The organism is Variovorax sp. PvP013, from assembly GCF_050435945.1.
Classification (GTDB): Bacteria; Pseudomonadota; Gammaproteobacteria; order Burkholderiales; family Burkholderiaceae_C; genus Variovorax.
Genome location: NZ_JBNDLF010000002.1, coordinates 1 through 56584 on the forward strand (window position 1 = coordinate 1; position 56584 = coordinate 56584).

Below are 56584 nucleotides of genomic sequence, written 5' to 3' on the forward strand. Positions count from 1 at the left end.
GTGGGCGCGCTCATGCCCACCAGCCACAACCTGATCATCTACTCGCTGGCCGCCGGCGGGAAGGTCTCCATCGCCGCGCTGATCCTCGCGGCGCTCCTGCCCGCGGCCATCCTCACCATCAGCAACCTCGCCGCGGCCTACCTGGTGGCGGTCAAGCGCGGCTACCCCGCGGGCACCTTCCCCGGCTGGGCGATCGTCGCGCGCTCCTTCGCCGCGGCGCTGCCGGGCCTGTTCATCGTCGTGCTGATCCTGGGGGGCATCCTCTCGGGCATCTTCACGGCCACCGAGTCGGCCGCCGTGGCCGTGCTCTACGCGCTGGCGCTCACGGTGTTCGTCTACCGCAGCATCAAGTGGGAGCACTTCATCAAGGCGGCCTCCAAGGCCGTGCGCACCACCGGCGTCATCCTGCTGCTCATCGGCATCTCCAGCACCTTCGGCTACTTGATCAGCCTCTACGGCGTGGCCGAGCTCACCGGGCAGATGCTCTCGCAGATCACCACCACCCCGTGGCTGATCTTCCTGATGATCAACGTCATCCTGTTCGTGCTGGGCACCTTCCTGGACATGGCCGCCACCATCCTGCTGTGCACGCCCATCTTCCTGCCCATCGCCCAGCAGTACGGCATGACCTCCGTGCAGTTCGGCATCGTGCTCCTGATCAACTGCGCCCTCGGGCTGAACACCCCCCCGGTGGGCACCACGCAGTTCGTGGGCTGCGCCATCGGCGGCGTCTCCGTGGGCACCGTCATGCGCACCATCTGGCCCTTCTACGGCGCCCTCATCTTCGCCCTCGGCCTCGTCACCTTCGTCCCCGCCTTCTCCACCTGGCTGCCAAGCATGTTCATGGTGGTGCGGTAGGCGCGACGGTGGCGGGCGCCGCGGGCGCCCGCCACCGGACTGTACGACCGCAAAAGACATCGCCCCGACGGCCTTCCGATGCCGTCGGGGCGATGTGCCTTGCGGGGGGCGGATCCTCAGTCCGCCCGGCGGTGCCTCGACGGTCGCCGCCAGCCGAACCAGGCCCCCGCGACGACCGGAATGCCCAGCGCCACCCAGGCCACCACGTCCCCCGCCCCGCCGTCGCTGAACAGCGCCGAGACCAGGCCCAGCGTGGTCAGCACGCCCAGGACGATGGGCCAGCCCCACAGCCGCCAGAACGACGACGCGGTGTGCCGGAACGGATGCGCTGCCGCCGGGGACGGCGCGGACGATGGCCGCCGCTTCACGTGCGCACCTTCAGGGCCGGCGCCGGCTGCGCCGAGGGGGACGTCGATGCGTCGCCGGGCGATGTCGATGTGGCTGCCGACGCGCGTCCGGCCCGCGCCGCCGGCACGCCGCTGCCGCGCTTGAGCCACAGGTACAGCCCGCTGCCCAGCACGACGATGGTGGCGATGTCGAGCAGCGCCCACAGGATCTGCATCGGCATCCCGCCGTAGTCGCCGAAGTGCAGCGGCTGCGACACCAGCAGCGCCGTCAGGTACCACGGCAGCGCCGGCGAGGCCGTCACCTCGGCCGTGCGGGCGTCGACCAGCACCGGCTGCAGCAGCTTCGACGTGAACGGCTCGTCGCCGCGCAGGAAGAAGGTGTTGTGGTGCGGGCTGGAGAAGGACGTGCCGGGGAAGGCGATGAACGACAGCTTGGTGCCCGGCGCGCGCGCCTGGGCCGCTTCGAGCGAGCGTTGCAGCGAGCCGCGCTCGGCCACCGGCACCGGCGTCTGGCCCTGGTAGGGCGCCAGCAATGCGGTGAGCTGGTCGTGCTGCCAGTACTTGATCACCAGGTCGGCCCAGGTGTTGATCATGCCGGTGCCGCCCACCACGAAGGCCCACACCAGCGTGACGATGCCCAGCAGGTTGTGCAGGTCGAGCCACTTCAGGCGCGGCCGCTTCTCGCGCCGCACCGTGCCGAAGTCGAGCTTGCGCATGAAGGGCGCGTAGAGCACCACGCCCGAGACGATCGCCACCAGCAGCAGCAGGCCCATGAAGCCGAGGAACAGCTTGCCCGGCAGGCCGGCGAACAGGTCGACGTGCAGCTTGAACATCACGTACATGAAGCCCTCGTCGAACTTCGGCTGCGCCAGCACCTCGGCCGTGCGCGCATCGACCACCACCGACTTGAAGTCGTCGGTGGGCGCCGGCGTGGGCGTGAGGGTGACGAACCACAGGTTGTCGTCGTCCTCCGAGTGGGAGGCGAACTGCACCACGCGGTCGGGGTGCCGGGCCTTGGCCACCTCCAGGACGCGGTCGAGGCTCGCGCGCGGCGTGTCCGCGGGCATCTCCGGCGATTCGACCTCGGTGCCCAGCAGATGGCCGATCTCGTGGTGGAAGATCAGTGGCAGGCCGGTCAGGCACAGCAGCAGCATGAACACGGTGCACACCAGGCTGCTCCACTTGTGGACCCAGGCCCAGGTCTTGATCGTCTTGCTGTTCATCGGGGTCATGGCTTTTTCTTGTCGAGGGGGCGTCGGGGGAAGGATCAGAAGCGGTAGGTCGCGCTGGCCACCACGTTGCGGCGGGCGCCGAACCAGCAGTCGCCGCGCGACAGGCAGGTGCTGAAGTAGTCCTTGTCGGTCGCGTTGTTGACGTTGAGCGCATAGCGCCACTTGGCGGTGTCGTAGGCCAGGACCAGGTCGAGCAGCGCCACGCCGGGGATGCGCGGTCCGATGCCGGCCGAGACGTCGGTGAACGACCCCATCCAGCGCACCCCGGCACCGGCGGAAAAGCCGGTGACGCCGGCGATGGCGAAGCGGTACCGGGCCCAGACGCTGGCCTGGTTCTTCGGCAGGCCCTCGAGCTGGTCGTCGAGGTCGATGTGGTTGTAGTGCGCGATGACGTCGAGGTCGCGGCCGATCGTGCCGCGCGCCTCCAGCTCCAGGCCCTTGTTGCGCGTCTCGCCGAGCTGGTCGAAGGTGATAGGCGTCAGGGTCTTGATGCGGTTCTTCTCGCGCAGGTCGTAGACGGCCGCGTTGAACGCCAGCGCGCGGCCCGTGGGTTCGTACTTGACGCCCGCCTCCCACTGTTCGCCGCGCAGCGGCCTGAACGACTGGCCCAGGCGCGCGGCCTGCGGCGTGAACGACTCGGCATAGCTCACGTAGGGCGACCAGCCCGAGGACAGCCGGTACATCGCGCCCAGGCGCTTGGTGGTGGCGCTGTCGTCCTGGTCGGCAGCGCCCTCGATGCCGGCGGTGGTGCGATCGTGGCGCAGGCCGGCGACGAAGTTCCAGGCGCCCCACTTGATCTGGTCCTGCAGGTAGAGACCGGCGTTGCGCTGCGTGGTGCGCGGCAGCGCCGTGCGTTCGACGTCCTCCAGGTTGCCGTAGACGGGGGCGTAGGCATCGATGGCGCCCACGCCGAAGCCGCTGGCCACGTCCTGACGCTGGCGCGAGAAATCGGCGCCGGCGAGCAGCGTGTGCTGCAGCGCACCGGTCGCGAAGTGGCCCTCGGCATGATTGTCGACGGCGGCGAGGGTGGTCCGGGTCAGCGAGCTGTCGAGGTAACGGCCCAGCAGCCGCTTGCCCACCGGGTCCGCGATCCAGCCGCCGGGGACGGAAAACGCGTCGCCGTAGTGGTAGCGGCCGTCGTTCTGGTTGCGCGCGACGCGGAAGTTCTGCCGCACCGTCCAGGTGTCGTCGAACCTGTGCTCGAACAGCCAGCCGACGCTCTTGCGCTCGCTGTCGTAGTAGTCGCCCGGCTCGCCGATGAAGCGGCTGACCGGCAGGCGGCCGTTGGGATTCGGCAAGATGGTGCCTTCCCAGGGCAGGAATTGCGAGCTGGTGCCGCTCTTGTCCTTCTGCCACAGCGCCTGCAGGGTCAGTGAGGTCGCGGCGCTCGGCCGCCACGTCAGCGAGGGCGCGATCAGGCTGCGGTCGTCGGGCACGAAATCGACCTGCGTGTCGGACTTGCGCTGCAGCGCGACGAGCCGGTAGGACCACTCGCCATCGGCCGTCAGCGCGCCGGTCAGGTCGGTCTGGATCTGCTTGCGGCCGAAGCTGCCGAGCTGCACGCCGACCTCGCGCTGCGTCTCGGTCTGCGGCCGCTTGCTCACCATGTTGACGATGCCGCCCACCGTGCCGGAACCGAACAGCATGCCCGCCGGGCCGCGCAGCACCTCCAGGCGCTCGAGGGTGTAGGGCTCGGTGCGGGTGGTGCTGGTGTAGTAGCCGTAGGCCTGGCGCAGACCGTCGAGGTAGACGTCGACGTCGCTGCCGCGCACCCGGACCGAGTCGGTGCGCGCATCGAAGCCGTAGGCGTCGGAGCGCACGCCGGCGGCGTAGCCCAGCGCGTCCTGGATGCTGATGGCGCCCTGGTCGACCATCTGGTCGCGCGTCACGATGGTCACGGACTGCGGCGTCTCCGCCAGCGGCGTGTCGGTCTTGGTGGCGGTGGCGGCGTTCTTCGCGCGATAGCCGATCACCGGGGAAATGGCGCTCTCACGCTCCGACGACGCATCGACCCGCACTTCCGGCAGGGTCGCGTTCGTGCCCTGCGCGAGGGCCTGGAACGACAGGAAGGCCAGGGCGGCCGGCAAGGCGGCGCGACGGTGCGAACGCGGGCTCGTGCGAATCATCATCGATCAAGGTAATGAGAAAGATTCGCATTCTATTGGCAAGTCGTTCAGAAAGCGTTCATGAACCGCCATCGCACCCGGTCGAGACGGCACCGATCCGCATCCGGGCCCTGCCCGGAACCGGAACGGCGCGTCCCGCGTGGCGACCGTCTCAGTTCGTCGCGCGCGGCACCGGCGCGGTCTCGGCGTCCGGATGGGCCAGCACGCGGTCGATGCGGCGGCCGTCGAGCGCCACGACCTCGAAGGTCCAGCCGGCGCATTCGACGCGCTCGCCCACCACCGGGAGCTCGCCCGAGACCGACATCAGCAGGCCGGCCAGGGTGTTGTAGCGCCCGCGTTCCTCCTCCGGCAGCTCGCGGATCGCCAGGCGTGCGCGCAGCTCGGACACCGGCATCAGGCCGTCGAGCTCCCAGGCGCCGTCCTCGCGCTGGCGCGCCCAGGCGTCGGCGACGGTGTGGGGCTGGAGTTCGCCGGTGATGGCCTCGAGCAGGTCGCGCGGCGCCATCAGGCCCTGCACGACGCCGTACTCGTCGACCACGAACACCAGCCGCCCGGCGCGCGTGCGGAACTGCTCGAGCAGTTCCATGCCGGTCAGCGTTTCCGGCACGAAGAACGCCGGTTCGGCGGCGGCCTCGATGCTGCCCGCGTGCTGCGGCCCCAGGCGCAGCAGGTGCGCGACGCTGATCACGCCGACGACGTCGTCGAGCGAGCCGCGGCACACCGGATACCACGAGTGCACCAGGTCGAGCGCGCCGGCATCGGCCACCCGCTGCAGGCTCTGGGCCACCGTGCCGGAGGCGTCGAGCCACTCGATGTCGGCGCGCGGCACCATCAGCGAGCTCAGCCGCCGGTCGTCGAGGTGGAACACGTTGCGCACCATCTGGTGCTCGTGCATCTCGATGACGCCGGCGTCCACGCCCTCCTCCAGGCTGGCCGAGATCTCCTCCTCGGTCACGGTGCGCGCCGCGTTGGCGTCGATGCGCAGCAGCTTGAGGATGGCGGCGGTGGCGCCCGAGAGCAGCAGCACGAAGGGCTTGGCGCCGGTGGCCAGCCCGCGCATCGGGCGCGAGACGAAGCGCGCCACCGGCTCGGGGTAGAGCTGGCCGATGCGCTTGGGCACCAGCTCGCCGAAGATGATCGTGAAGAAGGTGATGCAGGTCACTACCACGGCCGTGGACGCCACGCTGGCCGTGCCGGCGCCCAGGCCGGCGCTCTGCTCCATCCAGACCGCCAGCGGCGTCGCGAAGGCGGCCTCGCCGACGATGCCGCTGAGCATGCCGATGGAGGTGATGCCGATCTGCACGGTGGAGAGGAACTGCGTCGGGTCCTCCATCAGGCGCAGCGCCGCGGCGGCGCCCGTGTCCCCGGTCTCGGCCAGCGCCGCGAGCCGCGCGCGCCGGCTGGTCGACAGGGCCATTTCGGACATCGCGAACAACGCATTGAGCGTCGTCAGCAACGCCAGCAGAAAGACATCCATGTACGGGGGAGAGAATGGGGACATGGCACTTTACTTGATCGGCGACGTGCAGGGCTGCGACGCCGCCCTGGGCCGCCTCCTCGACCACATCGATTTCTCCCCCAGCCGCGACACCCTGGTGCTGCTCGGCGACCTCGTCAACCGGGGGCCGGCGTCGGCCGCCGTGCTGCGCCGCGTGCAGCGCCTGGGCGCCTCGGCGCGCAGCCTGCTGGGCAACCACGACCTGCACCTGCTGGGCGTGGCCCACGGCGCGCGCCGCTCCGGCCGCAAGGACACCATCGACGACATCCTCGACGCGCCCGACCGCGCGGCACTGCTCGACTGGCTGCGCCAGCAGCACATGGCACTGCACGAGGTCGTCGGCGGTCGCGACCTGCTGATGGTTCACGCGGGCGTGCTGCCGCAGTGGGACGTCGCGCGGACCCTGGCGCTGGCGGCGGAGGTCGAGGCCGTGCTGCGCGGCCCGGACCTGGCCGCCTTCGTGCGCGGCATGTACGGCAACGAGCCCGACCACTGGAACGACGACCTCGCCGGCGATGCGCGGCTGCGCGCCATCGTCAACGGCCTCACGCGGCTGCGCTTCTGCACCGCCGACGGGCGCATGGATTTCGACACCAAGGACGGCGCCGCCGCGCCGCCGGCGGGCTTCATGCCGTGGTTCGACGTGCCGGGTCGCCGCACGGCCGGCGCCACCGTCGCCTTCGGTCACTGGTCGACGCTGGGCTGGATCTCGCGGCCGGACCTGCTGTCCACCGACACCGGCTGCGTCTGGGGCGGCTGCCTCAGCGCCGCGCGCATCGGCGCGACGCTCGACGCGCGCGAGCACGTCGAGGTGGCGTGCGAGCAGGCGCAGGCACCGGGCACCTGAGGCGCCGGTCGACCCGGCTACCGGCCGGGCGTCCGGTTCGTCGCGCGGTCAGTTCGGCTGGCCGTCCGGTTCGACGGCGCGGGGTTCGGCGGGTCGTGGCTCGACCGCCTGGGGCTCGGCCGGCCGTGGCGCCGCGGCCTTGAACAGCGCGGCGACCTTGCGGCGCGGCTTGATGTTGGCGGAGATGCCGCGCGCGGCCGGCGCGGCCTTGGCCGAGGCCTCCCAGGCCGGTTCGGCCTCGCGCTGCGGCGGCTCGTAGGGCTTTTCGAAGAACGGGTCGCGCGATGCCTGCGAGCCGCGCGACGGACGCATGCCGCCGGAGCGCGCGCCGCCGCCGTTGCCGCCACCGCCCCCGAAGCCGCCGCGCTCACGCTCGCGCTGCGGCGGCGCTTCGGCCAGGGTGTCGAGCACGTCGCGCACGTCGCCGGTCTCGCCTTCCTCGCGCCAGTGGCGGCGACCGTCGTTGATGCGGCCGCGCGGGCGGTCCTCTTCGTACTCCATCGCCTCGAGCTCGATCGGCTTCTTGATCAGCTTCTCGATGTCGGCCACCAGGCGCGCGTCGTTGCCGCCGCTCGCGAAGCTCACCGCCAGGCCCGACGCGCCGGCGCGGCCGGTGCGGCCGATGCGGTGGACGTAGTCCTCGGCATTGAAGGGGATGTCGAAGTTGAAGACCGCCGGCACGTCCTTGATGTCCAGGCCGCGCGCGGCGACGTCGGTGCACACCAGCAGGTCGACCTCGCCCTTCTTGAAGGCGTCGAGCGCCTTCAGGCGCTCGTCCTGGCTCTTGTCGCCGTGCAGGGCGGTGGTCTTGAGGCCCTCGCGCTCCAGCGAACGCGCGAGGCGCGCGCAGCCGAGCTTGCTGTTGACGAAGACGAAGGCCTGGGTGATGCCGCGCTGGCGCACGATCTGCTTCAGCGCGCGGCGCTTGTCGTCGTCGCCGACGCTGAAGAAGCGCTGCTCGACGGTCGAGGCCGTCTCGTTGGGCCGCGCCACCTCGATGGTGACGGGGTTCTGCAGGTAGCTGCCGGCCAGGCGCTTGATCTCGGGCGAGAAGGTGGCCGAAAACAGCAGGGTCGTGCGCTGCTTGGGCAGGTAGCTCAGGATGCGCTGGAGGTCGGGCAGGAAGCCGATGTCGAGCATGCGGTCGGCCTCGTCGAGCACCACGTACTCGACCTGGTTGAGCACCGCGTTCTTGGCCTCGATGTGGTCGAGCAGCCGGCCCGGCGTGGCGACCAGCACCTCGACGCCCTTCTTCAGCTCCAGGGTCTGCGGCTTCATGTCCATGCCGCCGAACACCACCGCGCTGCGCAGGTTGGTGTACTTGGCGTAGAGCTTGACCTGCTGCGCGACCTGGTCGGCCAGCTCGCGCGTGGGCAGGAGCACCAGGGCCCGCACGGGATGGCGGGCCGGGGACATCGAGGCGTTCTCGTGCTTGAGCATCCGCTGGAGCAGCGGCAGCGAGAACGCCGCCGTCTTGCCGGTGCCGGTCTGCGCGGCGCCCATCACGTCCTGCCCGGAGAGCACCACCGGAATGGCCTGCTCCTGGATGGGCGTCATGGTTTCGTAACCCATTTCGGCCACGGCGCGCGCCAGCGGTTCGGCCAGCGAAAGATTGGAAAAAGAGCTTGTCATGAAGCTCTCTATTGTGGCATCCGTCGATGCCGACCCTGATCGCAACGCTGTTTCAGAGACTCTGGGTCGAGAACGTGTCGCAGGATTTGACGTCGCCGCTCTGGTAGCCGTTGCCGAACCAGCGCTGGCGCTGGGCGCTGGAGCCGTGCGTGAAGCTGTCGGGCACCACGGCCCGGCCGGCCGAGCGTTGCAGGGCGTCGTCGCCGATCTTGCGGGCCGCGTTCATGGCGGCCTCGATGTCGCCCGGGTCGAGCCACTGCTTGGACTGCTGGGAGTGGTGCGCCCACACGCCGGCGAAGCAGTCGGCCTGCAGTTCGACGCGCACGCTCATCGCGTTGTTCTGGGTCTGGCTCATGCGCCCGCGCGCGGCGTCGACCTTGGCGGTGATGCCCAGCTCGTCCTGCACGTGGTGACCGACCTCGTGCGCGATCACGTAGGCCTGCGCGAACTCGCCCGGCGCGCCGAGCTGGTTCTTCAGCGTGTCGTAGAAGCCGAGGTCGATGTAGACCTTCTTGTCGCCCGGGCAGTAGAACGGCCCCATCGCCGCCTCGCCGGTGCCGCAGGCGGTGGGCGTCACGCCGCGGAACAGCACCAAGCGCGGCGCCTGGTAGGTGCCGCCGCTGCGCTGGAAGATGTCGCTCCAGACCACCTCGGTGTTCTTCAGCACGGTCGAGACGAAGGCCGCCTCGCGGTCGTTGGCCGGGGGCTTGGGCGCCGGACCCTGTTGCTGAACCTGGGCCTGCTCGCCGCCGCCGCTCAGGAGCCCCAGCACGGTCAGCGGATTGATGCCGAACACCCAGCCGGCGACGAGCGCCACCGCCACGGTGCCGATGCCCACGCTGCGCCCGCCGATCGGAAACCCGCCGCCCCCGCCACCGCCGCTGCGGCGGTCCTCGACGTTGTCCGACTGCTCGTTGCCTTCCCACTTCATGCTCGAATCTCCTTGGCGCTCGTCAGGAGCGCGGCGACACATGATGCGCCAGAACGCGAGGCGAAATGGCTTCCCGCAGCGTCAGCGTCTGTAGGAAGTCGTCGATCGCCAGGGAGCTCGTTCCGGGTCTGGCAGGGACCGGATCGAGCCTGAATCGGCTCGCTTCATGGGACGACGCTCAGGCATGTCGGCGACCCGTTCACCCGAGCACCCTGCAGTCAAAATAGTGATTAAACCCAAAGTACTACATAAACCGGTAAAATGCGCATTTTTAACGCATGAACATGAGCGATTTGACCCATCGACTGACCGCCCTTCTCGCCAGCCTCAGTTGCATGGCGCTCGTCGCCGCATGCGGCGGGGGCGATGGCGGTTCCAGCGCAACCGCGACATCCGGCACGACGGCCGCGCCCGCCAGCCCTTCGACGCCGACACCGGTGACGCCGGTGACACCGAGCGTCGTCGCCACGGTGCAGCCCACCACGCCGACGACCGGAGCCACCGTGCCGGCCGTGACGCCCCTCTCGCTGGCCAAGGCAGCGGCGGCCGCCGCGCCGACCACCGTCGCGTCGATCCCCACGCGCACGGACCCGGCGGCGACGCTGCTTCCGTCGGGCTTCACGCCCGCCTGGCCGTACCAACGGTACTGGATCTCCGGTGGCGGCACGAACAACGGCAACAGCACCGCCGCCGACAACCCGCGCCTGAACACCGTCGCCTTCATCTACAACTTTGCCAACTGGACGAAGCTCTCGGCGGAAATCACCAACAGCTTCAACGACGGCAGCAAGGCCGACTACTGGAGCGCGGGCGGGGCCTATGCCACGGGCGGATCCTACGGAGGCTCGCAGGCCTACATCGGCATCCGCACCAATTCGCGCTATGTCGCCATGCCTTCCCAGATCTTCTGCAGCATGTCGCTGATCGTGGACGGAAAGCTCGTCGCCCCCGGCATCCACTACACGGCGAACAACCAGTACGCGGTATGGGATCTGGGCACGGCCGAGGAGCGCAATCTCGTCTTCGTCGGCAGCTCGAGCACATGGATTTCCGAGATCGTCATCGAGAACGGGGCCAAGATCGCGCCCTACGACTTCACCGCGAACCAGCCGGTCACGATCTCGTTCACGGGCGACAGCTACATGGGCTACCAGGCCATGGAACAGAAGGGCCTGACCTTCATCGACATGCAGGCCAGGCTGCTGGGCGCCGTCGCGACCACGTCGACGTACGTCGGCGGCACCGGCTACCGCGCGGAGATCAACGACGACTTCCAGACGCGGGCTTCGTCGCCTCAGCGCATGGCCCGTTTCACCGAAGCCAAGCCGACGATCATGATCGTGGAGCTGGGAATCAACGACCCGTGGCCCGGAACCGGGCCCACGACGGTGGAAGCCATGAAGACGGTGCTGCAAGGTGCCCGTGCCGCCAACCCGGACAGCGTCCTGGTGGCCGTCGGACCGTGGGAACCGAACGAGTCCGACACGACCAACCCGGACGGCCAGGACATCGCCGTCATGAACGCCATATCGTCGATCGTCGAAGCCCTTCCGGGACCCTGGATCGTGCTGGACAACATCCGTGGCAACTGGAAGACCAGCAAGGGCACCGCCCGTGGCTCCCTGCGCGGGCCATGGCAGACAGGCGACGGCCGGACAGGCGCGCCCACCGGCCAGGGCAACGGAGACACATGGGTGTCGACCGATGGCGTCCACCCCTCGGAACCGATCGGCATCATCGGCTTGGCGGAAGTGCTGACGGCCGAATTGCGCGCCGCCCTGGCATCGATGTGAGCCACGCCCCGGCCTCGGGCTGGGGCCGAGGCCGCCGGCAGCCGCGCGGTGGAGTGACGCCCCCGCTGCCGCGCGCCCGGACCGCCTGGGTCAGGCCCTGGGCAGCGTGACGCCGCGCTGGCCCTGGTACTTGCCGCCGCGGTCCTTGTAGCTGACCTCGCAGACATCGTCCTTGTCGCTCTCGAAGAACAGCACCTGGGCGCAGCCCTCGCCGGCGTAGATCTTGGCCGGCAACGGCGTCGTGTTGCTGAACTCCAGTGTCACGTAGCCTTCCCATTCGGGCTCGAACGGGGTCACGTTGACGATGATGCCGCACCGCGCGTACGTGCTCTTGCCCAGGCAGATGGTCAGCACGTTGCGCGGGATGCGGAAGTACTCGACCGTGCGCGCCAGCGCGAAGCTGTTGGGCGGAATGATGCAGCTGTCGCCGTGGAAGTCGACGAAGCTCTTCTCGTCGAAGTTCTTCGGGTCCACCACCGTGCTGTGGATGTTGGTGAAGACCTTGAATTCGGGGGCGCAGCGGATGTCGTAGCCATAGCTCGACGTGCCGTAGCTGATGATCTTGTGGCCGTCCTGCTCGCGGATCTGGCCGGGCTCGAAGGGCTCGATCATCCCGGTCTGCTCGGCCATGCGCCGGATCCATTTGTCGCTCTTGATACTCATCTCGCCCCCAGTCTTCGCGCACTGCGTGTCGCTTCGCCAACCCCCTTCCGGGGGCAACACCAGCGGCCCGGCGGAGCCGGTTCCGCGGTGTTTCCCGAAGGAAATCACCGCGTTCGCTGGGGCGGGGATTGTTGCATGAGCACTTGGCGATCCGGCCCCGGGCCGGGACTCAGCCGGCCTGCGAGATCACGGTGCGTTCGATCAGGCGGTCGTCGCCCAGGACGATCATGGAGAACAGCAGTTCCTCCAGGTTCTGGGCCAGTCCGGTCTTGCGCGCGAGCAGCGGCGTGGCCCGGGGGTCGATGACCACGAAGTCGGCCTCGCAGCCGGGCTGCAGGTTGCCGATGACGCCCTCAAGGCCCAGCGCCCGCGCCGCGCCGCCGGTGTGGCGCCACCAGAGCTGCGACGGCGCGATGCTCACGCCGGGCTTGGTTTGCCCCTCGCGGCCGACGTAGTAGGCGGCCATCATGGTCGCGAAGGGGCTGAAGCTGGTGCCGCCGCCGACGTCGCTGGCCAGACCGTAGCGCATGCCGATGCGCTCGGCGCCTTCGACGTCGAAGAAGCCGCTGCCCAGGAACAGGTTGCTCGTCGGACTGACGGCGGCCGCCGTCTTCGTCTCCTGCATCAGGCGGCGGTCGTCGTCGTCGAAGTGGATGCAGTGGGCATACACCGCGCGCTCGCGCATCAGGCCGAAACCGCGGTAGACGTCGAGGTAGGAGCGCGCATGCGGGAACAGCTCGCGCGCCCACTTCACCTCGTCCTTGTTCTCGGCGACGTGGGAGTGGATCCAGGTGTCCGGGTACTTCGCGGCCAGCGCGCCGGCGCCCTCGAGCTGCGCCTCGGTGCTGGTGGGCGCGAAGCGCGGCGTGATGGCGTAGCCCAGGCGGTCGACGTCGTGCCAGCGGCGGATCAGGGCCTCGGTGTCGGCGATGCTCCGCGCGGTCTCGTCGCGCACGCCGTCGGGCGAATGGCGGTCCTGCAGCACCTTGCCGCTGATCATGCGCAGGCCGCGGCGCTGCGCGGAGGCGAAGAAGGCATCGACCGAGGCCACGTGCGAGGTCGCGAAGGTCAGCGCGGTGGTGACGCCGTTCCGCATCAATTCGTCGAAGAACACCTCGGCCACCTCGGCGGCGTGCACCGGGTCGGCGAAGCGGCTCTCGGCCGGGAAGGTGTAGTTCTCCAGCCAGGGCAGCAGGCCCTCGGCGGGCGCGCCGATGATGTCGGTCTGCGGGAAGTGGATGTGCATGTCGACGAATCCGGGCGCCAGGATGCGGCCCGGCCAGTGCGTGACGTGGGCGCCGGCATGGCGCGGCGCGACGTCGGCGTGGGCGCCGGCGTCGACCACGCGCCAGCGGCCCCGGTCATCGGGCGCGACGACCAGCAGGCCGTCCTCGTCGTACAGGGCACGGCCGTCGCCGTCGAAGCGCAGGAGGGAGGCGCGGTAGGCTTTTTTCATCGTGCGGGGAGCCTAGCGCAAGGCGTGCCAGGGGCGATGCGCGAAACCTTATGAGGGTCATGGCGGTGGAAAGACGTGCCTGGCCCGGCGAACCCGGGCCGGCGGCACGCCGTCCGACGCTCCGGGTCGGCAGGGATCGGCAGGCCGTCGGCGGGACCCGTCGGATCAGGACGCCGCCGGGCCGCCCTCGTCCGCCAGCCGCCCCGTCACCAACCGCAGCACCCGATCGCACCGCCGCGCCAGCATCTCGTCGTGCGTCACCATGACGAACGCGGTGCCGTCCCGGCGGGCCAGGTCGATCATGAGGGCGAAGACGCCGTCGGCGGTCTTGCGGTCGAGGTTGCCGGTGGGTTCGTCGGCCAGCACGCAGTCGGGCCGGGTGACCAGCGCGCGCGCGATGGCCACGCGCTGGCGCTCGCCGCCCGACAGCTCCGCCGGCCGGTGGTGCAGGCGCTCGCCCAGGCCGACGGCCGCGAGCATGCGGGTGGCGGTGTCCTGGGCCTCGGCCGGCGGGGCGCGGCGGATCTTCAGCGGCATGGCGACGTTGTCCAGCGCGCTGAACTCGGGCAGCAGGTGGTGGAACTGGTAGACGAAGCCCAGGTGTTTGTTGCGCAGCCGGCCCTGCTCGGCCGCGTCGGCGCGCGCGATGTTGCGGCCGTGCAGCTCGACGCTGCCGGCGCTCGGCGCATCCAGGCCGCCCATCAGGTGCAGCAGCGTGCTCTTGCCCGAACCCGACGAGCCGACGATGGCCAGCGTCTCGCCCGCGCGCACGTCGAGGTCGACGCCGTGCAGCACCGTGAGGTCGATGCGGCCCTCGCTGAAGCGCTTGGTCAGGCCGCGCACCTGCAGGACGACCTTGGCGGGAACGCCCGAGGGCGACGCGGACACGCCGGCGCCGAGCGTGGAGGCCGTGTCCTGGTCATTCATAGCGCAGGGCCTCCGCCGGATTCACGCGGCTGGCGCGCCAGCTCGGGTACAGCGTGGCGGCGAAGGCCAGCGCGAGCGAGATCAGGGTGATGGGCATGATGTCCGAGCGCTGCGGATCGCTCGGCATGCGGCTGATGAGGTAGATGTCCTTGGGCAGGAAGTTGGCCTGGAACAGGCGCTCCAGCGCCGGCACGATGACGTCGATGTTGGTGGCGATGCCCAGTCCCAGCAGCAGGCCGCCGAGGGTGCCGATGACGCCCACCATGGCGCCCTGGACGACGAAGATGCCCATGATGCTCTTCGGGCTGGCGCCGAGCGTGCGCAGGATGGCGATGTCGGCGCGCTTGTCGGTCACGGTCATGACCAGCGTCGAGACCAGGTTGAAGGCCGCCACCGCCACGATCAGCGTCAGGATGATGAACATCATGCGTTTCTCGACCTGCACGGCCGCGAACCAGGTCTTGTTCTGGCGCGTCCAGTCGCGGATCAAGAAGGAGCCGGGCAGCGTGCGGGCCAGCTCGTCGGCCACCTCGCGGGCGCGGTTGAGATCCTTGAGCTTGATGCGGATGCCGCTCGGCCCGTCGAAACGGAAGACGCGCGCGGCGTCCTGCACGTGCACCATCGCCAGGGCCGAGTCGTACTCGTAGTGGCCCGAGTCGAAGGTGCCCACCACCGTGAACTGCTTCAGGCGCGGCACCACGCCCGCCGGCGTGACCTGTCCGCCCGGCGCCACCAGGGTGACCTGGTCGCCGGTGCGCACGAACAGCGAGCGCGCCAGCTCGCCGCCCAGCACGACGCCGAACTCGCCCGGCACCAGCTTCGCCAGCACGCCCTGCTGCGCGGTGGTGGCGAAGTCGGTCACCTGGGGCTCCAGCGCCGGGTCGATGCCGCGCACCAGCGTGCCCTTCATGTCCTCGCCGCGCGCGATCAGGGCCTGGGTGGCGATGAAGGGCGCGACGCCGACCACCTCCGGGTTGCGGCGCGCGGCCGCCATGATGGGATCGAGCTCGGCCAGCGACTGGCCGTCGCGCGAGAAGATCTCGATGTGCGAGACCACGCCCAGCATGCGGTCGCGCACCTCCTTCTGGAAGCCGTTCATGACGCTCAGGACGATGATCAGCGCGGCCACGCCCAGGCCGATGCCCAGCATGGAGACGCCCGAGATGAAGGAGATGAAGCCGTTGCGCCGCGTGGCCCGGCCCGCCCGCGTGTAGCGCCAGCCGAGCTGCAGTTCGTAGGGAAGGGGCATAGGGGGCGAATTGTGGCATCGCGCCCGTCGGCCCCGGCCGCGCAACGACAATGCCCCGATGGCCGAACCCTCCCCCTCCCGACACCTCCTGATCCCCTTCGCGGGCCGCTCCTCGCCGGCCTGCCTCGCCGCCGTCGCCGGACTGCGACTGCCCCACCTCGACGCCCTGCTCGCCCGCCTGTCGCTCGCCTACGACGACACGCAGGCCGCGACCACGCTGTCGCCGCCGCACGAGCGCGCCCTGGCCCGCTCGCTGGGCATCGAGGCCCACGACGGCCTCGTCCCCTGGGCCGCCGCCGAGGCGCAGAGGAACGGCCTGACCCGCGCCGGCGCCGCCGAGCCCTGGGGCCTGGTCACGCTGTGCCACTGGGAAGTGGCGATCGACGAGGTGCTGCTGGAGGACCCCGCCGACATCGGGATCGACGAGGCCGAGTCGCAGGCGCTGCTGGAGGCGGCGCGGCCGCTGTTCCAGAGCGAGGGCATCGCCCTGCGCGGCTCGGCCGTGCCGGGGCGCTGGCTGGCGCGCGGCGAGCTCTTCCGCACCCTGCCCACCGCCTCGCTCGACCGCGTCGCCGGCCGGCCGATCTCCGAGTGGGCGCCGCTGTCGGACGCGCTGCGCCCGGTGCGCAAGCTCCAGAACGAGATGCAGATGCTGCTCTACACCCAGCGCGTGAACGACGAGCGCGCCCTGCGCGGCGCGCGCGCGGTCAACGCCTTCTGGCTCAGCGGCACCGGCGCCCTGCCCAAGTCGGCGCTGGTGACCGAGGTGCCGGCGCCGAACGTGATCGACACGCTGCGCGCCCCCGCGCTGGCCGACGACGCCGCCGGCTGGGCCGCGGCCTGGCAGGCGCTGGACGCCGGGCCGATCGCCGCCCTGCGCGCCGAGGAGGCGCGCGGCGCGGCGGTCGCGCTGACCCTGTGCGGCGACCGCGCCGCGCGGCGCTTCGTGCCGCAGCGCCGCGGCGCCACCACCTTCCTGCGCGGCCTGCTGCGCCGGCCGCAGGCCGCCACCGTGCTGCGGGACCTGTGACGTGAAGATCGTCGAACGCGACGCGCCGCCGCGCAGCGTCTGGGCGCTGGAGCAGGCCGGCGTGCATCCGCTGCTCGCGCGCCTGTACGCGGCGCGCGGCGTCTGCGGCAAGGACGAGCTCGACGACGGCCTGGCGCGCCTGCTGCCGCCCGCCTCGCTCCTGGGCACCGGCGCGGCCGCCGTGCTGCTGGCCGACGCCATCGCCGCCGACCGGCGCCTGTGCGTGGTGGCCGACTACGACTGCGACGGCGCCACCGCCTGCGCCGTCGCCGTGCGCGGGCTGCGCCTGCTGGGCGCCAGGCACGTGACCTACCTGGTGCCCGACCGCGTGGTCGACGGCTACGGCCTGACGCCGCCGATCTCCGAGCGCGTGGCCGACGGCGGCGCCGACATGCTGGTCACGGTGGACAACGGCATCGCCAGCGTCGAGGGCGTGGCCGCCGCCCGCGCGCGCGGCCTGCAGGTGCTGGTGACCGACCATCACCTGCCCGGCGCGACGCTGCCCGAGGCCGACGTGCTGGTGAACCCCAACCAGCCCGGCTGCGACTTCCCGAGCAAGAGCATCGCCGGCGTGGGCGTCATGTTCTACGTGCTGCTGGCCCTGCGCTCCGAGCTGCGCGCGCGCGGCGTCTTCGACACCGCCAGCCAGCCCCGGCTCGACGCCCTGCTGCCCCTGGTGGCGCTGGGCACCGTCGCCGACGTGGTCCGGCTCGACGTCAACAACCGCCGGCTGGTCGCGCAGGGACTGCGCCGCATCCGCGCCGGGGCGCTGCCCGTCGGGCTCTCGGCGCTGTTCCGCGTGGCCGGGCGCCAGGCGGCGACGGCCACCACCTTCGATTTCGGCTTCGCGCTCGGTCCGCGCATCAACGCCGCCGGGCGGCTGGCCGACATGACGCTGGGCATCGAGTGCCTGCTGACCGACGACCCGGTGCGCGCCGACGAACTCGCGCGGCTGCTCGACGGCATCAACCGCGAGCGCCGCAGCATCGAGGGCGGCATGCGCGAGCAGGCCCTGCTGCTGGCCGAGTCGCTGTTCGCGCCGGCCGATGCCGACGCCGGTCCGGATGCCGAAGCCGGCGGCGCCGTCGTCGCGGCCGACGCCGATCCGCACGGCGGCACGCCGGCGGCCATCAGCGTCTTCGGCCCCGACTTCCACGAGGGCGTGGTCGGCATCGTGGCCTCGCGCATCAAGGAACGCTTCCACCGGCCGACCTTCGTCTTCGCGGCCAGCGCGGCGCCGGGCAAGTCGCACGAGATCAAGGGCTCGGGCCGCTCGATCCCGGGCTTCCACCTGCGCGACGCGCTCGACCTGGTGGCCAAGCGCCATCCGGGCGTGCTGCTGCGCTTCGGCGGCCACGCGATGGCGGCGGGCTGCACGGTCGCGCGCGAGCACTTCGGGACCTTCGAGCGCGCGCTGGCGCAGGTCGCGCGCGAATGGCTCGACGCCGCGACGCTCACGCGCCGGCTCGACACCGACGGCCCGATCGCGCCGGAGTACATGCGCGTCGATCTGGTCGACACCCTGCACCGCGAGGTCTGGGGCCAGGGCTTCGCGCCGCCGACCTTCAGCGACGAGGTCGAGGTGATCTCGCAGCGGCTGGTCGGCGAGAAGCACCTGGCGGTCAAGCTGCGCCATCGCGGCCGGCCGGTCGACGGCATCTGGTTCGGCCACACCGAGCCCCTGCCGCCGCGCGCGACGCTGGCCTTCCGGCTCGACGCCGACGAATGGCAGGGCGTGCGCAAGGTGCGTTTCCTCATCGAGGGCATGCAGTCCGCCGACTGACAGGCCGTCGGACGGACACCGACACGCCGGGGGGTCGCAACTGAGGGCGCCGGGTCAGCCGAATGGACTACGCGACCGGGATGGGAGGAAGCCTAGAAACCTTCCATCCATCCCAACTACGGAGTTTTTCCCATGGCTACCCAAGGTTCGAACAAAGACACCAAGAAGACGAACGACGGTCTCACCGCAGGCGACGCGAACGCCGTCAAGCCCGACATGGACCAGCCCAGTCACGAGACGCAGAAGTACGGCGAGATCGTCAAGCTGCCCAACGGCCTGTCCGAGGACGCCTGCAAGACCAGCGTGGCGCTGCTCAACCAGTGCCTGGCCGACACGATCACGCTGCGCGACATGTACAAGAAGCACCACTGGCAGGTCGTCGGCCCGACGTTCAACCAGCTGCACCTGATGTACGACCAGCATTTCGAAGGGCAGGTCCTGCTGGTCGACATCCTGGCCGAACGCATCCAGTTGCTGGGCGGCATCGCGCTGGCCATGGCCGCCGACATCGCCGAGACCACCCGCATCCCGCGCCCGCCGCGCGGCCGCGAACCCGCCGCCGTGCAGATCCGCCGCCTGGCCGAAGCCCACGAGCTGATCATCAAGCAGGCCCGCGAAGCCGCCGACAAGGTCGACGAGGTGGGCGATCCGGGCAGCAACGACGTGTTCGTGAGCAACGTGCTGCGCACCAACGAACTGCAGGTCTGGTTCCTGACCGAGCACCTGGTCGCCGCCTCGCCCGTCACCGCCTGAGCGTCTTCCCCGGCCCGGATCGGCCCCGATCCGGCCGGGTGGTTTCCATCACGACGCCCCGCTCGCGGGGCGTCGTCGTTCGTGGCCCGCGCGAAACATGTCGCCGGCCGGTCCGCCTCCCTTCAGAATCGAGAAAGATCCTGGCATCCTGACGAGCGACCCCGGCATGGGGTCGCCCCGCAACGCGTCATCCTTGGAGCCCCATGCGCATCGAATCCACCGCCGTCGACGAAGAGGAACGCCTGGACGCCCTGGGTGATTACCGGCTGACCGAGGAGGAGGAGAACCCGGGTCTCGACGAGATCGTGAACGTCACGTCGCAACTGCTGTGCGCGCCGATCGCCCTGGTTTCGCTGGTCGAGCGGACGCGGCTGTTCTTCAAGTCCAGGGTGGGCGTCGACGTGTGCGAGATCACGCGCGAGGGATCGTTCTGCTCGCACGCGCTGCACATGCCCGACGACGAGATGCTGGTCGTGCCGGACGCCCGGCTCGATCCGCGCTTCGCGGACATCCCGCTGGTGCGCGGCGCGCCCTTCGTCCGTTTCTACGCCGGCGTGCCGCTGCGCTCGCCGCTGGGCCACGTGCTGGGCACGCTGTGCGTCGCCGACACCGCGCCCCGCGCGCGGCTGACCGACCGCGAACGCACCAACCTCCGGGCGATGGCGCTGATGGTGCTCGACCGGCTGGAGCTGCGCCGGCTGGCGGTGGCCGGCTCGGTGGGCCAGTCCCGCTTCGAGAACATCGCCGCCACGTCGGCCGACGGCATCGTCTGCTCCGACGCCCGGGGGATCATCACGTTCTGGAACGGTGCCTGCGAACGTCTCTTCGGCATCCCGGCGGAACGGGCCCTCGGCGCCAACATCGACATCATCATCCCGCCGCGCATGCGTGGCGGCCACGAGGGCGGCATGCGGCGCGTCGCCGAGGGCGGCGAGCCCAGGCTGGTGGGCCGCACCATCGAGCTCGACGCCATCCATGCGAATGGCACGGAGTTCCCGGTGGAGCTGTCGCTGTCGATGTGGCAGGAGGCGGGTCGCACCACCTTCGGCGCCATCATCCGCGACATCAGCGCGCGCCGCGCCGACGAGGCCCGGCTGTTCGACCTGGCGCACCTCGACAGCCTGTCGGGCCTGCCCAACCGGGGCGTGCTGCTCGCGCGGATCGCCGATCACGTCGCCAAGGCGCGGCCCTTCGCGCTGCTGATGCTCGACCTCGACGGCTTCAAGGACGTCAACGACACCCTGGGCCACAGCGCCGGCGACGCGGTGCTGCGGCAGGCGGCGCGCCGCCTGCGGGACTGCGTCGGCCCGGCCGACACGGTCGCGCGCCTGGGCGGCGACGAGTTCTCGATCCTCATGACCGACGACGCGGCGCGCGTCGACGACTGCGCACGGCGCATCCTGGACGCCGTGGCCGCGCCGATGGCGGTCGACGGCCAGACCGTTCACGTCACAGCGAGCATCGGCATCGCGCGCTGCCCCGCCGACGGCCGGCAGGTCGGCGACCTGCTCTCGGCGGCCGACCTGGCCATGTACCACGCCAAGGCCGAGGGCCGGAACTGCCTGCGCTCCTTCACCCACGGCCTGCGCGACGCCGTGCTCACACGCCGCGCCTTCGAGGGCGAGATCCGGCGCGCCATCGAGCACGAGGAGTTCGAGCTGTTCTACCAGCCGCAGGTGCGCATCGCCGACGGCGCGCTGCTCGGTCTGGAGGCGCTGCTGCGCTGGCGCCACCCGGTCGAGGGACTGCTCGCGCCCTACCGCTTCCTCTCGACCATCGAGTCCGGCCCGTTCGCGGCCGACGTCGGGCACTGGGTGCTGGCCGCCGCCTGCGCCCATGCCGTGCGCCTGCGCGAGCGCGTGCCGCACCTGCGCATGGGCGTGAACCTCTTCGGCGCGCAGTTCCGCACCGGCCGGCTCGCGCGCGAGGTCATGGAGGTGCTGGAGCGGACCCGCCTGCCGCCCGACGCGCTGGAGCTGGAGATCACCGAGAACATCATCCTGCAGCACGACGAACTGATGCTCGAGCCGTTGCGCGTGCTGCGCACGCTGGGCGTGGGCATCGCCTTCGACGACTACGGCACGGGCTTCGCGTCGCTCAGCCTGCTCAAGCGCTACCCGATCACGCGCCTGAAGATCGACCGCAGCTTCGTCAAGGAGATCTGCACCGACCACACCGACGCGGCGATCGTCGAGATGGTCATCGACCTGACGGAGAAGATCGGCATCGAGGTCATCGCCGAGGGCGTCGAGGAGATCGAGCAGCGCGACGCCCTGCAGGCGCTGGGCTGCGAGGTCGTGCAGGGCTACCTCTACGGCAAGCCGATGTCGGTGCCCGACCTCGACGCCTTCATCGCGGCGCGCACGTCCGTCGCCTGATCGGCCGCTAGCGCGACTGCAGCGCCCGGATGCGCTGCATCGCCACGCTGGCGGCGGCGGTGCGCGTCTCCACGCCGAGCTTGACGTAGACGCGCTCCAGGTGCTTCTTCACCGTCGCCGGGCTGCTGCCGACGATCTCGCCGATGTCGCGGTTGGTCTTGCCCTTGACGACCCAGTAGAGCACCTCGGCCTCGCGCGCCGTCAGCTTCAGGGTCAGGCCGATGGCCTCGACGACGCCGGTGTCGGAGGTCTCGCGCATGATGACCAGCCAGTCGTCGCCGGCGTCGTCGTGGCCGGTCTGCTGGTGCAGGCGCAGCGTCAGAGTGCGCGCGCCCAGCGCGACGTCGAGCGCGGGCGGCTCGATCCGGCGCTCCTGCGCGTCGGCCACGTGGCGCCGCAGCCAGTCGAGCAGCGCCTGCGGCGCCTGCGGCGCCTGGGTGCCGAAGTAGCGCAGCAGCAGGTCGCGCGCCAGGGCGGTCTGCCAGATGATGCGGCCCTCGGGCAGGCGCACCGTGGCGCTGGCGTAGCCGAAGGCGTCGAGCGCGTTGCGCGCCTGCCCGGCCTGCTGCGCCTCCTGGCGCGCGCGGCGCGCGCCCTGCAGGTGGACGTTCATGCGCGCGAGCACCTCCTTGGGCTTGATCGGCTTGGTGACGTAGTCGACGCCACCGGCCTCCAGCGCGGCGACCAGGTGCTCGGTCTCGGTCAGGCCGGTCATGAAGACGATCGGGATGTGCGCGGTGGCGGCGTCGGCCTTCAGGCGGCGCGCGACCTCGAAGCCGTCCATGCCGGGCATCATGGCGTCGAGCAGCACGATGTCCGGCCGCGCCTGCGCCGCGCGCGCGAGCGCCGCCGCGCCATTGGTGGCCACCAGCACCGTGTAGCCCGACTCGTCGAGCGCGTCGTGCAGCACGGCGAGGTTGTCGGGCACGTCGTCGACGATCAGCACCAGGTCGCCCTGGGCGGCGAGCGGGCGGGCGGGCACGGGCGCGGCGGCGGGATCGCTCATGCGTCCATCGCCTCGAAGCGGAACTGGCGCGCCAGCGCGCGCTGGGCGGCGGTCCACGCGGCGCAGGCGGGTTCGGCGAGGTCGATGGCGTCGAGCTGGTTCATCACGCCCCGAAAGTAACCCAGTCCGACGGCCTCCCGCAACGCGGCGAGGTTCGCCTCCGACGGCCGCACGAGCGCCGTCGCCGCCGCGACCGGCGCGTCGGCGCCGTCCGACGCCACCGGCGTCTCGCTCCACCGCAGCGCGAGCCGGCGGCCCAGCCAGTCGATCAGCTCGCTGTGGCGCACCGGCTTGACGAAGAAGTCCTCCGGCGCGATGCCGGCGTCGTTGTCCAGCCGCTTGTCGAAGGCGTTGGCCGAGACGACGGCGACGTGTCCCGGCGCCAAGCCGGGCGCGAAGCGGCGCGCGCGACGCAAGGTCTCCCAGCCGTCGATGCCAGGCATGGCGAGATCGACGAACATGGCGTCCGGCCGGAAGCCGGCGGCGATCAGGTCGAGCGCGTCGTGCCCGCTGGCGGCGGTGCGCAGCTCGAAGCCCAGCGGCTCCAGCACGCGCACCAGCAGCTCGCGGTCGGCCTCCTCGTTGTCCACCACCAGCACGCGGCGGCGCGTGCCCGCGTAGCCGCGCCGGGGCCGGCGCGCCGCGATGGGTGCCGCCACGGGCGACGCGACGGCGCCGGCGTCGTGGATGCGCGGCAGGAACAGCCGCACGCGGAACACCGAGCCCGCGCCCGGCGTGCTGCGCACCGACATCTCGCCGCCCATCAGGTCGGTCAGCATCTTGGCGATGGTCAGGCCCAGGCCGGCGCCCGGCGCGCGCGGGCCGCCGCCACCGCCACTGCCGCCGCCGGGCGCGTCGCCGCGCGCGAAGGGTTCGAAGATGCGCTCGATCTCGCGCGCCGACATGCCCGGTCCGGTGTCCTCGATCTCCAGCACCGCGAACTCGCGCGCGTAGCGCAGCCGCAGCACGACGCGGCCGGCGGCCGTGAACTTGATGGCGTTGCCCAGCAGGTTGATCAGGATCTGGCGCACGCGCCGCTCGTCGGCGCGCACCGCCTCGGGCAGCGCGCCGGCGGGCTCGTAGCGGAAGGCCAGGCCCTTCTCCGAGGCCTCCAGCTCGAACATGTCGGCCAGCTCGCGCATCGTCTCGGCGAAGCGCATCGGCTTCGCCTGCAGGGTCAGTTTGCCGGCCTCGATGTGGGCGATGTCGAGCGTGCCCTCGATGAGCGAGAGCAGATGCTCGCCGCCGCGCTGGATGACGGCGACGGCCTGGCGGCGGTGCGGCGGCACGGCGGCGTCCTCGCCCATGAGCTGCGCGTAGCCCAGGATGCTGTTGAGCGGCGTGCGCAGCTCGTGGCTGATGGCGCTGATGTAGCGGCTCTTGGCCTGGTTGGCGTGGTCGGCGGCGCGGCGCGCCACGTCGGCGGCGTGCTTGGCCTGCTCGGCGATCTCGCGGGCCTCGTCGGCGCGCTGCTTGGCCGCCTGCAGGGCCAGGTCGGTGGCGTGGTGCAGCTCGATCTCGCGCTGCAGCAGGCGGGTCTGGCGGTTCGATTCCTCCTGCGCCACCCGGCGGCTCTGGTGCGCCAGCACCAGCCACCAGGCCACGATGCCGGCGATCAGCAGCAGCGCCATGTACGACTTCAGGAAGCCCGAGCGCAGCGACGCCACCTGCGCGCGCCGCACCGCCTCGGCGACCTCGCCCGAGGGCATCGGGCCGAGCGCGCCGTCGGCCAGCGCGCGCAGCTCCTGCTGGTAGAGCACGCCGAAGACCGCCGCCAGCAGCGGCACCACGACCCCCGTGATGAGCAGGAAGTGGCCCAGGCCGGTGTCGAGGTAGGGCCACACGCGCCGCGGCAGCAGCCAGCGCAGCGTGCCCGACCACTGGCGCGACAGGCTCGCCTGCGGCTTGCACAGGTCGCCGCAGCGGGCGTCGAGCGTGCAGCACAGCGAACAGATCGCGCCCTGGTAGGCCGGGCAGTGCGCCATGTCGGGCGCCTCGTAGTCGCGCTCGCAGATGACGCAGCGCTGTACCTGCAGACGCGCCGACGCCAGGGCCCGCGCGGTGGCCGGGTCGCGCGCCACGCGGGCCCAGCGCACGGGCCGGCCGACCGTGCCGGGTGCCGTCGCCGGGGGCGCGCCGGCATCGCGCGCCTCGGCGCCGTTGCCGGCCCGCGCCGCGTGTTCCGGACCGCGCGCGAGGTAGTAGCGCCCGCCCGTGGCCCAGGCGATCAGCGGCGCCGCCGCCAGCGCCGCGCCCAGCGCGATGAGCGCCGAGAAGGCCTGCGCCAGCGGCCCGAAGGCCCCCAGGTGCGCCGTGATCGACAGCACCGAGGCCAGCGCCATCGCGCCCACGCCCACCGGATTGACGTCCCACAGGTGCGCGCGCTTGAACTCGATGCCCGGGGGCGAGAGGCCCAACGGCTTGTTGATCACCAGGTCGGCCACGACCGCCGTCATCCAGGCGATGGCGATGTTGGCGTAGACGCCCAGCACGTCGCCCAGCGCCTCGAAGACGTTCATCTCCATCAGCATGAAGGCGATCAGCGCGTTGAAGACGACCCACACCACGCGCCCCGGATGGCTGTGGGTGATGCGCGAGAAGAAGTTGCTCCAGGCCAGCGAGCCGGCATAGGCGTTGGTGACGTTGATCTTGAGCTGCGAGACGACCACGAACAGCGCCGTCGCGGCCACCGCCCAGCCGTAGTCGTCGAAGACGTACTCGTAGGCCGCGAGGTACATCTGGTTGGGATCGACCGCGCGCTCGGGCGGCACCATGTGCGTGATGGCCAGGTAGGCCAGCGCCGCCCCGCCCAGCATCTTGAGCACGCCCAGCACCACCCAGCCCGGACCGCCCGCCAGCACCCCGGCCCACCAGCGCGCGCGGTTGGCCGGCGTGCGCGCCGGCATGAAGCGCAGGTAGTCGGCCTGCTCGCCCATCTGCGTGATGAGCGCGATGCCGACCGTGAGGGCGGCACCGAAGAGGTGCGTATCGAAGCCCGAGGACGCCCCCCTCACCCCACCGTAGTGCGTGATGCCCGAGAACGCACCGGGATTGCGCGCGAGCACGTAGCAGAACGGCACCACCAGCATCACCAGCCAGATCGGCTGCGTCCAGACCTGCAGCCGGCTGATGGCCGAGACCCCGTGCGTCACCAGCGGGATGACCACCAGCGCGCAGACCAGGTAGCCCCAGGCCGGCGGCACGCCCAGCGCCAGTTCCAGCGCATAGGCCATCACCGCCGCCTCCAGCGCGAAGAAGATGAAGGTGAAGGAGGCGTAGATGAGGGAGGTCAGCGTCGAGCCGATGTAGCCGAAGCCCGCGCCGCGCGTGAGCAGGTCCATGTCGATGCCGAAGCGCGCGGCGTAGATGCTGATGGGTAGGCCGGCCAGGAAGATGATCAGCCCGGTCGCCAGGATGGCCCAGAAGGCGTTGGAGAAGCCGTACTGCACCAGCAGCGTCGCGCCCACGGCCTCCAGGATCAGGAACGAGGCCGCGCCGCCGAAGGCCGTGCTGGCCACGCGCCACTCGGACATCCGGCGGAAGCGCTGCGGCGTGTAGCGCAGGGCGTAGTCCTCCAGTGTCTCGCTCGCCACCCAGCTGTTGTAGTCGCGCCGGACCTTGACGATGCGCTGCGGCGCTTCCTGCGAAGCCGCCACCGGCGCGGGATCGGCGACGGGATCGGGCACGGCGGCGGTCGCGCGGGTCGTGGGAGGGATGGGATGCGGCACGGCTGCGCCGGCTGCAGCATCCATGCCAAGCGTCCGCCGGCCTCGCATCGCGGCCCCGGCCGCAGCGCGAATCTCCCGCCGTCCTACAAGGACGTGTCCACGTCTTCCAAGGGTTAACCCTTTTGGCTCATGCACAATCTTTCGCCTATGCGTTCGGCGTTCGTGTGCTTCCTCTTCCTGCTGATGACCTCCCTGTCGATGGGACTGGTCGCCACGAAGCCGTGCACGTCGTCCGCCGATCCGCAGCGCCTGTCGGCGGTGGCCACGGTGCTGGTCCAGGACGTCGTCGATTCCGTCGAGGAACTCTGGGACGACATCGCCAGCGCGCCGGTGTGCAGCGCGCTGGTCGACGCCGGCCACGCGCTCGACGACCACGGCGAGACGATGCCGGCGGTCGCCGCGCTGGCCCTCGCGCCGCTGCCGCGCCCGGGCCGACCGACCTTTCCCGCCACCGGCGCCCTGCCCGAGCGGCACGAGCGCCTGCTGCGCCCCCCGGCCCGCGCCTGACAGCCGCGCGCGCGACGTCTCCGGCCTGCCCGGGGCGTCGCCTGTCCCGCGCCGTCCGCACCGGTCGGCGCCCCTCCTCGTCTCCTTCCCTCACCGATCACTGCCCCCAGAAGGCAGCGACAACCATGCACTTTCCCTCGAACAAGGCCGCGCGTCGGGCGCTGGCGGCCGTCTTCCTCACCACCGGCGCGGCGCTGTGCCCCGCCCTGGCGCAGACGCCGGCCGGCGAACGCGCGCCCCGCGCGGCGGGCGGCGACCCGCGCCCACCGTCGCTGGACTCGCGATCGCCCTCGCTGGCCACCGGCGAGGTCGCGCCGACGCGGGTCGGCGGCCAGCTGGCGCCCGTGCTCGGCCTGGACGAACTGGTCCAGACCATCCTGACCTACAACCCCGCCCTGCTCTCGGCCGAGCAGGCCCGCGTGACCGCCGCCGCCGCCGTGATCTCCGCCGGCGCGATCCCCAATCCCCGGCTCGAATACGGCACCGGGCGCCAGCGCGCCATCCTGCCGACCACCGCCAGCGGCAACACCCAGACCTGGGGCGTCTCGCAGCTGATCGAGAACCCGGCGCTGCGCCGCGCTCGCGTCGAGGCGGCCCGTTTCGCCGTGCAGGGCACGGGCGCGTCGGCGGCGTCGGTACGCAACACGCTGATCGGCGAGATCCGGCTGCGCGCCTACGAGTACCTGCTGCGCCAGGCCGAGGCCGCCGCCGCCGCCGACTCGCTGGCGCTGCTGGAGCAGGTGCAGACGCGCGTCAACGCCCGCGTCGGCAGCGGCGAGGCACCGCGCTACGAGCTCATCAAGGCCGAGGCCGAGATCATCAACGCGCGCCAGGTGCGCGACACCACGGCGCTGATGGTCGAGCAGTCGCTCTTCACGCTCAACCGCCTGGCCGCCGGCCACCTGCCCGCGCGCTGGACGCTCAACGAGACCCTGGCCGACGTGTCGCCGCTGCCGCCGCGCGACCTGCTGGTGGACGAGGGCCTGGCGCGCAATCCCGACCTGCTGGCCCTGCGCGCGGAGATCGACCGCTCGCAGGCGCTGGTCTCCGGTGCCCGCGCCAACCGCTGGCCCGGCCTGGAGGTGCGCTACGACCAGGGACGCGACCCCGAGGTACGCACCGGCCGCATCAGCGTGGGCGTGCAGATCCCGCTGTTCGACCAGCGCACCGGCCCGATCGCCGAGGCGTCCTCCGAGCTGGTGCGCGCGCGGGGCCGCTACGAGGGCCTGCAGCTGGAACTGCGCCAGCAGATCCTGCAGGCCGCGCAGATGCAGGAGATCGCCCAGCTGAAGGTGCAGGCGCTGAGCACCGGCGCCGTGCGCGACGCCGAGGCCGCCGTGCGCGTGGCCGAGGCAGCCTACCGCTACGGCGAGCGCGGCATCCTGGACGTGCTGGACGCCCAGCGCGTGCTGCGCACCGTGCGCGCCGACCTGCTGGCCGCGCGCTTCCAGGTGCAGGCCGCGCGCATCGACATCGAACTCCTCGCCGGCCGCTTCGCCGGCGCCCCCCTGCAGCCCTGAAGGCGGACCTTTCCATGCCCCACACACGCAAACTCCTCTCCGGCGCCGTCCTCCTGGCGTCCCTCCTGTTCCTGCAGGGCTGCGGCAAGCCGGCCGAGCCCGAGGCCGCGCCGGCGCCGCCGGCCGACCCGATGGTGGTCGTCGTCAAGCCCGAGATGGCGTCCAACTTTGAGGTCCGGCCGCTGGCCATGGCCGAGATCGCGACGACGCAGAGCGTGCCCGGCCGCGTCTCCGCCAACGAACGCCTGGTCACGCGCATCGGCGCCTCCGTCAGCGGCCGGATCATCGACGTGCTGGTCGAGGTCGGCGACACCGTGCGCCAGGGCCAGGTGCTGGCCCACGTGACCAGCCCCGAACTCACCACCGCCCAGCTCGCCGTGATGCGCGCCAACTCCAACCTGCGCCTGGCCGCCAGCGCCGTCGAGCGCGCGCGCCAGCTGATCCAGGCCGACGTCATCGGCTCGGCCGAGGTCCAGCGCCGCGAGGCCGAACTGGCCATCGCCCAGGCCGAACTGCGCGCGGCCACCGACCAGCTGCGCCTGATGGGCATCTCCGGCGACGCGCTTCAGAAGCTGCAGCGCCAGGGGACGATCGCCTCGTCCGCCGCCATCGTCGCCACGCAGAGCGGCGTGGTGCTCGAACGCACGCTCAGCCAGGGCCAGGTGGCCCAGCCGGGCGACGCGCTCTTCACCGTGGCCGACCTGCGCAACGTCTGGGTCGTGGGCGCCCTGCCCGAGCAGGCCGCGCGCACCGTCGAGGCCGGCCAGTCGGTCGAGATCGAGGTGCCGGCGCTGGGCAACGACCTCATCGCCGGCAAGATCATCCAGGTCGGCGACACCGTGGCCGCCGACACCCGCACGGTGGCCATCCGCACCCAGGTCGACAACCCGCACCGCGCGCTCAAGCCGCAGATGCTCGCGACCATGCGCATCACCGGCCGCACCCAGCGCGTGCTGGCCGTGCCCGACGCCGCCGTGGTGCGCGACAACGACCGCGACCACCTCTACACGCGCACCGCCGACAACACCTACCGCCTGGTGCCCGTCGAGCTCGGCGCGCCGAGCGACGGCATGCGCCCGGTGCTCAAGGGTCTCGAGGAAGGCAAGCCCGTCGTGACCGGCGGCGCCTTCCATCTCAACAACGAGCGCAAGCGCGCCGAACTGGAGTGAGCGCCGAATGATCGCTTCCCTGATCCGGGCCGTCCTCACCCAGCGGCTCGTGGTGATCGTGCTCGCGCTGGTGGTCTGCGGCTTCGGCGTGCGCGCCGCGCTGAACCTGTCGGTCGACGCCTTCCCCGACGTGACCAACGTGCAGGTGCAGGTCGCCACCGAGGCCCCCGGCCGCTCGCCCGAGGAGATCGAGCGCTTCGTCACCGTGCCGCTGGAGATCGCCGTCACCGGCCTGCCGGGGCTGGTGGAGATGCGCTCGCTCAACAAGAGCGGGCTGTCGATCATCACGCTGGTGTTCACCGACGAGACCGACGTCTACTTCGCGCGCCAGCTCGTGACCGAGCGGCTCATCGAGGTCACGCCGCGCATGCCCGCGGGCATCGTGCCGGTGATGGGGCCGGTCTCCACCGGCCTGGGCGAGGTCTACCAGTACACCCTCGACCATCCCGACGACGGCCAGCGCGCCCTCACGCCCGAGGAGCTGGCCGAGCGCCGCACCGTGCAGGACTGGGTGGTGCGGCCGATGCTGCGTTCGATCCCCGGCGTGGCCGAGATCAACTCGCAGGGCGGCTACGTGCGCCAGTACCAGGCGCTGGTCGACCCCGGTCGCCTGCGCCACTACGGGCTGTCGGTGCAGCAGGTGGTGCAGTCGATCGCGCAGAACAACGCCAACGCCAGCGGCGGCGTGCTGCCCCTGGCCAGCGAGCAGTACCTGATCCAGGGCGTGGGCATCATCCGCACGCTCGACGACATCGGCAACATCGTGCTGAAGGAACAGGCCGGCGTGCCGGTGTTCGTGCGCGACGTGGCCGAGGTGCAGATCGGCAGCGAGGTGCGCCAGGGCGCCATCATCAAGGGCGGCTACACCGAAGGGGTCTCGGGCATCGTGCTGATGATGCGCGGGGGCAACGCCAAGGAGGTGGTCGGCCGCGTGAAGGAGCGCGTCGCCGAGATCAACGCCCAGGGCCAGCTGCCCGGCGGCCTGCAGATCACGCCCTTCTACGACCGCACCGAGCTGGTCGACGCCGCGCTGTGGACCGTCGGCAAGGTGCTGCTCGAGGGCATCGCGCTGGTGGTGGTGGTGCTGTTCATCTTCCTGGGCGACGTGCGCTCCAGCCTGATCGTGGTGGCCACGCTGATCATCACGCCGCTGACCACCTTCATCGTCATGAACCGCTACGGCATCTCGGCCAACCTGATGTCGCTGGGAGGGCTGGCGATCGCCATCGGCCTGATGGTGGACGCCACGGTGGTGGTGGTGGAGAACGTCTATCACCGCCTGGGCCACGCCGAGCCCGGCAAGGGATCGCGCATCCGCACCATCCTGCAGGCCACCAGCGAGGTGGCCACGCCCACCATCTTCGGCATCCTGATCATCATCCTGGTGTTCCTGCCGCTGATGACGCTGGAGGGCCAGGAGGGCAAGATGTTCGGCCCGCTGGCCATGACCATCGCCATCTCGCTGTTCGTCTCGCTGGTGGTGTCGCTGCTGCTCTCGCCGGTGCTGTGCTCGTTCTTCCTCAAGGGCGGCACGGGCGAGGACACGCGCGTCATCGCCTTCATGAAGCGCCACTACCTGAACCTGCTGGACAACGCCACGCGGCGCAACCGCGTGACGCTGGCCGTCTCGGTGGGACTGCTGCTGGGATCGATGGCGCTGTTCCCGCTGCTGGGCAAGTCCTTCATGCCGACGATGCGCGAAGGCGCCCTCACCCCGCAGATCAACCGCGTGCCGAGCATCTCGCTGGACGAGTCGATCCGCATGGAGATGGCGGCCATGAAGAGCATCGCCGAGGTCAAGGGCGTGCGCTCGGTGGTCTCCAAGCTGGGCCGCGGCGAGTCGCCGGCCGACCCGGCCGGGCCGAACGAGTCCGACCCGATCGTGCTGCTCGACCCGGACAGCGGCCGCTCGCAGGACGAGATCGACGAGGAGATCCGCCAGCGCCTCTCCAGCATCCCGGGCGTGCAGATCGTGCTGTCGCAGCCGATCTCCGAGCGGGTCGACGAGATGGTCACGGGCGTGCGCTCGCAGGTGGCCATCAAGGTCTTCGGCGACGACCTGACCCAGCTCAAGGAGATCTCCGAGGGCGTGGCGCGCGTGCTCAAGGACGTTTCGGGCAGCCGCGACATCCGCATCGAGCGCCTGTCGGGCCAGCAGGCCTTGATGGTGGAGATCGACCGCGCGGTCATCGCGCGCTACGGCATCAACGTGTCGGACGTGCAGGACATCATCGAGACGGCCATCGGCGGCAAGGAAGTGACCACGCTCTACGAGGGCGAGCGGCGCTTCGCGGTGGCGGTGCGCTTCCCCGAGGACGAGCGCGCCACGCCGGAGGCCATCGGCAACACCTTGCTGACGGCCGCCGGCGGCGCGCAGGTGACGCTGTCGACGGTGGCCAAGATCCGGCTGCTCGACGGCCCGGCGCAGATCAGCCGCGAGGCCGGCAAGCGCCGCGTGGTGGTCGGCGCCAACGTCGAGGGCCGCGACCTGGGCGGCTTCGTGCAGGAGGTGCAGGACCGCATCGCCAAGGAAGTGAACGTGCCCCCGGGCTACTCGTTCGTCTACGGCGGCCAGTTCGAGAACATGGAGCGCGCCATGAGCACGCTGGCGGTGATCGTGCCGCTGACCATCGCGGCGATCTTCTTCCTGCTGTTCATGCTGTTCAACTCGGTGCGCCTGGCCGGGCTGATCATCCTGGTGCTGCCCTTCGCCTCGATCGGCGGGCTGGTGGCGCTGTTCGTGACGCGGGAGTACCTGAGCGTGCCGGCCTCGGTCGGCTTCATCGCGCTGTGGGGCATCGCGGTGCTCAACGGCGTGGTGCTGGTCAGCGCCATCCGGCGCCTGCGCGAGGACGGCCTGGACGTGGCCGAGGCCGTGCGCGAGGGCTGCGTGCAGCGTTTCCGCCCGGTGATGATGACCGCCACCGTGGCGCTGCTGGGCCTGGTGCCCTTCCTGTTCGCGACCGGACCGGGCTCGGAAGTGCAGCGGCCGCTGGCCATCGTGGTGATCGGCGGGCTGATCTCGTCGACGCTGCTGACGCTGGTGGTGCTGCCCACGCTCTACCGCTGGTTCGACGAGAAGCCCGTCGAAGCCTAGGACTTGGCCATCCCCCAGGCTGCGCGCACCGCGTGCCGCTTCGCCGACCCCCTTCGCAGGGGGGCGACACCCGCGGACCGGCGGAGCGGTTGCGCGGTGTCCCGGCAGGCGGATCGGCGTGGCGGCGCCGCCTCTTCGTTCCCATTGAACCCAAGGAGATCTCATGAAGGAAATCCGAGCCATCGTGCGGCCCAGCCGCGTGGAAAAGCTGCGCGCCGCGCTGCGCGCGATCCCCAACTTCCCCGGTGTCACGCTGCTCAAGGCCGAGGGCTTCACGGCGCCGGCGGCGTTGCGCACGCGCACCGTGCGCGAGGAACTGACCGACTTCTCCGGCAAGGTGATGGTCTGCCTGCTGGCCGACGACGCCATGGTGCCGACGATCCGCCAGGCCATCGTGGACGCCTGCAGCACCGGCCAGATCGGCGACGGGCTGGTGTGGGTGGTGGAGATCGAGGAGATCCACCGCATCCGCGACGGCAGCGCGTACGAGGCCTGAGGGAGCCGGGGGCCGGCGAACCCGGCACGACTGTTGCATCGGTGCGGGCCTGCCCATAATGGCCGCCTCCCTCCGCCATCCGCTGCCGATCCCATGGAACTCACCCCCCGCGAAAAAGACAAGCTGCTGATCTTCACGGCGGCGCTGCTGGCCGAGCGCCGCCGCGCCCGCGGCCTGAAGCTCAACTACCCCGAGGCCGTGGCGCTGATCTCGGCCGCCGTCATGGAGGGCGCGCGCGACGGCAAGAGCGTCGCCGTCCTCATGAGCGAGGGCCGCGCCGTGCTCACGCGCGACGACGTCATGGACGGCATCGCCGAGATGATTCCCGACATCCAGGTCGAAGCCACCTTCCCCGACGGCACCAAGCTGGTCACGGTGCACCAGCCGATCGTCTGAGCGGCCGCGCCGGTCATCGCGCACGCCATCTCCCTTTACTTCCCTCCCTGTCCTTCCTTCTCTTCGAGCGGAGCTTCCCCATGCGCTGGATTCGTTCTTCCCTTGCCACCGCCCTGCCCCTGCTGACCCTGCTGACCCTGCTGCCCCTGGCGGCGTCGGCGCACGTCGGCGCCGACGGCGCGTCGGCCCATCAGCACGTCGGCTTCCTGCAGGGCCTGGCGCATCCCTTCACCGGGCTGGACCACCTGGCCGCGATGGTCGGAGTGGGCCTGTGGAGCGCCTCGGCGGCACGCAGCGGGCGCGACGCGCTGTGGGCGCCGCTCGGCTTCGCGGCCATGCTGCTGGCGGGCGCGCTGGCCGGCCTCGCGGGACTGGGCGTCCCGGCGATCGAGCCGATGATCGCGGCCTCGCTGCTGGTGATCGGCCTGCTGGCGGCCGCGCGGCTGCGGCTGCCGGGGCCGGTGGCGGCGGCGCTGGTCGGCGCGTTCGCCGTCTTCCACGGCGCGGCGCACGGCATCGAACTCGCCGGTGACGGCAACGCCGCGCCGGCGCTCGCCGGCATGGTGCTGGCCACCGCGCTGCTGCATGCCGCCGGCCTGGGCCTCGGCTGGATCTTGCGCCGTCACGGCGCCTGGCTGCCGCGCGCCGTCGGCGCGGCCGTGGCGCTGTTCGGCGCCACGCTGCTGGCCCAGCTGGCCTGACGCGGGCCTCGAAGGAAGACCGACATGATCCCCGGCGAACTCCTCACCGACGACGGCGACCACGTGCTCAACCCCGGCCGCCGCACCCTGACGATGGTGGTGCGCAACACCGCCGACCGGCCGATCCAGGTCGGCTCGCACTACCACTTCGCCGAGACCAACGGCGCGCTCGGCTTCGACCGCGCCGCCGCGCACGGCATGCGGCTGAACATCGCCTCCGGCACCGCCGTGCGCTTCGAGCCCGGCCAGCAGCGCACGGTCGAGCTGTGCGACTTCGCCGGCGACCGGATCGTGTACGGCTTTCGCGGCCTCGTCCAAGGGAAATTGGCATGACCCCCAGTCTTCGCGCACTTCGTGTCGCTGCGCCAACCCCCTTCCAGGGGGCGATGCCGACGGCCCGGCAAAGCCGGTTCCACCGCATCCCACGAAAAGACAGGAGCTGAAATGGCGAGCATTGGACGGCGTGCGTACGCCGAGATCTTCGGCCCCACCGTGGGCGATCGCGTGCGGCTTGCCGACACCGACCTGGTGATCGAGGTCGAGGCCGACCACACCCTGCGCGCCGGCGGCTACGGCGAGGAGGTGAAGTTCGGCGGCGGAAAGACCATCCGCGACGGCATGGCGCAATCCCAGAGGACGCGCGCCGAGGGCGCCGTCGACACGGTGATGACCAACGCGCTGATCCTAGACCACTGGGGCATCGTCAAGGCCGACATCGGCCTCGCGGGCGGACGCATCGTGGCCATCGGCAAGGCCGGCAACCCGGACGTGCAGCCGGGCGTGGACATCGTCATCGGCCCGGGCACCGAGGTCATCAGCTGCGAGGGCAACATCGTCACGGCCGGCGGCATCGACAGCCACATCCACTTCATCTGCCCGCAGCAGATCGAGGAGGCGCTGGCCTCGGGCGTGACCACCATGCTCGGCGGCGGCACCGGGCCGGCCACCGGCACCTTCGCCACCACCTCCACGCCCGGCCCCTGGCACATCGAGCGCATGCTGCAGGCGGCCGACGCGTTCCCGATGAACCTGGGATTCCTCGGCAAGGGCAACGCCAGCCTGCCGGCCGCGCTGCACGAGCAGATCGACGCCGGCGTGATCGGCCTGAAGCTGCACGAGGACTGGGGCACCACGCCCGCGGCGATCAGCAACTGCCTGGACGTGGCCGACGCCACCGACACGCAGGTCGCGATCCACTCGGACACGCTCAACGAATCGGGCTTCGTCGAGAACACCGTCGCGGCGGTCAAGGGCCGCGGCATCTGCGCCTTCCACACCGAGGGCGCCGGCGGCGGCCACGCGCCGGACATCCTGCGCGTGGTGGGCGAGGACAACTTCCTGCCCTCGTCGACCAACCCGACGATGCCCTACACCGTGAACACGCTCGACGAGCACGTCGACATGCTCATGGTCTGCCACCACCTGGACGCCGGCATCGCCGAGGACCTGGCCTTCGCCGAGTCGCGCATCCGCAAGGAGACCATCGCGGCGGAAGACATCCTGCACGACCTGGGCGCGATCAGCATGTTCAGCTCCGACTCGCAGGCCATGGGCCGCGTCGGCGAGGTCGTCATGCGCTGCTGGCAGACGGCGCACAAGATGAAGGGCCAGCGCGGCAAGCTGCCCGGCGACACCGAGCGCCACGACAACTTCCGCGCCAAGCGCTATGTCGCCAAGTACACGATCAACCCGGCCATCGCGCACGGCATCGCGCACGAGGTGGGCAGCATCGAGGTCGGCAAGTGGGCCGACCTGGTGGTGTGGAAGCCGGCCTTCTTCGGCGTCAAGCCCTTCACCGTCATCAAGGGCGGCACCATCGCCATGGCCGCGATGGGCGACCCCAACGCCTCGATCCCGACGCCGCAGCCGGTGCACTACCGGCCGATGTTCGGCGCCTACGGCGGCTCGCTCGCGCGCGGCTCGCTCACCTTCGTCTCGCAGGCCGCGCTGGCCGCCGGCATCGGCGAGCGCTACGGCCTGCGCAAGACCCTGAGCGCGGTGAAGGACATCCGTGGCGTGCGCAAGCAGCACATGGTCCACAACGCCTACACGCCCAGGATGGAGATCGACGCCCAGACCTACGCCGTGCGCGCCGACGGCCACCTGCTCACCTGCGAGCCGGCGACCTCGCTGCCGATGACGCAGCGGTATTTCCTGTTCTGATCCGATGGCGGCAGACCTGCGCATTCGACTGGACGACCTGCAAGACCCGCGCATCGCCGCGTTCCTCGAGGAACACCTGGCGGACATGCGTCGCGTCTCGCCCCCCGAGAGCGTCCATGCGCTGGATCTGGACGGTTTGCGCCACCCGGACATCCGCTTCTGGACCGGCTGGATCGATGCGCCGACGGGCGAGTCGCTGGTGGCGACGGCCGCGTTGAAGCGCCTCGACGACGGACACGCCGAACTCAAGTCGATGCGCACGTCGGCTGCGATGCGCGGGCAAGGCATCGCAGGCAAGATGCTGGCGCACGTGCTCGCGCAGGCGCGCTTGCTGGGCCATGCACGCCTGAGCCTGGAGACGGGCAGCCAGTCCTTCTTCGAGCCGGCCCATGCGCTGTACGAGAAGCACGGCTTCCAGGCGTGCGCGCCGTTCGACACCTACACCGACGATCCGAACAGCTTCTTCATGACGCGCTGGCTCTGACGTCATTTTCTGAATTCCTCCATGCTCAACGTCAACAAACTCATGCCCCGGGGCGGCGGTCTCGCCGCCGTGCTGCTCAAGCGCGCCGCCACGGTCGAACTCGACTGGGACGTGCGCCAGAAGAGCCGCTTCGACGCCACCGACTCGCAGGGCCGGCACCTCGGCGTGTTCCTGCCGCGCGGCACCGCCGTGCGCGGCGGCGACGTGCTGGTGGTGGAGGACGGCTCGCTCGTCAAGGTGATCGCCGCGCCGCAGCCGGTGCTCGTCGTCACGCACTGCCAGGCGCACGGCACGCCCTTCGACCTGACGCGCGCGGCCTACCACCTGGGCAACCGTCACGTGCCGATCGAACTCACGCCGACGCACCTGAAGATCGAACCCGACCACGTGCTCGCGGCCATGCTGCGCGCGATGCACCTGATCGTGCGCGAGGCCGAGGAGCCCTTCGAGCCGGAGAACGGCGCCTACGGCGCGCACGGCGCGGGCGGGCACGGGCATTCGCACGGCGGCCACGACCAAGGTCACGGCCACTCGCACGCATCCGCGTCCGCGACCGGCAGGACACCGGTCGGTCCGGTGCTGCATGCCGACGCCTACGGCGGCGCGCCGCACGGCCACGACGAGCACGATCACGACCATTCGCACTGAGCCGATGACCGACCCGAGCGCCGAGCACCCTCGCGATGCCCTGTCCGCCGCCAGCCTCCTGCAGCTGATCTGGCTCGCCTCCCCGGCGCTGCCCATCGGCGGCTTCTCGTACTCCGAAGGCCTGGAGGCCGGCGTCGAATGGGCCGGCCTCGACTCGGAGGCGCGCGCCGCCGACTGGATCGCCGACCAGCTGCACCTGGGTCTCGCGCGCGGCGACCTGCCGGTGGTGGCCCGGGCCATCGCCGCCTGGCGCGCCGGCGACGCGGCACGCGTGAGCGCACTCAACGACTGGGTGCTGCGGACGCGCGAGTCGGCCGAGTTCCTGCTGCAGACCGAACAGATGGGCCGCTCCTTCGTCGAATGGCTGAAGCTGCGTCACGACGACGTGGCCGCGTCCTTCGGCGACCTCGCCGCCCGCATCACCTACCCGGTGGCCTTCGCCTTCGCCGCCAGCCGCACGCAGGCGAGCGTGCGCGACGGCTGCCTGGCCTTCGCCTTCGGCTGGGCGGAGAACATGACCGGCGCGGCCGTCAAGTCCGTGCCGCTCGGCCAGAGCGCGGGCCAGCGCATGCTCGGCCGGCTGGCGCTGGAGATTCCCGATGCGGTCGATCGCGCGATCGCGCTGCCCGACGACGAGCGCCAGGCCTTCGCACCGATGCTCGCGGTGCTCTCGGCACGGCACGAGACACAATATTCACGGCTGTTCCGCAGCTGAAGATCGCGCGGCGCTCTTCGCCTCGCCGGACGCTCCGGACGCAGCCCCTCCCCCTACCGACTCTCAGGAAGCGACGCACGAGACCATGGCCTCCGCCCTCCATCACATCCCCCATCGCACCAAGCACCTGCCGCCCCTGCGCGTGGGCATCGGCGGGCCGGTCGGCTCCGGCAAGACCACCCTGCTGGAGATGCTGTGCAAGGCGATGCGCGAGAAGTACGACCTCATCGCCATCACCAACGACATCTACACCAAGGAGGACCAGCGCCTCCTGACCGTCTCGGGCGCGCTGCCGGCCGAGCGCATCATGGGCGTGGAGACCGGCGGCTGCCCGCACACCGCCATCCGCGAGGATGCCTCCATCAACCTCGAGGCCATCGACCGCATGCTCGGCGAGTTCCCCGACGCCGACATCGTGTTCATCGAGAGCGGTGGCGACAACCTCGCGGCCACCTTCAGCCCCGAGCTGAGCGACCTCACCATCTACGTCATCGACGTCGCCGCCGGCGAGAAGATCCCGCGCAAGGGCGGCCCCGGCATCACCAAGAGCGACCTCTTCGTCATCAACAAGACCGACCTCGCGCCCCACGTGGGCGCCAACCTGGACGTCATGGAAGCCGACACCCGGCGCATGCGCAAGCAGCGTCCCTACGTCATGACCAACCTCAAGACCCTCGCCGGCCTGGCCGACGTCGTCGCCTTCATCGAGAAGCGCGGCCTGCTCGTCGACGCCTGAGCATCACTCCGCGCATCGACGCGTCAGCCCAGAAACACCGCGGAACCGGCTCCGCCGGGCCGCCGGTGTTGCCCCCTGCAAGGGGGTTGGCGCAGCGACACGCAGTGCGCGAAGACTGGAGGTGGGCCTATTTCTTGAATTGTTCCCGCGCCGCCTGCGTGATCGCCACCACGCACGGATGGCGAACGCGCCGTTCGACCGAGACGCCGAAGAACTCCTCCACCAGTTCCGCCGCGCGTCCCAGCACCTCGACGCCGTACTGCGCGCAGGTCTCGTCCTCCAGCACGGTGGGCGACATGAAGACGCCGCGGCCCTCGGCGCCGAAGGCCTTCAGGAGCGCCGCGTCGTCGAACTCGCCGATCAGGCGTGGCCGCAACCCGTGCTCGGCCAGCCAGAGGTCCAGCCGCTGGCGCATCACCGACGACGCGCCCTGGATCAGCATCGGCGCGCCGTCGAGGCAGTACGGGAACGGCTTGTCGTCCAGCGTCGCGCACAGCGCCGGGGCGGCGAAGAACGTCATGCCCGTGACGCCGAGCGTGTGGTTGAAGGCCTTGACGCTGGTCTGGCGACCCATCGGCTCGTTGGCGATGACCAGGTCCAGCCGATGCACCGACAGCTGCGCCAGCAGGTCGCGGAAGTTGCCCTCGTGGCAGATCAGCCGGACCTGCTCGCGCGTGGCGAGCGCCGGCTCCAGCAGGCGGTAGGCGATCGCCTTGGGCACGGCGTCGGCGATGCCGACACGGAAATTCAGCGTCTGCGCCCCGGTGGCGCGGTTGCCGACCGCCGCTTCCAGTTCGGTGCCCAGCGTGAAGATCTGGTCGGCGTAGCCCAGGGCGATGCGGCCGTCGGGCGTGAGCTCGACGCCGCGCCCGCTCTTCTGCAGCAGGTGGCAGCCCAGCGCCTCCTCCAGCAGCTTGATCTGCGCCGACAGCGTCTGGGGCGTGATGTGCAGCTGCTCGCCCGCGCGCACCACGCCGCCGGCCTTGGCGGCGGCCCAAAAGTAGTAGAGGTGCTTGTAATTCATCGGCCTTCTCCTACAGGACATGCATCGTTCAGCCAAAAGCGAATGAACGATGCTGAAAATACGATTTTTATCGAAGGCTCACTGCCCCTACATTGAATGGGTCAACAACCCTTTCGGATTCCGATTCCTTCGTCCCAGAGGTTCACCCAAGGAACACACCATGAACGACAACACCCAGGTCTACGGCCATGCCGGGACGCTCTCCACCCCGACGCAACGCAACCAGGTCCTGCGCAACACCTACTGGCTGCTCGCCCTGTCGATGCTGCCGACGGTGCTGGGCGCCTGGGTCGGCGTCGAGACCGGCATCGCCCGCGCGATGTCGCCCGGCATCGGGATGATCGTGTTCCTGGCCGGTGCCTTCGGCTTCATGTTCGCCATCGAGAAGACCAAGAACTCGGCCGCCGGCGTGCCGGTGCTGCTGGCCTTCACCTTCTTCATGGGCCTGATGCTCTCGCGCCTGGTGGGTACCGTGCTGGGCATGGCCAACGGCGCCGGGCTGGTGATGACGGCCTTCGCCGGCACCGGCGCGATCTTCTTCGGCATGGCCTCGCTGTCCTCGATCATCAAGCGCGACCTGTCCTCGATGGGCAAGTGGCTCTTCATCGGCGTGATCATGCTGCTGGTGGCGGGCATCGCGAACTTCTTCATCCAGTCGAGCGCGCTGATGATCACGCTGTCGGTCCTGGCCATCGGCATCTTCTCGGCCTTCATCCTGCACGACCTCAAGCGCGTGCAGGACGGCCACGAGACCAACTACATCACGGCGACGCTCGGCGTCTACCTGAGCCTCTACAACGTCTTCCAGTCGATCCTGATGCTGCTGGGCATCGGTGGCGGCCGGGACGAGTGAGGACGCAGAGACCGACCACCCGCCCATCCACCGTCCAGGTCAGGAGAACAACACCATGAGACTCACCACCAAGGGCCGTCTGGCCGTCGTCGCGATGATCGATGTCGCGCTCCACCACAAGGCCGGTCCGATCGCGCTGGGCGTGATCAGCCGCCGCCAGGGCATCTCCATCTCCTACCTGGAGCAGATGTTCTCCGACCTGCGCCGCCACGACCTCGTCGCGTCGACGCGCGGACCCGGCGGCGGCTACACGCTCGGCCGCGCGAGCGAGGAGATCACGGTCGCCGACATCCTGTTCGCGGTCAACGGCCCGCCGGCTGAGGTGCGCCGCTCGGGCACGATCAGGAAGGCCGCGGCGACGCAGGCCGAGCGCTGCACCACGCCCGAACTCTGGGACTCGCTCAACCGCAACGTGGTCGAGTTCCTGGACTCCATCACGCTGCGCAAGCTGGCCGACGACCAGATCGCCCAGGGCGTCTCGCTGCTCGACCGGGAGCCGGCACGCAAGCTGGAGCCGCTGCGCCGGCCGGTGAAGCCGACGCGACCCAACGCGCCGAATTCGGTCTTCGAGCTGGGCAAGTTCGGCCGCCTCGCCTGATCGGGGCCCCGCGGGAACGCCGGAGTTCCCGTTCCGCCGGTCCATCCGACCGCGCAGGAAAACACCCCGGCCGGGCAACTCCAAAGGCCGATAGAGTGCGCGCAAACTTCCTTGCCGAGGACCATGCGCACGTACTCTTTCCCGGGCCCGAACGACGCCCGCCAGACGACCAGGACGCAGAGCTACCTGCTGGCGGCGGCCACGAACGTGCTGGCCCTCCTGCTGATGCTGGCCTGGTACTGGCTGGGCATGCTGCGGGACCGGGTGTTCGGCCTGATCCTGGTGACGACGCTGCTCCTGCTGGCCTTCATCGCCTGGCTCTTCCACGCTGGGCGCGACCAGCGCCGCAACGATGCCGGCCTCACCCTGGCGCAGATGGTGGCGGCCTCGGCGGCCTTGCTGGGCGCGGCCTATGCCGCGGACGCTGGTCGCGCGGTCTTCCTGGTCCTGCTCGTGATGGTGTGCCTGTTCGGCGCCCTGTGCCTGCGCATCCGCACGCTCATGATCCATGCGCTGTGCATCGTGGCCGGCTATGCGGCCGTCATCGGGCTCCTGCACCGCTTCCGGCCCCAGGCCCTCGACCTCCGGCTGGAACTCGTCAACCTGTTCGTCTTCGGCGTCAGCATGCCGTGGTTCGCCTTGATGGCGGGCTACGTGAGCGAGCTTCGCGAACGCCTGAGGAAAGCCTTCCGCACCGTGGCCGAGAGCGAGCGCACGCTGGCCGAGGCCCAGCGCCTGGCGCAGCTCGGCAGCTGGACATTCGATCCCGAGCGCCGCGAGACCGTCTGGTCGGCGGAGACCTGCCGCATCCTCGGACTCGACCCGGAAGAGCGCGCGATCCAGGACGCCGACTTCCATGCGCTGTTGCACGAGGAGGACCGCGAGCGCTACCTGCGGCTGATCGACGAGACGCTGGTCGAAGGCCGGGAGTTCGACACCGAATACCGCGTCTCGCTGCCGTCGGGCGAAGTGCGCTGGATGCATGCGCTGGCCCGCCCGATCGTGCGCGTCCCCGGCGAGGGCAGGATGCTCCGAGGCATGGTGATGGACATCACCCGGCGCAAGAACCACGAGGACCAGATCCGCCGGCTGGCGCATTTCGACGCTCTCACGGGCCTGCCCAATCGCAACCTGCTGATGCAGCTGCTGCGCCACGCCGTCGACCGGGCACGGCACGGCGCGCCGCTGGCGCTGCTGTTCATCGACCTCGACGGCTTCAAGGCCGTCAACGACTCGCTCGGCCACGAGGTCGGGGACGCGCTGCTCGCCGCGTTCGCGCAGCGCCTGGGCGGCTCGCTGCGCCTGTCGGACACCGCGGCCCGGCTGGGGGGCGACGAGTTCGTGGTCGTCGTCGAGGATGTCGAGCTGCACGCGGACATCGACGCCCTGGCCGAGCGCATCCTGATCTCGGCCACGACGCCCTTCCGGGTGAACGGCCACGACTGCCGGGTGTCGGCCAGCATCGGCATCGCCCGCTACGGCCCGGCGTGCGCCGACGCCGACCTGCTCGTCAAGGCCGCCGACACCGCGATGTACGCGGCCAAGCGGGGCGGCAAGAACGGCTTCCGCTTCCACGAGCCGGTCGCTCCGGCCTGAGCGCGCCGGTCGTCGACCTCCTTCCATCGCACGTGGAAAAGCCCCTCGAAAGGGGCTTTCGCATGTGACCGTCGCGCCGGCTCAGGCGAGGTCGAAGCGGTCCAGGTTCATGACCTTGGTCCAGGCGGCGACGAAGTCGTCGACGAACTTCTGCTGGCCGTCGGCGCTGGCGTAGACCTCGGCGACGGCACGCAGGACCGCGTTCGAGCCGAAGACCAGGTCGGCACGGGTACCGGTCCAGCGGGCTTCGCCGGTCTTGCGGTCGCGGCCCTCGTACTGCTGGTGCTGGCCCGCGATCGCCTTCCACTCCGTGCCCATGTCGAGCAGGTTGACGAAGAAGTCGTTGGTCAGCGTGCCGGGCTTTTGCGTGAGGACGCCGTGCGGCGTCTGGCCGGCGTTGGCGCCGAGCACGCGCAGGCCGCCCACGAGCACCGTCATCTCGGGCGCGGTCAGCGTCAGCAGCTGCGCCTTGTCGACCAGCAGCACCTCGGCGGGCACGCTGAAGTTCGCCCGGGTGTAGTTGCGGAAGCCGTCGGCGGCCGGCTCTAGCGGTTCGAAGGACTCGACGTCGGTCTGTTCCTGCGAAGCATCCGCGCGGCCGGGCGCGAACGGCACCTCGACCTCGCGGCCGGCGTCGCGCGCCGCTTTCTCGACGCCGGCGTTGCCCGCCAGCACGATCAGATCGGCCAGCGACACCTGCTTGCCGCCCGACGACGCGCCGTTGAACTCGCCGCGGATGCCTTCGAGGACCTGCAGCACCTTGGACAGCTGCGCCGGCTGGTTGACGGCCCAGTCCTTCTGAGGCGCGAGGCGGATGCGCGCGCCGTTGGCGCCGCCTCGCTTGTCGGAACCGCGGAAGGTGGAGGCCGACGCCCAGGCGGTCGACACCAGCTCGGCGACGCTCAGGCCCGAGGCCAGGACCTTGTCCTTGAGCGCCTGGACGTCCTGCGCGTCGATCAGCGGGTGGTCGACGGCGGGGATCGGGTCCTGCCAGATGAGTTCCTCGGCCGGCACTTCCGGGCCCAGGTAGCGCACGCGCGGACCCATGTCGCGGTGGGTGAGCTTGAACCAGGCGCGGGCGAAGGCGTCGGCGAACTGGTCGGGGTTCTCCAGGAAGCGGCGCGAGATCTTCTCGTAGACCGGATCGGCACGCAGCGCGATGTCGGAGGTCAGCATGGTGGGCCTGAGCTTCTTCGACGGGTCGTGCGCGTGCGGGATGATCTCCTGCGAGTCCTTGGCCACCCACTGGTGGGCGCCGGCCGGGCTCTTGGTCAGCTCCCATTCGTTGCCGAACAGGATCTCGAGGTACTCGTTGGTCCACTGCGTCGGCTTGGTGGTCCAGGTGACTTCCAAGCCGCTGGTGATGGTGTCGGCGCCCTTGCCGGTGCCGAAGCTGTTGTGCCAGCCGAAGCCCTGCGCCTCAATGCCGGCGGCTTCGGGTTCGTGCGCCACGTTCTCGGACGGGCCCGCGCCGTGAGTCTTGCCGAAGGTGTGGCCGCCGGCGATCAGTGCCACGGTCTCCTCGTCGCCCATCGCCATGCGGCCGAAGGTGTCGCGGATGTCGCGGGCCGAGGCGACCGGGTCGGGTTTGCCGTCCGGGCCTTCGGGGTTGACGTAGATCAGGCCCATCTGCACGGCGGCCAGCGGGTTCTCCAGGTCGCGCGAGTGGGTGACCTCGCTGTCGTCGTCCTTGTCGATCACGCCGTGGCCCTCGACGCCCGGCGAGCCGCGCGAATAGCGCTTGTCGCCGCCGAGCCACTTGTCCTCGCGGCCCCAGTACACGTCCTGGTCGGGTTCCCACACGTCGGCGCGGCCGCCGGCGAAGCCGAAGGTCTTGAAGCCCATGGTCTCGAGCGCGACGTTGCCCGTCAGGACCAGCAGGTCGGCCCAGGAGATCTTGTTGCCGTACTTCTGCTTGATCGGCCAGAGCAGGCGGCGGGCCTTGTCCAGGCTCACGTTGTCGGGCCAGCTGTTGAGCGGCGCGAAACGCTGCTGACCACGGCCGGCGCCGCCCCGGCCGTCGCCGATGCGGTAGGTGCCGGCACTGTGCCAGGCCATGCGGATGAACAGCGGGCCGTAATGGCCGAAGTCGGCCGGCCACCAGTCCTGCGAGTCGGTCATGAGGGCCGCGAGGTCGGCCTTGACGGCGGCCAGGTCGAGGCTCTTGAAGGCTTCCGCGTAGTCGAAATCCCCGTCCATCGGGTTCGACTTCGACGAATGCTGATGCAGCAGGTCCAGACGCAGTTGCTGAGGCCACCAGTCGCGGTTGCTCGTGCCGGCGCCCGCCGCCTGATTGAATGGGCACTTCGCTTCGGTCTTGTCTTTGTCCATGTGGGGAGCTCCGTCATGCAGGGAATGGGATTCAAATTCTGTCCCATAAGCATGGCGGAAGCGAATAGGCACGCTGCATGCCGGCCATAGAAGCGGCGTCGGCTGACAAGGCCGGCGCCGTCCTCACCGGGTCGACGCGCCGGGCGAACGCTTTCGCATTCGCCCCCGGGCATCCGCACGGCGTCGAACGGGCCCGGAGTCTCTGGCCCGGTCGATGCGGACTCAGGCGCCGCGCAGCGGCTGTCCGAGCGCGCTGCGCCAGCGGCGGATGAAGTCCCGATAGGCATCCGGCCGCAGGTCGTGCGTGAGGTCCGCGCCGGGCACGATCGGCCTGAGCGTCGCGCCGAGCTGTCGCGACAGCTGCGCCGCCGTGGCCTCGCCCTTGACGTCCGCACGGACGGCGTAGATGCCCTGGCGCTCGATCAATGCCTGGCCGCGCTGCGACAGCGTGTAGTCCAGCCACAGCCGCGCCGCGTTGGGCCGGGCGGCGCGCCGCGCGATCAGCTGCAGCCGCGACAGCACCAGCGTGTGGTCGCTCGGGAACACCACGCCGATCTCCGGATTGCGCCGCGCCTGGGCCAGCGCATAGGCGCCCAGCACGTTGTAGGCGATGGCTTCGCGGCCGCTGGCCACCCGGCCGAGCATCGTCGAGGTGGTGGCGGCGAAACGCACGTCGGCGCGGCCCAGGGCGCGCGCCACGTCCCAGAACGCCGGCGTCGCGCGCGCGTCCTGCGCCGCCAGCAGGAAGCCCAGGCCGGACTTCTCGACGTCGTACGTGATCACCTTGCCCTTGAGCGCCGGCGTGCGCTCCAGCAGCTCGGCGAACTCGGCGTGCGTGCGCGGCGGCCGGGGCACCAGCTTCTTGTTGTAGGCCATGACGATCGGCTCGAAGGTCGTGGCCCAGGCCTGGTCGCGCAGGCGGGCCCAGTCCGGCAGGGCGGCGCCCTCGGGCGAGGCGTAGGTCAGTGCGTAGTCCTGCTCGACCAGGCTGACCTGCAGGTCCATGGCCGAGCTCCACAGCACGTCGGCGGTGTCGCGGCCGAGCTGGGTCTCCGCGACGAAGCGGTGGTGCAGCTCGGTGCTGGTGAGGTCCTCGTACTCCACGGCGATGCGCGGGTACAGCGTCTGGAAGTCGCGCAGCAGCGGCTGGGCGACGCTCGCGTCGGTGGTCGAGTAGATGACCAGCCGGCCTTCGTCCTCGGCGGCGCGCACGATGGCGGCGTAGGCCGGCGCGTAGCCCGCGGGCGGCCGGGCGCGCGGCGAGAAGTCGAGCAGTTCGTCGGTGTTCTGGGCAACGGCGAGCGGGCTCGCGCCGAGGGCGATCAGCCCCCGCAGCGCGGCGCGGCGCGTGGCGACCCCGCGCGGATCCTGAAAGGTGTGCTTGGTCATCTCGACTCCCGGCTCAGCCGAAACGCACCAGCGGGATCACCCCCAGCAGCAGCGTCGCGACCAGCATGACCACCGCCGCCGACATCGCCCACAGCAGCGTGAAGCGCTGGTGGTCGCCGAACTCCACCTTGGCCAGCCCGACCAGCAGGTAGGTCGAGGCGACCAGCGGACTCAGCAGGTGCACCTGCTGGCCGATGAGCGAGGCGCGGCCGATCTCGGCGGCCGTGAAGCCGTGCACCGCCCCGGCCTTGGCCAGGATCGGCAGGATGCCGAAGTAGAACGCGTCGTTGGAGATGAAGAAGGTGAAGGGCACGCTCAGGACCGCCGTGACCACCGCCAGGTAGGGCTCCAGCCAGTTGGGCAGGCCGGCGATCACGCTGGCCGCGATGGCGTCGACCATCTTGGTGCCCGAGAGGATGCCCACGAAGATGCCGGCCGCGAAGATCAGCGCCACCACCGGCACGATGTTGGCGGCGTGCGCCTCCAGCCGGTCCTTCTGCTGCTCCAGGCGCGGGTAGTTGATCATCAGCGCGATCGCCGCGGCCACCATGAACAGCACCTGCAGCGGGAAGACGCCCATGATCAGCAGCACCATCAGGCCGATCGTCAGGGCCAGGTTGACCCAGATCAGGCCGGGACGCGCCACCGAGGACACGGCGATGCCGTCGTCGCCCGTGGTGTCGTGCATCGCGGAAAAGTCGATGGCGCCCAGGCGGCGCTTCTCGCGCCGGCCGAGCCAGAAGGCCACCATCAACCCCCAGGCGCCGGTGATGACCATCGGCAGGATCATCGGCACGAACAGCTGGCCGACGTCCACGCCCAGGGCGCTGGCCGCGCGCGCGGTCGGACCGCCCCAGGGCAGGATGTTCATGTTGCCGCCGGCCATCATGATCACGCAGGTCAGCACCAGCCGGCTGATGCCCAGCCGGCGGTACAGCGGCAGCATGGCCGCGCAGGTGATCATGTAGGTGGTGGAGCCGTCGCCGTCGAGCGAGACGCAGGTCGCCAGCACGAAGGTGCCCATGACGATCTTGGTCGGGTCGTTGCCCACCAGCTTGAGGATCCAGCGCACCGCCGGATCGAACAGCCCGGCGTCGATCATGATGCCGAAGTACAGGATCGCGAACATCAGCATCACGCCGGTGGGCGCGAGCTTCTTGATGCCGTCGAGCATCATCGGCCCGAGCCCCATGCCGAACCCGCCGATCAGGCCGAAGACGATGGGAACCATGATCAGCGCCACCATCGCCGACAGGCGCTTGGTCATGATCAGCGCCATGAACACGAGGATCATGGCGTAGGCGAGTGCAGTCAGCATGTTGTACTTCTTCTATCGATGGTTGGAGCCGCGGACCAGGGAGCGGGGACCGCGGCGCGAATGGCCTTGTCCCGGCCACTGCGATGCAAGGAAATCGTCGATCTCGATCACGCGCAGCCCGACCTGCGCGAACAGGCGAGGATCGTAAACGCAGCCGGAGACGGTCGCGACGATCCATGCGACCTTTCGGTCTACAAACCACGCATCATTTGTCGGTTGCTGCCTTGCTGAAGGATGGATCGGGCTTCGATCGTGCTGAAGGCGGATGCCCGTTGCGGACATGGAGCGGCGATCGATGGCGGAGAGTGTGAGATTCGAACTCACGGACGGTCGCCCGTCGGCAGTTTTCAAGACTGCTGGTTTAAACCACTCACCCAACTCTCCGGAGCCCCCCGGGTGGCGGAGGCAGCCGGCGATTCTAGCGGGACCGGGAACGCGCAGGCGGCGGGACGATTGCGGCGGCGCTCAGCCCGCGTCCGACAGGAACAGCGCCTGCAGGTCGTTGAGGAAGTCGAGCCCGCGCTCGGTCGGCCAGGCGTGCCACAGGTCGCGCGCGAGCAGGCCCTTGCGCTCGGCCTCCTCCAGCGGGCGCTGGATGGACGCGATCGACAGGCCCGTGCGCTCACCGAACTGCGCCAGCGTGAAGCCGTCCTTCAGGCGCAATGCGTTGAGCATGAATTCGAACGGCAGGTCGGCCAGGGCGACGTCGTCGCTGCGCGCGACGGCCGCGCCCGCGAGCGCGCCCTCCATGTAGCGCACGGGATCGCGCAGACGCACCTGCCGCAGCACGCGGTGCGCGAAGCTGAGCTTGCTGTGCGCGCCGGCACCGATGCCCAGGTAGTCGCCGAACTGCCAGTAGTTCAGGTTGTGCGCGCAGCGGTGGCCGTCGCGCGCATAGGCCGACACCTCGTAGCGCGACAGGCCCTGCGCGCCGGTGCGCTCGGTGATGCGGTCGAGCATGTCGTAGGCGGTGTCGTCCTCCGGCACGATCGGCGGGAACTTGGCGAAATAGGTATTGGGCTCGATGGTCAGGTGATAGACCGACAGGTGCGGCGGCGCCAGCGCCAGGGCCTGGTCGAGGTCGGCCTCGAGCTGCGCGGATGTCTGGCCCGGCAGCGCGTACATGAGGTCGAGGTTGAAGGTGTCGAAGGCGCTGGCCGCCTCCTCGACCGCGGCGATCGCCTGCGCGCCGTCGTGCACGCGGCCGAGCGCCTTCAGGTGCTCGTCGTTGAAGCTCTGCACCCCCACCGACAGCCGCGTCACGCCGGCGGCGCGGTAGGCGCGGAAGCGGTCGCGCTCGAAGGTGCCGGGATTGGCCTCCAGCGTGATCTCGCAGTCGGGCGCGAGCTTCAGGCGTGCGCGCAGGTCGCCCAGCAGGCGGTCGATGGCCGCCGGCGAGAACAGGCTGGGCGTGCCGCCGCCGATGAAGATCGTGTGCACCGTGCGGCCCCAGACGAGCGGCAATGCCGCGTCGAGATCGGCCACCAGGGCGTCGAGGTAGCGCGACTCGGGGATCGACAGCGTGTCGCCGCCGCCGCGCCATTCGTGCGAATTGAAGTCGCAGTACGGGCATTTGCGCAGGCACCAGGGCAGGTGCACGTAGAGCGACAGCGACGGCAGCGCGGCGAGCTGCAGCGGCCCGGGCCGCATGTGGTGCAGCACGTCGTTGGCGCGCGCCGCGCCGCCGGCCGCGTCGGCGCCGGTTTCGGCGGCGTCCAGGCGCTGGATCGGGATGCTCACGATGCGGGCTCGATGCGGCGGCTCATCGCGTGCGCCACGCGTTGCGCATGAGCTCGACCATGGCGCGCGCGGCCTGGCCGCGGTGGCTGTTGGCGTTCTTGACCTCCGGCGACAGCTGCGCGAAGGTGCGGCCGAACTGCGGCAGGAACATCACCGGATCGAAGCCGAAGCCGTTCTCGCCGACCGGCTCGCGCGCGATCTCGCCGGGCGCCCGGCCGACGGCCACCAATGGCTCCGGATCGTCGGCGCGGCGCAGCGCGACCAGCGTGCTGACGAGCGCGGCACGGCGGTTGTCGATGCCGGCCATCTGCTCGAGCAGGGCGCGCACGTTGTTGGCGTCGCCCTTGGCATAGCCGAAGCGGGTCGCGTAGTAGGCGGTGTCGACGCCGGGCAGGCCGCCGAAGGCCTCGACGCACAAGCCCGCGTCGTCGGCGATGGCCGGCAGGCCGGTCGCGGCCGAGGCGTGGCGCGCCTTGGCCAGCGCGTTCTCGACGAAGGTGCGGAACGGCTCGGCCGCCTCGCCCACGCCCAGGTCGGACTGGCGCACCAGCTCGAAGCCGAGCGGCGCCAGCAGGGGCTGCAGTTCGGCGAGCTTGCCGGCGTTGTTGGAGGCGAGGACGAGCTTCATGGGCGGTACTGGACGATCGATCGCCGTGCCTCAGGCCGCCAGCGCCCGGCGCTGCAGTTCGACGAGTTCGCCGATGCCCTTGGCGGCCAGGTCGAGCAGCGCATTCATCTCGGCACGCGTGAACGCCGCGCCCTCGGCCGTGCCCTGCACCTCGACGAAATCGCCGGCGCCGGTCATGACGACGTTCATGTCGGTGTCGCAGGCCGAGTCCTCGACGTATTCGAGGTCGAGCAGCGGCGTGCCGTCCACGATGCCCACGGAGATGGCCGCCACGCTCTCCCGGATGGGCGACGCGGCGATCAGGCCGGCGGCCAGCAGCTTGGCGACGGCGTCCTGCGCCGCGACGAAGGCGCCGGTGATCGCGGCGGTGCGGGTGCCGCCATCGGCCTGCAGCACGTCGCAGTCGAGGTGGATGGTGCGCTCGCCCAGCGCCGCCAGGTCGAACACGGCGCGCATGGAACGGCCGATGAGGCGCTGGATCTCCTGCGTGCGGCCGCTCTGCTTGCCCTTGGCGGCCTCGCGGCTGCCGCGCGTGTGGGTGGCGCGCGGCAGCATGCCGTACTCGGCGGTCACCCAGCCCTCGCCGCTGCCCTTCTTGTGCGGCGGCACCTTCTCCTCGACCGAGGCGGTGCACAGCACGCGCGTCTGGCCGAACTCGATAAGCACCGAGCCCTCGGCGTGGATGGTGAAGCCCCGGGTGATGCGCACCGGGCGCAGCTGGTCGGCGGCGCGCTGGCCGCTGCGGATGAAATCGGTCATGTCGAGAAGAGAAGAAAGAAAGGAAGAAGGAGCGGCGCGCGGCTCAGGCCTTGCGTGCCGCCGAGCGCCGGATGGCCTCGTTGATCTCCGCGATCGAGCGCTCGATCGTGTCCTCGTCGAGGTCGTCGAGTTCGTGATCGGCGGGGATGCCGGCCTGGATGGTGGAGGCGAAGACGCCGTCGTTGATGCTGTCGGTGGACACGCCCCGCGCCGCAGGGGCGCCACCGACCGAGCCGGACGTCTCCCACTCGATGGCCACGAGCGTGACGTTGTCGCTGTGCGCGCCGCCCCGGCGCAACGCCAGTTCCGCCAGGTCCGGCGCGGCGTCCGAGACCGGCTTGCCCGAGGACAGCGTGTGCACGATGAGCGCGTCGTCGAGCACGCCCCAGACGCCGTCGGAGCACAGCATGAGGCGGTCGCCGTGCAGCAGCGGCATCGGCGCCGAGATGTCGAACACCGGCGGCGTGGGCGAGCCCAGGCAGGTCAGCAGCAGGTTGCGGTTGATCTGCTCGGGCGAACTGCCCGGGCGCGGCCGCTCGGCATGCGAATGGTCGCGCGTGCGCTTGATCATCACGCCGTCGCGCACCAGGTAGAGTCGCGAGTCGCCGCAATGCAGCCACGTCGCGTGGCCGCCCTGGATGACGGCCGCCACGAGCGTGGTGCGCGGGGTGTCGAGCATGCCCCGGTTGCCCGCGTACCGCATGATCTGCTGGTGCGCCGTCATGGTGGCCGACGCCAGGAAGGACGTCACGTCCTTGAGCACAGGCCGCGCCTCGCGCTGGAACAGGGCCGCGATGGTCTGCAGCGCCATCTGCGCGGCCACCTCCCCCTCGGGATGCCCGCCCATGCCGTCGGCCAGCAGGAACAGGCCCGATTCGCGCGTGTAGCAGTAGCCCATGCGGTCCTCGTTCTTGACGCGGCCCCCGCGACGGGTGACCTGGAAGACGGAGAACTTCATGGCGGTTGCGTCGTGGGTGCGGGTGTCTTGGGCAGGCTCTTCTTGTCGAGCGAACGCATGTTGTCGATCGACAGGCGCATCTTCTCGCCGACGGTGAGCTTGCTGTAGCGGCGCTCGCCGTCGCGGCTGAGCTCCTTCTGCAGCGCGAAGACCGACTGCGGCCGCGACAGCGGATCGAGCGACATGCACCACTCGACGACCTCGATCAGGTTGTCCGAGTAGATGCCGCGCAGCCGCGAGAGCGACAGGCCGAGACGGTCCTTCTCGATGCGCTGGGGCGCGTCGTTGGGCGGATAGCCCTGCATGCAGGCGTACATGCAGGCGCCGATCGCGTAGATGTCGGTCCAGGGCCCCATCGACGAGTCGCGGCGGTACATCTCCGGCGCGGCGAAGCCGGGCGTGTACATCGGACGGATGAAGTTGCCCTCTTTGGACAGCACCTCCCGGGCGGCGCCGAAGTCGATCATCACGGCGCGGTCGTCGTCGGTCACGAACACATTCGCCGGCTTGATGTCCAAGTGCAGCATCTTGTGCTGATGCACGATGCGCAGGCCGCGCAGGATCTCGTCGAACAGCGATCGGATGGTCGATTCGCGGAACACCTTCTGCTTGCGCAGGTCGCGCGCGGTGACGATGAAGTCCTGCAGGGTCGCGCCCTCCAGGTAGTTCATGACCATGTAGACGGTCTCGTTCTCGCGGAAGAAGTTGAGCACGCTCACGACCGAGGCATGGGAGATCTGCGCCAGCGAGCGGCCTTCCTCGAAGAAGCTCTTGAGGCCGAGCCGGTAGAGCGAGAGCTTTTCCGGCGGCACCTGGGGCGCCAGTTCGCCAATGCCGCGGGTGGCCAGCGACGACGGCAGATACTCCTTGATCGCCACCTGCTGCCCTTCGCGGTCCACGGCCAGGTAGACGACACCGAATCCTCCTGCCGACAGCCGGCGCACGATGCGGTAATCGCCGATGGCCGTGTCCGGCAACAGGGGCGAAGGTTTGACCTTTGACATAATCCGGGAGTTTCGCCGAAGGGCAATCCGAGGGCAGTGGTGCCGCCGCCCCGGCGCAGGCTACAAATCACAGTGAGGCGAGATGCCAGTTTACAGCATGACCGGCTATGCCAACGGCCAGAACGGACCCGTTGCCACCCAGCCAGAAACCGAATCCCGGCCCCCGAACATCGGCCGTCTGGGCGTCGAGATCCGATCGGTCAACAGCCGCTTCCTCGACCTGACATTCAAGCTTCCGGAGGAGTTGCGCCAGCACGAAGGCGCCCTGCGCGAGCTGCTTTCCTCGCGCCTCAAGCGCGGCAAGGTCGAGTTGCGTGCCGCGCTCGAGAGCCTCGCGCCAGCCGGCGTCGCCGAACCCTCCACCCGCCTCCTGCAGCGCCTCAACGGCGTGCAGGACAACATCCGCGCCTGGCTGCCCGCCGCACGCGAACTGAGCGTGGCCGACGTGCTGCGCCTGGCCGCGAACGGCGATGCGTCGACCCGGGCCGACGCGGGCGTCGACCTGCTCGACGTGACCCGCCAGGCTCTGGAGAGCCTGCTGGCCGCGCGCGAACGCGAAGGCGCGCGTCTGGCCGACATGCTGCGCGGCCATCTGAAGCAACTCCGCGAACTGACCGCCCAGGCCGCCCCGCTCGTCCCGAAGCTGGTCGAACAGCAGCGCACCCGTTTCCTGGAGCGTTGGCAGGAGGCCATGGGCCTGACCGGCGGCACGCTGCCCGAAGCCGCGCAGGACCGCGCCCTGACCGAGGCCACGGCCTTCGCGATCCGCATCGACGTCGCCGAGGAATTGGCGCGCCTGGGCTCGCACCTCGACGAGATCGAGCGTCTGCTGCACAAGGGCGGCGAGGTCGGCAAGCGCCTGGACTTCCTGATCCAGGAGTTGCATCGCGAAGCCAACACGCTGGGCTCCAAGTCCGCGGCCCTGGAACTGACGCACATCGGCGTCGACATGAAGGTGTCGATCGAACAGATGCGCGAACAGGTCCAGAACATCGAATGAAGGCGCGCATGGACTACCCCGGCAACCTCTTCGTGGTCGCGGCGCCCAGCGGCGCGGGCAAATCGAGCCTGGTCAAGGCCCTGATGGAACTCGACTCGGCGGTGCAGCCGTCGGTCTCGCACACCACGCGCGCGCCGCGCGGCCAGGAAAAGCACGGCCGCGAATACTTCTTCGTCTCGCAGCCCGAGTTCGACGCGATGGTCGAGTCCGACGTGTTCCTGGAATGGGCGCACGTCCACGGCCAGCGCTACGGCACCTCCAAGAAGGCCATCGAGGAACGCGTGGCCCTCGGTGCCGACGTCATCCTGGAGATCGACTTCCAGGGCGCCATCCAGATCCGCAAGACCTTCTCGAACGCCGTCCTCATCTTCATCCTGCCGCCGAGCTGGGAAGAACTGCGGTCGCGCCTGGAGCGCCGCGGCGAGGACAGCGCGGACGTCATCCAGCTGCGCCTGGGCAACGCGGCCGACGAGATGGCGCGCGCGGCGGAATTCGACTTCGTTATAATCAACGAGCTATTCGAGCGTGCGCTTTTCGACCTGAAAGCCATCGTCCACGCGCAACGCCTCCGGTACTCCGCCCAGCGCCGCGCGCGTGCCGACACCTTCTCGGCATTGAACATTCCCTGAACGTCCTCGCTCCCCGACCCTTTTCGAAAGAAGACCCCATGGCCCGCATCACCGTCGAAGACTGCCTCGAGCAGATCCCCAACCGCTTCCAGCTCGTGCTGGCCGCGACCTATCGCGCCCGGATGCTCAGCCAGGGTCACGCGCCCAAGATCGAGAGCAAGAACAAGCCCGCGGTCACCGCCCTGCGCGAGATCGCCGAAGGCAAGATCGGCATCGAGATGCTCAAGAAGGTCCCCGGCTGAACCCGATGGCTTCCCTCACGAATAAGCACCGCCTGGCGGTGCTTTTTTTACGCCCGGACGCGGCGTCGTGCGGCCCACGCTAAAGTGCAAGGCATGAGCGCGGTTGTGAAGTCCCTGTCAGAAGCGTCCGATGGCGCACCCCGGCCGAGCCCCGCGGCGTTGAATGCCGCCGCGGCCAGCTTCGCCGCGCTGACGGCCCGGCTCGACTACCTGAGCCCGGCCGACACGGACATGGTGCGCCGCGCCTACCGTTTCGCCGACGAGGCCCACCTGGGCCAGCTGCGCAACAGCGGCGAGCCCTACATCACGCACCCGATCGCGGTCGCGGCCCAGTGCGCCGAATGGAAGCTCGACGCCCAAGCGCTCATGGCGGCCCTGCTGCACGACGCGATCGAAGACTGCGGCGTCACCAAGTCCGAACTCATCGAGCGCTTCGGTGCCCCGGTCGCCGAACTCGTGGACGGCTTGACCAAGCTCGACAAGCTCCAGTTCGACACCCGCGAGGAGAACCAGGCCGAGTCGTTCCGCAAGATGCTGCTGGCCATGGCGCGCGACGTGCGCGTCATCCTGATCAAGCTGGCCGACCGCACCCACAACATGCGCACCCTGGCCGATGCGCCGCGCGAGAAGTGGACCCGCATCTCCAGCGAGACCCTGGACATCTACGCGCCCATCGCCTATCGCCTGGGACTCAACCAGACCTATCGCGAACTCCAGGAACTCTCGTTCCGCCACCTGCGGCCCTGGCGCCACTCCGTCCTGGCCAAGGCCGTGGCCAAGGCGCGCAGCCGACGCCGCGACCTGATCCAGAAAGTGCAGCGCGAAGTCGAAGCCGCTTTCGGCGAAGCCCAACTGAGCGTGCGCATCGCCGGACGCGAGAAGACGCTCTATTCGATCTATCGCAAGATGGAAGACAAGCACCTGAGCTTCGCGCAGGTGACCGACATCTACGGCTTCCGGCTGATCGTGCCCAACGTCATCAGCTGCTACACCGGGCTCGGCATCCTCCACCAGATGTACAAGCCCCTGCCGGGCAAGTTCAAGGACCACATCGCGATCGCCAAGCTCAACGGCTACCAGTCGCTGCACACGACGCTCGTGGGCCCGGCCAGCGTGAACGTCGAGTTCCAGCTGCGCACCGAGGCCATGCACGTCGTGGCGGAGTCGGGCGTGGCGGCGCACTGGCTCTACAAGGCGGCCGATCCGAGTTCCGCCGGCAACGACCGCCTGGGCACCAAGTGGCTGCAGTCGCTGCTCGACATCCAGGACGAGACGCGCGACGCCACCGAATTCTGGGATCACGTCAAGGTCGATCTCTTTCCGGACGCGGTCTACGTCTTCACGCCCAAGAGCCAGATCATGGCGCTGCCGCGAGGCGCGACGGTGGTCGACTTTGCCTACGCGATCCACAGCAACATCGGCGACCACACCTCGGCCGCGCGCATCAACGGCGACCAGGTGCCGCTGCGCACGGAACTGAAGAACGGCGACGTGGTGGAGGTCATCACCGCGCCCGTGTCGACCCCCAATCCGGCCTGGCTCGGCTTCGTGCGCACGGGCCGCGCGCGCTCCAAGATCCGTCACTACCTCAAGACCCTGGCGCATGCCGAGTCCGAGGGCCTGGGCGAGAAGCTGCTGGCGCAGGC

Annotated in this window: 49 protein-coding genes and 1 tRNA gene (1 of these 50 cut by a window edge); 27 read left to right on the forward strand and 23 right to left on the reverse strand. The window is 70.3% G+C overall.

What is annotated here, in order from left to right; all coding sequences use genetic code 11:
• Positions 1-858: TRAP transporter large permease (locus ABID77_RS07840; protein WP_429593393.1), on the forward strand; the 858-nt coding region annotated here is incomplete at its 5' end.
• A 116-nt stretch (positions 859-974) separates the two neighbouring features.
• Here the strand turns inward: ABID77_RS07840 and ABID77_RS07845 are convergent.
• The 4 genes from ABID77_RS07845 to ABID77_RS07860 all read right to left on the reverse strand — a co-directional run bounded on the left by ABID77_RS07845 (position 975) and on the right by ABID77_RS07860 (position 6040).
• Positions 975-1226, reverse strand: coding sequence for a hypothetical protein (locus tag ABID77_RS07845; RefSeq protein ID WP_429594814.1), 252 nt, complete (start codon positions 1224-1226; stop codon positions 975-977).
• Positions 1223-2428: a PepSY-associated TM helix domain-containing protein gene (locus ABID77_RS07850; RefSeq protein ID WP_429594729.1), complete on the reverse strand. Its 1206-nt coding sequence runs from the start codon at positions 2426-2428 to the stop codon at positions 1223-1225. Before ABID77_RS07850 ends, ABID77_RS07845 begins: the two co-directional genes overlap by 4 nt.
• Positions 2429-2472: 44 nt before the next feature.
• Positions 2473-4563, reverse strand: coding sequence for a TonB-dependent siderophore receptor (locus tag ABID77_RS07855; protein ID WP_429594732.1), 2091 nt, complete (start codon positions 4561-4563; stop codon positions 2473-2475).
• A 151-nt stretch (positions 4564-4714) separates the two neighbouring features.
• Positions 4715-6040: a hemolysin family protein gene (locus ABID77_RS07860; RefSeq protein ID WP_429594735.1), complete on the reverse strand. Its 1326-nt coding sequence runs from the start codon at positions 6038-6040 to the stop codon at positions 4715-4717.
• A 22-nt stretch (positions 6041-6062) separates the two neighbouring features.
• On the opposite strand from ABID77_RS07860, the gene ABID77_RS07865 reads away from it, so the two are divergent.
• On the forward strand, positions 6063-6908 hold the full coding sequence (locus ABID77_RS07865; RefSeq protein WP_429593396.1) for a symmetrical bis(5'-nucleosyl)-tetraphosphatase: 846 nt from the start codon (positions 6063-6065) through the stop codon (positions 6906-6908).
• A 48-nt stretch (positions 6909-6956) separates the two neighbouring features.
• Here the strand turns inward: ABID77_RS07865 and ABID77_RS07870 are convergent, their stop codons facing one another.
• Both ABID77_RS07870 and ypfJ read right to left on the reverse strand, forming a co-directional pair.
• Complete coding sequence (locus ABID77_RS07870; RefSeq protein WP_429593398.1) at positions 6957-8540, reverse strand: DEAD/DEAH box helicase; 1584 nt, start codon at positions 8538-8540, stop codon at positions 6957-6959.
• A 52-nt stretch (positions 8541-8592) separates the two neighbouring features.
• Positions 8593-9471, reverse strand: a complete 879-nt coding sequence (ypfJ, locus tag ABID77_RS07875; protein ID WP_429593401.1) for a KPN_02809 family neutral zinc metallopeptidase — start codon at positions 9469-9471, stop codon at positions 8593-8595.
• 284 nt (positions 9472-9755) lie between these two features.
• Here ypfJ and ABID77_RS07880 point away from each other — a divergent pair, with 284 nt between their 5' ends.
• A complete protein-coding gene (locus tag ABID77_RS07880; protein ID WP_429593404.1) occupies positions 9756-11264 on the forward strand; it encodes an SGNH/GDSL hydrolase family protein in 1509 nt (502 codons plus the stop codon).
• 90 nt (positions 11265-11354) lie between these two features.
• Here ABID77_RS07880 and dcd read toward each other — a convergent pair whose 3' ends face one another.
• The 4 genes from dcd to ABID77_RS07900 form a co-directional block, all read right to left on the reverse strand.
• Positions 11355-11927 (reverse strand): dCTP deaminase, encoded by a 573-nt coding sequence (gene dcd, locus ABID77_RS07885; RefSeq protein WP_429593407.1) that lies wholly within the window; start codon positions 11925-11927, stop codon positions 11355-11357.
• A gap of 169 nt (positions 11928-12096) precedes the next feature.
• Entirely contained in the window at positions 12097-13383 is a 1287-nt protein-coding gene (gene guaD, locus ABID77_RS07890; RefSeq protein WP_429593410.1) for a guanine deaminase, read from the reverse strand.
• Positions 13384-13548: 165 nt separating this feature from the next.
• The gene (gene lolD / locus ABID77_RS07895; protein WP_429593413.1) at positions 13549-14310 is read right to left on the reverse strand and encodes a lipoprotein-releasing ABC transporter ATP-binding protein LolD; all 762 of its coding nucleotides are present in this window, start codon (positions 14308-14310) and stop codon (positions 13549-13551) included.
• Positions 14303-15559 carry a lipoprotein-releasing ABC transporter permease subunit gene (locus tag ABID77_RS07900; RefSeq protein ID WP_429593416.1) on the reverse strand — a complete coding sequence of 419 codons (1257 nt, stop codon included), beginning with the start codon at positions 15557-15559 and terminating at the stop codon, positions 14303-14305. Before ABID77_RS07900 ends, lolD begins: the two co-directional genes overlap by 8 nt.
• A gap of 58 nt (positions 15560-15617) precedes the next feature.
• Between ABID77_RS07900 and ABID77_RS07905 the strand changes: the two genes are divergently transcribed.
• The 4 genes from ABID77_RS07905 (at position 15618) to ABID77_RS07920 (ending at position 21503) form a co-directional block, all read left to right on the forward strand.
• On the forward strand, positions 15618-16589 hold the full coding sequence (locus ABID77_RS07905; protein WP_429593419.1) for a hypothetical protein: 972 nt from the start codon (positions 15618-15620) through the stop codon (positions 16587-16589).
• Position 16590: 1 nt separating this feature from the next.
• Entirely contained in the window at positions 16591-18372 is a 1782-nt protein-coding gene (gene recJ / locus ABID77_RS07910) for a single-stranded-DNA-specific exonuclease RecJ (RefSeq protein ID WP_429593422.1), read from the forward strand.
• 132 nt (positions 18373-18504) lie between these two features.
• Positions 18505-19125 carry a Dps family protein gene (locus tag ABID77_RS07915; RefSeq protein WP_429593425.1) on the forward strand — a complete coding sequence of 207 codons (621 nt, stop codon included), beginning with the start codon at positions 18505-18507 and terminating at the stop codon, positions 19123-19125.
• Positions 19126-19328: 203 nt separating this feature from the next.
• Positions 19329-21503 carry a putative bifunctional diguanylate cyclase/phosphodiesterase gene (locus ABID77_RS07920; protein WP_429593428.1) on the forward strand — a complete coding sequence of 725 codons (2175 nt, stop codon included), beginning with the start codon at positions 19329-19331 and terminating at the stop codon, positions 21501-21503.
• Between the two features lie 7 nt (positions 21504-21510).
• Here ABID77_RS07920 and ABID77_RS07925 read toward each other — a convergent pair whose 3' ends face one another.
• Entirely contained in the window at positions 21511-22509 is a 999-nt protein-coding gene (locus ABID77_RS07925; RefSeq protein ID WP_429593431.1) for a response regulator transcription factor, read from the reverse strand.
• A complete protein-coding gene (locus ABID77_RS07930) occupies positions 22506-26261 on the reverse strand; it encodes an ATP-binding protein (protein ID WP_429593434.1) in 3756 nt (1251 codons plus the stop codon). Before ABID77_RS07930 ends, ABID77_RS07925 begins: the two co-directional genes overlap by 4 nt.
• Positions 26262-26384: 123 nt before the next feature.
• On the opposite strand from ABID77_RS07930, the gene ABID77_RS07935 reads away from it, so the two are divergent.
• The 13 genes from ABID77_RS07935 (at position 26385) to ureG (ending at position 38869) form a co-directional block, all read left to right on the forward strand.
• Positions 26385-26744, forward strand: coding sequence for a hypothetical protein (locus tag ABID77_RS07935; RefSeq protein WP_429593437.1), 360 nt, complete (start codon positions 26385-26387; stop codon positions 26742-26744).
• A gap of 125 nt (positions 26745-26869) precedes the next feature.
• Entirely contained in the window at positions 26870-28264 is a 1395-nt protein-coding gene (locus tag ABID77_RS07940; RefSeq protein ID WP_429593440.1) for a TolC family protein, read from the forward strand.
• A gap of 14 nt (positions 28265-28278) precedes the next feature.
• Positions 28279-29433, forward strand: a complete 1155-nt coding sequence (locus ABID77_RS07945; RefSeq protein WP_429593443.1) for an efflux RND transporter periplasmic adaptor subunit — start codon at positions 28279-28281, stop codon at positions 29431-29433.
• 7 nt (positions 29434-29440) lie between these two features.
• The gene (locus ABID77_RS07950; RefSeq protein WP_429593446.1) at positions 29441-32530 is read left to right on the forward strand and encodes an efflux RND transporter permease subunit; all 3090 of its coding nucleotides are present in this window, start codon (positions 29441-29443) and stop codon (positions 32528-32530) included.
• Between the two features lie 163 nt (positions 32531-32693).
• A complete protein-coding gene (locus tag ABID77_RS07955; protein ID WP_429593449.1) occupies positions 32694-33026 on the forward strand; it encodes a P-II family nitrogen regulator in 333 nt (110 codons plus the stop codon).
• Positions 33027-33119: 93 nt separating this feature from the next.
• A complete protein-coding gene (locus tag ABID77_RS07960) occupies positions 33120-33422 on the forward strand; it encodes an urease subunit gamma (RefSeq protein WP_429593452.1) in 303 nt (100 codons plus the stop codon).
• Between the two features lie 80 nt (positions 33423-33502).
• Entirely contained in the window at positions 33503-34123 is a 621-nt protein-coding gene (locus ABID77_RS07965; RefSeq protein ID WP_429593455.1) for a HupE/UreJ family protein, read from the forward strand.
• Positions 34124-34147: 24 nt separating this feature from the next.
• On the forward strand, positions 34148-34456 hold the full coding sequence (locus ABID77_RS07970; RefSeq protein ID WP_429593458.1) for an urease subunit beta: 309 nt from the start codon (positions 34148-34150) through the stop codon (positions 34454-34456).
• A gap of 111 nt (positions 34457-34567) precedes the next feature.
• Positions 34568-36286 (forward strand): urease subunit alpha, encoded by a 1719-nt coding sequence (gene ureC / locus ABID77_RS07975; RefSeq protein WP_429593461.1) that lies wholly within the window; start codon positions 34568-34570, stop codon positions 36284-36286.
• Between the two features lie 4 nt (positions 36287-36290).
• Positions 36291-36770, forward strand: coding sequence for a GNAT family N-acetyltransferase (locus ABID77_RS07980; RefSeq protein WP_429593464.1), 480 nt, complete (start codon positions 36291-36293; stop codon positions 36768-36770).
• A 21-nt stretch (positions 36771-36791) separates the two neighbouring features.
• Positions 36792-37418, forward strand: a complete 627-nt coding sequence (gene ureE / locus ABID77_RS07985) for an urease accessory protein UreE (RefSeq protein WP_429593467.1) — start codon at positions 36792-36794, stop codon at positions 37416-37418.
• A gap of 4 nt (positions 37419-37422) precedes the next feature.
• Entirely contained in the window at positions 37423-38133 is a 711-nt protein-coding gene (locus ABID77_RS07990) for an urease accessory protein UreF (protein ID WP_429593470.1), read from the forward strand.
• An 85-nt stretch (positions 38134-38218) separates the two neighbouring features.
• Positions 38219-38869, forward strand: a complete 651-nt coding sequence (gene ureG, locus ABID77_RS07995) for an urease accessory protein UreG (protein WP_429593473.1) — start codon at positions 38219-38221, stop codon at positions 38867-38869.
• 127 nt (positions 38870-38996) lie between these two features.
• Here the strand turns inward: ureG and nhaR are convergent, their stop codons facing one another.
• Positions 38997-39893, reverse strand: coding sequence for a transcriptional activator NhaR (gene nhaR / locus ABID77_RS08000; protein ID WP_429593475.1), 897 nt, complete (start codon positions 39891-39893; stop codon positions 38997-38999).
• A 160-nt stretch (positions 39894-40053) separates the two neighbouring features.
• Here nhaR and ABID77_RS08005 point away from each other — a divergent pair, with 160 nt between their 5' ends.
• The 3 genes from ABID77_RS08005 to ABID77_RS08015 all read left to right on the forward strand — a co-directional run bounded on the left by ABID77_RS08005 (position 40054) and on the right by ABID77_RS08015 (position 42940).
• Positions 40054-40746: a Bax inhibitor-1/YccA family protein gene (locus ABID77_RS08005; RefSeq protein WP_429593478.1), complete on the forward strand. Its 693-nt coding sequence runs from the start codon at positions 40054-40056 to the stop codon at positions 40744-40746.
• Positions 40747-40801: 55 nt separating this feature from the next.
• Positions 40802-41344, forward strand: a complete 543-nt coding sequence (locus tag ABID77_RS08010) for an Rrf2 family transcriptional regulator (protein WP_429593481.1) — start codon at positions 40802-40804, stop codon at positions 41342-41344.
• A gap of 123 nt (positions 41345-41467) precedes the next feature.
• Positions 41468-42940, forward strand: coding sequence for a diguanylate cyclase domain-containing protein (locus ABID77_RS08015; RefSeq protein WP_429593484.1), 1473 nt, complete (start codon positions 41468-41470; stop codon positions 42938-42940).
• A gap of 81 nt (positions 42941-43021) precedes the next feature.
• On the opposite strand, the gene katG is transcribed toward ABID77_RS08015, so the two are convergent.
• From katG to ABID77_RS08065, 10 genes are all read right to left on the reverse strand, one after another.
• The gene (katG, locus tag ABID77_RS08020; protein ID WP_429593487.1) at positions 43022-45271 is read right to left on the reverse strand and encodes a catalase/peroxidase HPI; all 2250 of its coding nucleotides are present in this window, start codon (positions 45269-45271) and stop codon (positions 43022-43024) included.
• Between the two features lie 222 nt (positions 45272-45493).
• Positions 45494-46660, reverse strand: coding sequence for an ABC transporter substrate-binding protein (locus ABID77_RS08025; RefSeq protein ID WP_429593490.1), 1167 nt, complete (start codon positions 46658-46660; stop codon positions 45494-45496).
• A 13-nt stretch (positions 46661-46673) separates the two neighbouring features.
• On the reverse strand, positions 46674-47978 hold the full coding sequence (locus ABID77_RS08030) for a CitMHS family transporter (protein ID WP_429593493.1): 1305 nt from the start codon (positions 47976-47978) through the stop codon (positions 46674-46676).
• A 12-nt stretch (positions 47979-47990) separates the two neighbouring features.
• The gene (locus ABID77_RS08035) at positions 47991-48302 is read right to left on the reverse strand and encodes a hypothetical protein (protein WP_429593495.1); all 312 of its coding nucleotides are present in this window, start codon (positions 48300-48302) and stop codon (positions 47991-47993) included.
• Positions 48275-48362 (reverse strand) — tRNA-Ser (locus ABID77_RS08040). The genes ABID77_RS08035 and ABID77_RS08040 overlap by 28 nt, the downstream gene beginning before the upstream one ends.
• 81 nt (positions 48363-48443) lie before the next feature.
• The gene (gene hemW, locus ABID77_RS08045) at positions 48444-49628 is read right to left on the reverse strand and encodes a radical SAM family heme chaperone HemW (protein ID WP_429594737.1); all 1185 of its coding nucleotides are present in this window, start codon (positions 49626-49628) and stop codon (positions 48444-48446) included.
• Positions 49629-49740: 112 nt separating this feature from the next.
• Positions 49741-50346, reverse strand: coding sequence for an RdgB/HAM1 family non-canonical purine NTP pyrophosphatase (gene rdgB / locus ABID77_RS08050; protein ID WP_429593498.1), 606 nt, complete (start codon positions 50344-50346; stop codon positions 49741-49743).
• Positions 50347-50376: 30 nt separating this feature from the next.
• Positions 50377-51105, reverse strand: coding sequence for a ribonuclease PH (gene rph / locus ABID77_RS08055; RefSeq protein WP_429593501.1), 729 nt, complete (start codon positions 51103-51105; stop codon positions 50377-50379).
• A gap of 43 nt (positions 51106-51148) precedes the next feature.
• Complete coding sequence (locus ABID77_RS08060; protein ID WP_429593504.1) at positions 51149-52063, reverse strand: PP2C family protein-serine/threonine phosphatase; 915 nt, start codon at positions 52061-52063, stop codon at positions 51149-51151.
• Positions 52060-53067 (reverse strand): serine/threonine protein kinase, encoded by a 1008-nt coding sequence (locus tag ABID77_RS08065; RefSeq protein ID WP_429593507.1) that lies wholly within the window; start codon positions 53065-53067, stop codon positions 52060-52062. The genes ABID77_RS08060 and ABID77_RS08065 overlap by 4 nt, the downstream gene beginning before the upstream one ends.
• A gap of 82 nt (positions 53068-53149) precedes the next feature.
• Here ABID77_RS08065 and ABID77_RS08070 point away from each other — a divergent pair, with 82 nt between their 5' ends.
• The 4 genes from ABID77_RS08070 to ABID77_RS08085 all read left to right on the forward strand — a co-directional run.
• On the forward strand, positions 53150-54067 hold the full coding sequence (locus ABID77_RS08070; RefSeq protein WP_429593510.1) for a YicC/YloC family endoribonuclease: 918 nt from the start codon (positions 53150-53152) through the stop codon (positions 54065-54067).
• Between the two features lie 8 nt (positions 54068-54075).
• Positions 54076-54696 carry a guanylate kinase gene (gmk, locus tag ABID77_RS08075; protein WP_429594740.1) on the forward strand — a complete coding sequence of 207 codons (621 nt, stop codon included), beginning with the start codon at positions 54076-54078 and terminating at the stop codon, positions 54694-54696.
• A 38-nt stretch (positions 54697-54734) separates the two neighbouring features.
• Positions 54735-54938: a DNA-directed RNA polymerase subunit omega gene (gene rpoZ / locus ABID77_RS08080; protein WP_429593513.1), complete on the forward strand. Its 204-nt coding sequence runs from the start codon at positions 54735-54737 to the stop codon at positions 54936-54938.
• A 93-nt stretch (positions 54939-55031) separates the two neighbouring features.
• On the forward strand, positions 55032-56584 hold the 5' portion of the coding sequence (locus ABID77_RS08085) for a RelA/SpoT family protein (RefSeq protein WP_429593516.1). It continues 703 nt past the right edge of the window; only the first 1553 of its 2256 coding nucleotides appear in the window; the start codon lies at positions 55032-55034; its stop codon lies beyond the right edge, outside the window.

Excerpts from the sequence above, each read along its gene's own strand:
- ABID77_RS07960 (WP_429593452.1), top strand. The coding sequence starts at position 33,120 with ATGGAACTCACCCCCCGCGAAAAAGACAAGCTGCTGATCTTCACGGCG.
- ABID77_RS07855 (WP_429594732.1), bottom strand. The coding sequence starts at position 4,563 with ATGATTCGCACGAGCCCGCGTTCGCACCGTCGCGCCGCCTTGCCGGCC.
- ABID77_RS07940 (WP_429593440.1), top strand. The coding sequence starts at position 26,870 with ATGCACTTTCCCTCGAACAAGGCCGCGCGTCGGGCGCTGGCGGCCGTC.
- ureE (WP_429593467.1), top strand. The coding sequence starts at position 36,792 with ATGCTCAACGTCAACAAACTCATGCCCCGGGGCGGCGGTCTCGCCGCC.
- ABID77_RS07945 (WP_429593443.1), top strand. The coding sequence starts at position 28,279 with ATGCCCCACACACGCAAACTCCTCTCCGGCGCCGTCCTCCTGGCGTCC.
- dcd (WP_429593407.1), bottom strand. The coding sequence starts at position 11,927 with ATGAGTATCAAGAGCGACAAATGGATCCGGCGCATGGCCGAGCAGACC.
- ABID77_RS07935 (WP_429593437.1), top strand. The coding sequence starts at position 26,385 with ATGCGTTCGGCGTTCGTGTGCTTCCTCTTCCTGCTGATGACCTCCCTG.
- ABID77_RS07970 (WP_429593458.1), top strand. The coding sequence starts at position 34,148 with ATGATCCCCGGCGAACTCCTCACCGACGACGGCGACCACGTGCTCAAC.
- katG (WP_429593487.1), bottom strand. The coding sequence starts at position 45,271 with ATGGACAAAGACAAGACCGAAGCGAAGTGCCCATTCAATCAGGCGGCG.
- ABID77_RS07920 (WP_429593428.1), top strand. The coding sequence starts at position 19,329 with ATGCGCATCGAATCCACCGCCGTCGACGAAGAGGAACGCCTGGACGCC.
- rdgB (WP_429593498.1), bottom strand. The coding sequence starts at position 50,346 with ATGAAGCTCGTCCTCGCCTCCAACAACGCCGGCAAGCTCGCCGAACTG.
- ABID77_RS07930 (WP_429593434.1), bottom strand. The coding sequence starts at position 26,261 with ATGGATGCTGCAGCCGGCGCAGCCGTGCCGCATCCCATCCCTCCCACG.
- ABID77_RS07900 (WP_429593416.1), bottom strand. The coding sequence starts at position 15,559 with ATGCCCCTTCCCTACGAACTGCAGCTCGGCTGGCGCTACACGCGGGCG.
- ABID77_RS07880 (WP_429593404.1), top strand. The coding sequence starts at position 9,756 with ATGAGCGATTTGACCCATCGACTGACCGCCCTTCTCGCCAGCCTCAGT.
- ABID77_RS07915 (WP_429593425.1), top strand. The coding sequence starts at position 18,505 with ATGGCTACCCAAGGTTCGAACAAAGACACCAAGAAGACGAACGACGGT.
- ABID77_RS07955 (WP_429593449.1), top strand. The coding sequence starts at position 32,694 with ATGAAGGAAATCCGAGCCATCGTGCGGCCCAGCCGCGTGGAAAAGCTG.
- guaD (WP_429593410.1), bottom strand. The coding sequence starts at position 13,383 with ATGAAAAAAGCCTACCGCGCCTCCCTCCTGCGCTTCGACGGCGACGGC.
- ABID77_RS07980 (WP_429593464.1), top strand. The coding sequence starts at position 36,291 with ATGGCGGCAGACCTGCGCATTCGACTGGACGACCTGCAAGACCCGCGC.
- ureC (WP_429593461.1), top strand. The coding sequence starts at position 34,568 with ATGGCGAGCATTGGACGGCGTGCGTACGCCGAGATCTTCGGCCCCACC.
- nhaR (WP_429593475.1), bottom strand. The coding sequence starts at position 39,893 with ATGAATTACAAGCACCTCTACTACTTTTGGGCCGCCGCCAAGGCCGGC.
- ABID77_RS08060 (WP_429593504.1), bottom strand. The coding sequence starts at position 52,063 with ATGAAGTTCTCCGTCTTCCAGGTCACCCGTCGCGGGGGCCGCGTCAAG.
- hemW (WP_429594737.1), bottom strand. The coding sequence starts at position 49,628 with ATGCGGCCCGGGCCGCTGCAGCTCGCCGCGCTGCCGTCGCTGTCGCTC.
- ABID77_RS07925 (WP_429593431.1), bottom strand. The coding sequence starts at position 22,509 with ATGAGCGATCCCGCCGCCGCGCCCGTGCCCGCCCGCCCGCTCGCCGCC.
- ABID77_RS08015 (WP_429593484.1), top strand. The coding sequence starts at position 41,468 with ATGCGCACGTACTCTTTCCCGGGCCCGAACGACGCCCGCCAGACGACC.
- ureG (WP_429593473.1), top strand. The coding sequence starts at position 38,219 with ATGGCCTCCGCCCTCCATCACATCCCCCATCGCACCAAGCACCTGCCG.
- ABID77_RS07865 (WP_429593396.1), top strand. The coding sequence starts at position 6,063 with ATGGCACTTTACTTGATCGGCGACGTGCAGGGCTGCGACGCCGCCCTG.
- ABID77_RS08010 (WP_429593481.1), top strand. The coding sequence starts at position 40,802 with ATGAGACTCACCACCAAGGGCCGTCTGGCCGTCGTCGCGATGATCGAT.
- rpoZ (WP_429593513.1), top strand. The coding sequence starts at position 54,735 with ATGGCCCGCATCACCGTCGAAGACTGCCTCGAGCAGATCCCCAACCGC.
- ABID77_RS07965 (WP_429593455.1), top strand. The coding sequence starts at position 33,503 with ATGCGCTGGATTCGTTCTTCCCTTGCCACCGCCCTGCCCCTGCTGACC.
- gmk (WP_429594740.1), top strand. The coding sequence starts at position 54,076 with ATGGACTACCCCGGCAACCTCTTCGTGGTCGCGGCGCCCAGCGGCGCG.
- ABID77_RS07870 (WP_429593398.1), bottom strand. The coding sequence starts at position 8,540 with ATGACAAGCTCTTTTTCCAATCTTTCGCTGGCCGAACCGCTGGCGCGC.
- ABID77_RS07990 (WP_429593470.1), top strand. The coding sequence starts at position 37,423 with ATGACCGACCCGAGCGCCGAGCACCCTCGCGATGCCCTGTCCGCCGCC.
- ABID77_RS07860 (WP_429594735.1), bottom strand. The coding sequence starts at position 6,040 with ATGGATGTCTTTCTGCTGGCGTTGCTGACGACGCTCAATGCGTTGTTC.
- ABID77_RS08005 (WP_429593478.1), top strand. The coding sequence starts at position 40,054 with ATGAACGACAACACCCAGGTCTACGGCCATGCCGGGACGCTCTCCACC.
- lolD (WP_429593413.1), bottom strand. The coding sequence starts at position 14,310 with ATGAATGACCAGGACACGGCCTCCACGCTCGGCGCCGGCGTGTCCGCG.
- ABID77_RS07950 (WP_429593446.1), top strand. The coding sequence starts at position 29,441 with ATGATCGCTTCCCTGATCCGGGCCGTCCTCACCCAGCGGCTCGTGGTG.
- ABID77_RS08025 (WP_429593490.1), bottom strand. The coding sequence starts at position 46,660 with ATGACCAAGCACACCTTTCAGGATCCGCGCGGGGTCGCCACGCGCCGC.
- ABID77_RS08030 (WP_429593493.1), bottom strand. The coding sequence starts at position 47,978 with ATGCTGACTGCACTCGCCTACGCCATGATCCTCGTGTTCATGGCGCTG.
- ABID77_RS07850 (WP_429594729.1), bottom strand. The coding sequence starts at position 2,428 with ATGAACAGCAAGACGATCAAGACCTGGGCCTGGGTCCACAAGTGGAGC.
- ypfJ (WP_429593401.1), bottom strand. The coding sequence starts at position 9,471 with ATGAAGTGGGAAGGCAACGAGCAGTCGGACAACGTCGAGGACCGCCGC.
- ABID77_RS08070 (WP_429593510.1), top strand. The coding sequence starts at position 53,150 with ATGCCAGTTTACAGCATGACCGGCTATGCCAACGGCCAGAACGGACCC.
- ABID77_RS08065 (WP_429593507.1), bottom strand. The coding sequence starts at position 53,067 with ATGTCAAAGGTCAAACCTTCGCCCCTGTTGCCGGACACGGCCATCGGC.
- rph (WP_429593501.1), bottom strand. The coding sequence starts at position 51,105 with ATGACCGATTTCATCCGCAGCGGCCAGCGCGCCGCCGACCAGCTGCGC.
- ABID77_RS07905 (WP_429593419.1), top strand. The coding sequence starts at position 15,618 with ATGGCCGAACCCTCCCCCTCCCGACACCTCCTGATCCCCTTCGCGGGC.